At 62.7% G+C, this 56,411-nt stretch carries 51 protein-coding genes and 6 pseudogenes (1 of these 57 running past the window's edge); 14 read left to right on the forward strand and 43 right to left on the reverse strand.

Annotation, left to right across the window (positions count from 1 at the left end; all coding sequences use genetic code 11):
- Both ACFSQT_RS29355 and ACFSQT_RS29360 read left to right on the forward strand, forming a co-directional pair.
- Positions 1-1,424, forward strand: a pseudogene (locus ACFSQT_RS29355) (caspase family protein); the annotation flags it as partial.
- A gap of 97 nt (positions 1,425-1,521) precedes the next feature.
- Positions 1,522-2,070, forward strand: a complete 549-nt coding sequence (locus tag ACFSQT_RS29360) for a histidine phosphatase family protein (protein WP_379024388.1) — start codon at positions 1,522-1,524, stop codon at positions 2,068-2,070.
- Here the strand turns inward: ACFSQT_RS29360 and ACFSQT_RS29365 are convergent.
- Positions 2,067-2,537: a hypothetical protein gene (locus tag ACFSQT_RS29365; RefSeq protein WP_379024390.1), complete on the reverse strand. Its 471-nt coding sequence runs from the start codon at positions 2,535-2,537 to the stop codon at positions 2,067-2,069. The two genes, ACFSQT_RS29360 and ACFSQT_RS29365, sit on opposite strands and share 4 nt — an antisense overlap.
- A 179-nt stretch (positions 2,538-2,716) precedes the next feature.
- On the opposite strand from ACFSQT_RS29365, the pseudogene ACFSQT_RS29370 reads away from it, so the two are divergent.
- Positions 2,717-3,640 (forward strand): annotated as a pseudogene (locus ACFSQT_RS29370) (ABC transporter substrate-binding protein); the annotation flags it as partial.
- A gap of 17 nt (positions 3,641-3,657) precedes the next feature.
- Positions 3,658-3,915 (forward strand): annotated as a pseudogene (locus ACFSQT_RS29375) (DsbA family protein); the annotation flags it as partial.
- A gap of 476 nt (positions 3,916-4,391) precedes the next feature.
- Here ACFSQT_RS29375 and ACFSQT_RS29380 read toward each other — a convergent pair.
- From ACFSQT_RS29380 to bglB, 4 genes are all read right to left on the reverse strand, one after another.
- A complete protein-coding gene (locus tag ACFSQT_RS29380) occupies positions 4,392-5,006 on the reverse strand; it encodes a hypothetical protein (RefSeq protein ID WP_379024717.1) in 615 nt (204 codons plus the stop codon).
- A gap of 251 nt (positions 5,007-5,257) precedes the next feature.
- Positions 5,258-6,475 (reverse strand): hypothetical protein, encoded by a 1,218-nt coding sequence (locus ACFSQT_RS29385; protein WP_379024719.1) that lies wholly within the window; start codon positions 6,473-6,475, stop codon positions 5,258-5,260.
- 17 nt (positions 6,476-6,492) lie between these two features.
- Complete coding sequence (kduI, locus tag ACFSQT_RS29390) at positions 6,493-7,329, reverse strand: 5-dehydro-4-deoxy-D-glucuronate isomerase (protein ID WP_379024721.1); 837 nt, start codon at positions 7,327-7,329, stop codon at positions 6,493-6,495.
- The gene (bglB, locus tag ACFSQT_RS29395; protein ID WP_379024723.1) at positions 7,326-8,426 is read right to left on the reverse strand and encodes a beta-galactosidase BglB; all 1,101 of its coding nucleotides are present in this window, start codon (positions 8,424-8,426) and stop codon (positions 7,326-7,328) included. Before bglB ends, kduI begins: the two co-directional genes overlap by 4 nt.
- 116 nt (positions 8,427-8,542) lie before the next feature.
- Here bglB and ACFSQT_RS29400 point away from each other — a divergent pair, with 116 nt between their 5' ends.
- The gene (locus ACFSQT_RS29400) at positions 8,543-9,604 is read left to right on the forward strand and encodes a LacI family DNA-binding transcriptional regulator (RefSeq protein ID WP_379024725.1); all 1,062 of its coding nucleotides are present in this window, start codon (positions 8,543-8,545) and stop codon (positions 9,602-9,604) included.
- A gap of 561 nt (positions 9,605-10,165) precedes the next feature.
- On the opposite strand, the pseudogene ACFSQT_RS29405 reads toward ACFSQT_RS29400, so the two are convergent.
- Together ACFSQT_RS29405 and ACFSQT_RS29410 are read right to left on the reverse strand one after the other, a co-directional pair.
- Positions 10,166-10,303: pseudogene (locus tag ACFSQT_RS29405) on the reverse strand (IS256 family transposase); the annotation flags it as partial.
- 293 nt (positions 10,304-10,596) lie between these two features.
- Positions 10,597-11,340 (reverse strand): substrate-binding domain-containing protein, encoded by a 744-nt coding sequence (locus ACFSQT_RS29410; protein WP_379024727.1) that lies wholly within the window; start codon positions 11,338-11,340, stop codon positions 10,597-10,599.
- A 63-nt stretch (positions 11,341-11,403) separates the two neighbouring features.
- Here ACFSQT_RS29410 and ACFSQT_RS29415 point away from each other — a divergent pair, with 63 nt between their 5' ends.
- A complete protein-coding gene (locus ACFSQT_RS29415) occupies positions 11,404-11,823 on the forward strand; it encodes a hypothetical protein (protein WP_379024729.1) in 420 nt (139 codons plus the stop codon).
- 123 nt (positions 11,824-11,946) lie between these two features.
- Here ACFSQT_RS29415 and ACFSQT_RS29420 read toward each other — a convergent pair whose 3' ends face one another.
- Complete coding sequence (locus ACFSQT_RS29420; protein ID WP_379024731.1) at positions 11,947-12,081, reverse strand: hypothetical protein; 135 nt, start codon at positions 12,079-12,081, stop codon at positions 11,947-11,949.
- A gap of 133 nt (positions 12,082-12,214) precedes the next feature.
- Entirely contained in the window at positions 12,215-12,364 is a 150-nt protein-coding gene (locus tag ACFSQT_RS29425) for a hypothetical protein (protein ID WP_379024733.1), read from the reverse strand.
- 125 nt (positions 12,365-12,489) lie between these two features.
- Between ACFSQT_RS29425 and ACFSQT_RS29430 the strand changes: the two genes are divergently transcribed.
- Positions 12,490-12,675 (forward strand): hypothetical protein, encoded by a 186-nt coding sequence (locus ACFSQT_RS29430; protein ID WP_379024735.1) that lies wholly within the window; start codon positions 12,490-12,492, stop codon positions 12,673-12,675.
- 323 nt (positions 12,676-12,998) lie between these two features.
- Here ACFSQT_RS29430 and ACFSQT_RS29435 read toward each other — a convergent pair whose 3' ends face one another.
- Positions 12,999-13,670: a LysR substrate-binding domain-containing protein gene (locus ACFSQT_RS29435; protein ID WP_379024821.1), complete on the reverse strand. Its 672-nt coding sequence runs from the start codon at positions 13,668-13,670 to the stop codon at positions 12,999-13,001.
- Between the two features lie 45 nt (positions 13,671-13,715).
- Positions 13,716-13,967: pseudogene (locus ACFSQT_RS29440) on the reverse strand (LysR family transcriptional regulator); the annotation flags it as partial.
- Positions 13,968-14,045: 78 nt separating this feature from the next.
- Between ACFSQT_RS29440 and ACFSQT_RS29445 the strand changes: the two are divergent.
- From ACFSQT_RS29445 to ACFSQT_RS29460, 4 genes are all read left to right on the forward strand, one after another.
- Positions 14,046-14,780: an SDR family oxidoreductase gene (locus ACFSQT_RS29445; protein WP_379024737.1), complete on the forward strand. Its 735-nt coding sequence runs from the start codon at positions 14,046-14,048 to the stop codon at positions 14,778-14,780.
- Between the two features lie 91 nt (positions 14,781-14,871).
- Complete coding sequence (locus ACFSQT_RS29450; protein WP_379024739.1) at positions 14,872-15,825, forward strand: sugar-binding protein; 954 nt, start codon at positions 14,872-14,874, stop codon at positions 15,823-15,825.
- A gap of 148 nt (positions 15,826-15,973) precedes the next feature.
- Entirely contained in the window at positions 15,974-17,479 is a 1,506-nt protein-coding gene (locus tag ACFSQT_RS29455; protein ID WP_379024741.1) for a sugar ABC transporter ATP-binding protein, read from the forward strand.
- A gap of 105 nt (positions 17,480-17,584) precedes the next feature.
- The gene (locus ACFSQT_RS29460) at positions 17,585-18,640 is read left to right on the forward strand and encodes an ABC transporter permease (RefSeq protein ID WP_379024743.1); all 1,056 of its coding nucleotides are present in this window, start codon (positions 17,585-17,587) and stop codon (positions 18,638-18,640) included.
- Between the two features lie 442 nt (positions 18,641-19,082).
- On the opposite strand, the gene ACFSQT_RS29465 is transcribed toward ACFSQT_RS29460, so the two are convergent.
- From ACFSQT_RS29465 to ACFSQT_RS29475, 3 genes are all read right to left on the reverse strand, one after another.
- Complete coding sequence (locus ACFSQT_RS29465; RefSeq protein ID WP_379024745.1) at positions 19,083-19,823, reverse strand: alpha/beta fold hydrolase; 741 nt, start codon at positions 19,821-19,823, stop codon at positions 19,083-19,085.
- Positions 19,774-19,980, reverse strand: coding sequence for a hypothetical protein (locus tag ACFSQT_RS29470; protein ID WP_379024827.1), 207 nt, complete (start codon positions 19,978-19,980; stop codon positions 19,774-19,776). The genes ACFSQT_RS29465 and ACFSQT_RS29470 overlap by 50 nt, the downstream gene beginning before the upstream one ends.
- Before the next feature lie 98 nt (positions 19,981-20,078).
- Positions 20,079-21,671 (reverse strand): MFS transporter, encoded by a 1,593-nt coding sequence (locus ACFSQT_RS29475; protein WP_379024747.1) that lies wholly within the window; start codon positions 21,669-21,671, stop codon positions 20,079-20,081.
- A 285-nt stretch (positions 21,672-21,956) separates the two neighbouring features.
- Between ACFSQT_RS29475 and ACFSQT_RS29480 the strand changes: the two genes are divergently transcribed.
- A complete protein-coding gene (locus tag ACFSQT_RS29480; RefSeq protein ID WP_379024749.1) occupies positions 21,957-22,409 on the forward strand; it encodes a MarR family winged helix-turn-helix transcriptional regulator in 453 nt (150 codons plus the stop codon).
- Positions 22,410-22,731: 322 nt separating this feature from the next.
- On the opposite strand, the gene ACFSQT_RS29485 is transcribed toward ACFSQT_RS29480, so the two are convergent.
- From ACFSQT_RS29485 to oiaX, 6 genes and pseudogenes are all read right to left on the reverse strand, one after another.
- Positions 22,732-22,887 (reverse strand): hypothetical protein, encoded by a 156-nt coding sequence (locus tag ACFSQT_RS29485; protein ID WP_379024751.1) that lies wholly within the window; start codon positions 22,885-22,887, stop codon positions 22,732-22,734.
- Positions 22,888-22,956: 69 nt separating this feature from the next.
- Positions 22,957-23,523 (reverse strand): annotated as a pseudogene (locus ACFSQT_RS29490) (dihydroxyacetone kinase subunit DhaK); the annotation flags it as partial.
- A gap of 107 nt (positions 23,524-23,630) precedes the next feature.
- Entirely contained in the window at positions 23,631-24,086 is a 456-nt protein-coding gene (derI, locus tag ACFSQT_RS29495) for a D-erythrulose-4-phosphate isomerase (protein WP_379024753.1), read from the reverse strand.
- Positions 24,087-24,096: 10 nt separating this feature from the next.
- Positions 24,097-24,855 carry a triose-phosphate isomerase gene (locus ACFSQT_RS29500; RefSeq protein ID WP_379024823.1) on the reverse strand — a complete coding sequence of 253 codons (759 nt, stop codon included), beginning with the start codon at positions 24,853-24,855 and terminating at the stop codon, positions 24,097-24,099.
- A 57-nt stretch (positions 24,856-24,912) separates the two neighbouring features.
- Entirely contained in the window at positions 24,913-26,247 is a 1,335-nt protein-coding gene (locus tag ACFSQT_RS29505) for a four-carbon acid sugar kinase family protein (protein WP_379024755.1), read from the reverse strand.
- 3 nt (positions 26,248-26,250) lie between these two features.
- Entirely contained in the window at positions 26,251-27,501 is a 1,251-nt protein-coding gene (gene oiaX / locus ACFSQT_RS29510; RefSeq protein WP_379024757.1) for a 3-oxo-isoapionate-4-phosphate decarboxylase OiaX, read from the reverse strand.
- A 186-nt stretch (positions 27,502-27,687) separates the two neighbouring features.
- Here oiaX and ACFSQT_RS29515 point away from each other — a divergent pair, with 186 nt between their 5' ends.
- Positions 27,688-28,401 (forward strand): transcriptional regulator NanR, encoded by a 714-nt coding sequence (locus ACFSQT_RS29515; protein WP_379024759.1) that lies wholly within the window; start codon positions 27,688-27,690, stop codon positions 28,399-28,401.
- 10 nt (positions 28,402-28,411) lie between these two features.
- Here the strand turns inward: ACFSQT_RS29515 and apnL are convergent, their stop codons facing one another.
- The 19 genes from apnL to ACFSQT_RS29610 all read right to left on the reverse strand — a co-directional run bounded on the left by apnL (position 28,412) and on the right by ACFSQT_RS29610 (position 50,979).
- Positions 28,412-30,250, reverse strand: coding sequence for a D-apionate lactonase (gene apnL / locus ACFSQT_RS29520; RefSeq protein WP_379024761.1), 1,839 nt, complete (start codon positions 30,248-30,250; stop codon positions 28,412-28,414).
- Positions 30,247-31,281, reverse strand: a complete 1,035-nt coding sequence (locus tag ACFSQT_RS29525) for a Gfo/Idh/MocA family protein (RefSeq protein WP_379024763.1) — start codon at positions 31,279-31,281, stop codon at positions 30,247-30,249. Before ACFSQT_RS29525 ends, apnL begins: the two co-directional genes overlap by 4 nt.
- 2 nt (positions 31,282-31,283) lie before the next feature.
- Positions 31,284-32,348: an ABC transporter permease gene (locus tag ACFSQT_RS29530; protein ID WP_379024765.1), complete on the reverse strand. Its 1,065-nt coding sequence runs from the start codon at positions 32,346-32,348 to the stop codon at positions 31,284-31,286.
- Complete coding sequence (locus ACFSQT_RS29535) at positions 32,341-33,897, reverse strand: sugar ABC transporter ATP-binding protein (RefSeq protein ID WP_379024767.1); 1,557 nt, start codon at positions 33,895-33,897, stop codon at positions 32,341-32,343. Before ACFSQT_RS29535 ends, ACFSQT_RS29530 begins: the two co-directional genes overlap by 8 nt.
- The gene (locus tag ACFSQT_RS29540) at positions 33,894-34,553 is read right to left on the reverse strand and encodes a DUF2291 family protein (protein ID WP_379024825.1); all 660 of its coding nucleotides are present in this window, start codon (positions 34,551-34,553) and stop codon (positions 33,894-33,896) included. Before ACFSQT_RS29540 ends, ACFSQT_RS29535 begins: the two co-directional genes overlap by 4 nt.
- A gap of 78 nt (positions 34,554-34,631) precedes the next feature.
- Positions 34,632-35,573, reverse strand: coding sequence for a D-ribose ABC transporter substrate-binding protein (locus ACFSQT_RS29545; RefSeq protein ID WP_379024769.1), 942 nt, complete (start codon positions 35,571-35,573; stop codon positions 34,632-34,634).
- A 417-nt stretch (positions 35,574-35,990) separates the two neighbouring features.
- A complete protein-coding gene (locus tag ACFSQT_RS29550; protein ID WP_379024771.1) occupies positions 35,991-36,818 on the reverse strand; it encodes a phosphogluconate dehydrogenase C-terminal domain-containing protein in 828 nt (275 codons plus the stop codon).
- 109 nt (positions 36,819-36,927) lie between these two features.
- Positions 36,928-37,950 (reverse strand): ABC transporter permease, encoded by a 1,023-nt coding sequence (locus ACFSQT_RS29555; RefSeq protein WP_379024773.1) that lies wholly within the window; start codon positions 37,948-37,950, stop codon positions 36,928-36,930.
- Positions 37,947-40,430, reverse strand: coding sequence for an ATP-binding cassette domain-containing protein (locus tag ACFSQT_RS29560; RefSeq protein ID WP_379024775.1), 2,484 nt, complete (start codon positions 40,428-40,430; stop codon positions 37,947-37,949). Before ACFSQT_RS29560 ends, ACFSQT_RS29555 begins: the two co-directional genes overlap by 4 nt.
- A 75-nt stretch (positions 40,431-40,505) precedes the next feature.
- On the reverse strand, positions 40,506-41,528 hold the full coding sequence (locus ACFSQT_RS29565) for an ABC transporter substrate-binding protein (protein ID WP_379024777.1): 1,023 nt from the start codon (positions 41,526-41,528) through the stop codon (positions 40,506-40,508).
- A gap of 148 nt (positions 41,529-41,676) precedes the next feature.
- Positions 41,677-41,991 carry a hypothetical protein gene (locus ACFSQT_RS29570; protein ID WP_379024779.1) on the reverse strand — a complete coding sequence of 105 codons (315 nt, stop codon included), beginning with the start codon at positions 41,989-41,991 and terminating at the stop codon, positions 41,677-41,679.
- Positions 41,992-42,210: 219 nt separating this feature from the next.
- The gene (locus tag ACFSQT_RS29575; RefSeq protein ID WP_379024781.1) at positions 42,211-43,287 is read right to left on the reverse strand and encodes an ABC transporter ATP-binding protein; all 1,077 of its coding nucleotides are present in this window, start codon (positions 43,285-43,287) and stop codon (positions 42,211-42,213) included.
- Entirely contained in the window at positions 43,284-44,084 is an 801-nt protein-coding gene (locus ACFSQT_RS29580) for an ABC transporter permease (RefSeq protein WP_379024783.1), read from the reverse strand. The genes ACFSQT_RS29575 and ACFSQT_RS29580 overlap by 4 nt, the downstream gene beginning before the upstream one ends.
- 1 nt (position 44,085) lies before the next feature.
- A complete protein-coding gene (locus tag ACFSQT_RS29585) occupies positions 44,086-44,946 on the reverse strand; it encodes an ABC transporter permease (RefSeq protein ID WP_379024785.1) in 861 nt (286 codons plus the stop codon).
- A 68-nt stretch (positions 44,947-45,014) separates the two neighbouring features.
- Positions 45,015-46,019 (reverse strand): ABC transporter substrate-binding protein, encoded by a 1,005-nt coding sequence (locus ACFSQT_RS29590; RefSeq protein ID WP_379024787.1) that lies wholly within the window; start codon positions 46,017-46,019, stop codon positions 45,015-45,017.
- Between the two features lie 62 nt (positions 46,020-46,081).
- On the reverse strand, positions 46,082-47,557 hold the full coding sequence (locus ACFSQT_RS29595; RefSeq protein WP_379024789.1) for an aldehyde dehydrogenase: 1,476 nt from the start codon (positions 47,555-47,557) through the stop codon (positions 46,082-46,084).
- A complete protein-coding gene (locus ACFSQT_RS29600; RefSeq protein ID WP_379024791.1) occupies positions 47,554-48,606 on the reverse strand; it encodes an LLM class flavin-dependent oxidoreductase in 1,053 nt (350 codons plus the stop codon). Before ACFSQT_RS29600 ends, ACFSQT_RS29595 begins: the two co-directional genes overlap by 4 nt.
- Before the next feature lie 5 nt (positions 48,607-48,611).
- Positions 48,612-50,399 carry an alpha/beta fold hydrolase gene (locus ACFSQT_RS29605; protein ID WP_379024793.1) on the reverse strand — a complete coding sequence of 596 codons (1,788 nt, stop codon included), beginning with the start codon at positions 50,397-50,399 and terminating at the stop codon, positions 48,612-48,614.
- A complete protein-coding gene (locus ACFSQT_RS29610; protein WP_379024795.1) occupies positions 50,392-50,979 on the reverse strand; it encodes an amino acid synthesis family protein in 588 nt (195 codons plus the stop codon). Before ACFSQT_RS29610 ends, ACFSQT_RS29605 begins: the two co-directional genes overlap by 8 nt.
- 142 nt (positions 50,980-51,121) lie before the next feature.
- Here ACFSQT_RS29610 and ACFSQT_RS29615 point away from each other — a divergent pair, with 142 nt between their 5' ends.
- On the forward strand, positions 51,122-51,790 hold the full coding sequence (locus tag ACFSQT_RS29615; protein WP_379024797.1) for a GntR family transcriptional regulator: 669 nt from the start codon (positions 51,122-51,124) through the stop codon (positions 51,788-51,790).
- A 382-nt stretch (positions 51,791-52,172) separates the two neighbouring features.
- On the opposite strand, the gene ACFSQT_RS29620 is transcribed toward ACFSQT_RS29615, so the two are convergent.
- The 4 genes in view from ACFSQT_RS29620 to ACFSQT_RS29635 are tightly spaced (at most 5 nt apart) and all read right to left on the reverse strand, a layout consistent with a single transcriptional unit that may run on beyond the window.
- On the reverse strand, positions 52,173-52,985 hold the full coding sequence (locus tag ACFSQT_RS29620) for an NAD-dependent epimerase/dehydratase family protein (protein WP_379024799.1): 813 nt from the start codon (positions 52,983-52,985) through the stop codon (positions 52,173-52,175).
- 5 nt (positions 52,986-52,990) lie between these two features.
- Positions 52,991-54,193: a pyridoxal phosphate-dependent aminotransferase gene (locus tag ACFSQT_RS29625; protein ID WP_379024801.1), complete on the reverse strand. Its 1,203-nt coding sequence runs from the start codon at positions 54,191-54,193 to the stop codon at positions 52,991-52,993.
- A complete protein-coding gene (locus ACFSQT_RS29630; RefSeq protein ID WP_379024803.1) occupies positions 54,190-55,809 on the reverse strand; it encodes a hydantoinase B/oxoprolinase family protein in 1,620 nt (539 codons plus the stop codon). Before ACFSQT_RS29630 ends, ACFSQT_RS29625 begins: the two co-directional genes overlap by 4 nt.
- On the reverse strand, positions 55,806-56,411 hold the final stretch of the coding sequence (locus ACFSQT_RS29635) for a hydantoinase/oxoprolinase family protein (protein WP_379024805.1). 1,491 nt of this gene lie beyond the right edge of the window; the window shows 606 of its 2,097 coding nt (coding positions 1,492-2,097); its start codon lies beyond the right edge, outside the window; it ends in the stop codon at positions 55,806-55,808. Before ACFSQT_RS29635 ends, ACFSQT_RS29630 begins: the two co-directional genes overlap by 4 nt.

Consider the following 56,411-nt stretch of genomic DNA (forward strand, 5'->3'; position numbering starts at 1 on the left):
TCGGCGAGCGCGAGACCGAAACCACGCGCCTCGAAGAAGCCGCGCAGATCTTTCGCGATTCGCTTGTCGTGTTCGAGCGCGAGAAGGACGACCTCAACTGGGCCGCCGCGCAGAACAACCTGGCCAATGTGCTCCTGAAGATCGGCGAACGCGAGAGCGACCCGAAGCGCCTGAATGAAGCGGTCGCCGCCATGCGCGCCACGCTCGAGAAGCGCCCGCGCGACAAGGTGCCGCTCGACTGGGCCGCTTCGCAGAACAATCTCGGCCTGGCGCTCTATGCCCTGTCCGAGCGCGAGGCCGCCGGCGAGCATCTGACGCAAGCGGAGGCGGCTTACCGGCTGGCGCTTGAGGAATACAGGCGCGAAAAGGTGCCGGTGGAATGGGCGATGGTCGAGAACAATCTCGGCAACACGCTTGTCTCACTTGGCATCCAGCTCAACGACAAGGCAAAGATCAACGCGGCGGCCGATGCCTTCCGCGCTGCGCTCGAGGTGCGAACCCGTGAAACCTTCCCGGTCTCGTGGGCAACCAGCCGGCTCAACCTCGGTAACGCCCTGAGCGGCGTCGCCCGCTTCGACATGGGCACCGGCGCGCTCAAAGAGGCAGCGGCGGCCTATGACGATGCGCTGACGGTGTTTACCCGGCAGCGTTTTCCGATGGACTGGGCATCAGCCCAGAACAATCTCGGCTCAATCTACCAGACGCTTGGCCAGCGCACCCGCGACGCAGCCAGGCTCCAACAGTCGGCCGCGGCGTTCCAGGCCGCCCGACAGGTCTATGTCAGGCGAAAATTCCCCCTCGACTGGGCAATGAGCCACTACAATCTCGGCAACACGCTGCAGCTTCTCGGCGGCGTGACCGACAAGCCGGAACACTACGGTGAGGCCATTGCCGCCTACCGCGACGCGTTGCGCGAGTACAAGCGCGAGACCAACCCGCGGCAGTGGGCGCTGGCCCAGGCCGGCCTCGGCTCGACGCTGCACTGGCTGAGCATGAGCAATGCCGATCCCAAGACCTTGCTTGAGTCCATCGCCGCCCGCAGGGCGGCACTTGAAGTGCTCACCGTCGAGGCCGCACCCGTCGACTGGGCCAATGCGCAGAACGGCATCGGCATGAGCCTGCTCAACCTCGGCAATCTCCAGCGGACCGACAAATATCTCAGCGATGCCGAAGCGGCCTTCACGGCAACGCTGAAGGTGTTCACCCGCGAAAGCCAGCCGCTGCAGTGGGCCTTCGAACAGAACAATCTCGGCGACATCCACTGGAACCGCGCCGGCTATGGCGGCGGGAAGGCCGAATATCGAAAGGCGATCGAATTCTTCGAGAATGCCAAGCAGGGCTTTACCGAAGCCGGCTACACGATGCCCATCCCGTTGACCGACCAGAAGATCGATCTGGTGAAGAAACAACTGGCGAAGAAGTAAAGCCCCACTCGACCGCGCCTTGTCTTTCGGCTGGCTTTACCGTCCCTATATGTCCAGCCACCGGAGCCCATTGCCGGGAACCGGAGAAGGATAGTCTATGATTCGATTTGTGCTGGCTTTGCTTCTGCTCGCCATCCCGGCCGCGGCCCACGCCACGGACGCTGGCTGGGCGCTGTTGCGCGATGGCGGCCATGTCGTGCTCCTGCGTCATGCCATGGTCACCGGCACCACCGATCCGGCGAATTTCGACATCGACAGCTGTGCCACCCAGGTCAATTTGTCGGCGCGCGGCAAGCAGCAGGCGAGCAAGATCGGCGCCTTGTTTGCCGCCCGCGCGGCACCCATCGAGCGCGTGCTGTCCAGCCGCTATTGCCGGTGCCTCGACACCGCGCGCATCGCTTTCGAGGCCGAGCCGGAGCTCTTCGCGCCGCTCGATCTCCTGAAGGGCGATGAGACGCAGAAGGCGGCGCAGATCGCGGCGATCCTGAAGGAAATCCGCGCCTATTCCGGCTCGGACAATCTGGTCATGGTCACCCATCTGGAAGACATCGTGGCGCTGACCGGCGTTTCGCCGCGCGAAGGCGAAGCCGTGGTCGTCGAGCCGCAGGGCGATGGCCTGCGCGTGCTCGGCCGCGTCACGTTCTAGTCGTGGCGAGAAGCGGCTGACGCGCCGGTGAGCAGCCATGTGTCGATGCGGAATTTCCATGCATCGATCATGCGTGCGAAAGCATCCTGCGTCAGTCCGGACAGATACGACCTGCCTGCCGCGCTCAGGGCAGTGAATGTATAGGCGATCGATGCCTCGGTGCCGCCGTCAGCAGCCGGATGGCAGACCACCTCGACAAATCCGAAACGCGAATCCGGCGTGACCCTGACATAGCGGACGCGATGCCCGACAGGATCCCAGTCGGCGCAGGCCCAGAGTGTCGTCTCATCACCGTGGGCGGTCCGGAAGACCATGCCTTGCCGCGTTGCGCCGCCTTGCGGATGCAGAAATTCCGGGTCCCAGCCTTCCACCCACAAGGTCTCGCCGATCGGCGTGAACAGCGGAAAGACGCGATCGACCGGACCGGAAAGGACGATACTGTGGCAGCGCTCAAGATGGCTCGTCATCCGTCTTCGCCCTTCCGTTCAGTCAGACGGTGGCTGTCCGCGGCGCCAAGCTCCAGCCCATAGATGCGCTTCAATTGGCTGATTGTTTCGAGTGTCGCTGGTGAAAACGGCGTCTGCCCTTCGAAAGCATGCAGCACAATACCTTCGATGAGATCGCCGAGGCTCATGTCGCGGTGTCGGCCTTCCACAAGGGCGACGTGGTCGCCGAGACCTTCGACACCGGCATTCCGCCGGTGGTGACCGGTTTCCTGTTCAACACGCGGCTGCAGAAGTTCGCCAACCCGATCGTGCGGCGTGCACTCGGCATGCTCTACGACTTCGAATGGGCCAACAAGAACCTGTTCGGCGGCAAATACGCGCGCGCGATGAGTTACTGGCAGAATTCCGAGCTTTCGGCGCTCGGTCATCCGGCAGACGACAGGGAAAAGGCGCTTCTGGCGCCCTACCCCGGCCGCGTCCCGGCCGATGTCATGGACGGCACGTACCGGCCTCCGGTCACCGATGGTTCGGGGCAGGATCGCAAGGTGCTGAAAGCGGCCTTCGATCTCCTGAAAAGCATCGGTTATCACGTGCAGGACGGGACAATGCTTGATCCCGATGGCCAGCCCTTCGGCTTCGAGATCCTGGTTGCTTCGCAGGATGAGGAGCGCCTCGCCGGCATCTATCAGCGCACGCTGGAGAAGATCGGCATCGACGTCACCATTCGCAGCCTTGACGGCGACCAGATCCAGTCGCGCAAGCAGCGCTTCGATTTCGAGGCTCTGATCGGATCGAGCGGCTTCAACAATTCGTTGTCGCCCGGCATCGAACAGCTTGGACGCTGGGGATCCGAAGCGGCCAAGGCCGAAGGCTCGTTCAATCTCGCCGGGGTCGCCGATCCGGCGGTGGACGCGGCGATCGACGCGATGTTGCGCGCCCGGTCGAAGGAAGACTATGTCGCTGCCGTCAGGGTTCTCGACCGGCTGTTGATCTCCGGCAACTACATGGTGCCGACGCAGTACAACACGCAGCAATGGATTGCCTACTGGAACTACCTGGAACATCCGCAAAAGACGCCCATATTTGGGTATCAACTGCCAAGCTGGTGGCGCAAACCGAACTAAAGGTTCAGGAGATCGAGATGAGCGAGCTGAACGCCATCACCGTCGATGTGGTGTCCGACGTCGTCTGCCCATGGTGCTTCATCGGCCAGAAGCGGCTCGACAAGGCGATATCAGCTGTCGGCGACACCGAGGTGCATGTCCGCTGGCGCCCGTTCCAGCTTGATCCGACCATTCCGCCGCAGGGCAAGGATCGCCATGAGTATATGCTGGCCAAGTTCGGCAGCGACGAACGCATCCACGAGATTCATGCCCGCATCGAACCGCTGGATATGGCGGTCGCCGACGGCAGCAAACACACTTCCGAGCCCGGCTGTAGAAGACGCTGCCAAGTTCGTCGCTTTAAGGCGCTGGGCCAGCTCTGCCTGCATATGCCCGCGTTGATCAGGTACCGATCCGAAAAGAAGATTCCCGCCGACACTTCTTACGAACGGCGGATTCATGACGCACAAATCCAATGACGGAAGTGGCGCAACGGAGGGTACGTGTTCATCGGCAGCGGTTATCGCACTGCCGATTCCTGGGCTCATGAGATCCAACTGGGTCTCGATGGTACTGGCGGAAACGTAATCGATACTACCTAGGTAAACCTGCCCCGATTTCATTCGGCCCATCGGCAGAGAGTAGAGGTGCATTTTATGAAAGCACGTTTCCGGCGCCAGAAGCGCTAAAGTTGACGCCGTAAGATGAACGGCCGATGGAAGGACATCATAGCCGTAAAGCATTTCCTCGATTATTAGCTTATGCAATTCTGTTAGTGAGTCACTATCGATTGTCTCGCTTCGACTTGCTCTAAATTTATGAAATTATCTGTCAAAGCTTGGCTCGCGGCCATAAGCAGCGTACCCGTACCGCAGGCCAAATCCGCTATCTTGAATTCGTTTAACGAAACCGGATTAGCCCAATCAACTTGGGGCCATCTGTCAATATCTAAAGTCAGCTTTAGTAATAAAGTTGCTGCTGGAACAGACGTGTAATAGGTACCTAGATATTTCGCTTCAAGCAAGAGGAGATGATAAATCCTACCCATTAGGTCGTGCCGTAGGGCAGCCTTCTTCGATACTATCTCTAGCGCTCGCTCGGCAAGATGCCGAACTGCAGAGTCGGTATCAGAATGCGACGGCAGCGACAGAATAATGTCACGTGCCACCTTGAAAATTGGCACGTAATTGATCTCATTTATTATCATGTTCCAGTGGGCAGCAGTCTTCCCAACAAAGTCCCGCTCTACGAGTAACGATCGTATCGGCTTTACCTTTTCTTCAAGGCCAGACAATTGCTCTTGGAAAATGAACGCGTTCGCCAGCATTAAGGCGGCGAGTTTCGCCGTGGTCTCGCGACGGCGTTGTTCAAACGGAAGCGTCGGCACTTGTCTTCCCCCCCACTCCCAAAACCTGAATGAGACGATCGCAAGCTCCGCGGTTGTTCATTAGCGCGCTTGCAACCTCCGAAAGGCCAACATTAAGCGTGTCAACTGCCTGCTGAAGAACATCGTCACGTACCAGAATGTCGTGCGCTCTCCGAAGTTCGGCCAAAATGTCATTCATCGAGCCGCTATGCCAGGCACCGTCGCCGGCTTCCGTTAGGACGGCGAATTCTAGACTCGTTGAACTCAGGGCCTCACTTAGCTTGACGAACTCGACAGTTCGTATCTTGGCCGGGTAGACGACCGATGCGGCCGCGCGTCTTTTCGCCGATGTCCTTGCCCCAGACGGTGCGCGACCAGATCAGCGGGACCAGCGAGAAGTCGGCGCAGTCGTGACAATCCACGATCGAAGGCAGGATTTCCTCGATCATCGCATCGGTGTCGGCTCCGCCCCGGCCGCTTGCCAGCCGCGCGAAGGCACGAACCGTATCGCGTTCAGAAAATTCCGAGATCTCATCCAGCGTTTCCGTGATGCGGTCGGCAAGCGCGGCAGGCGCGTCTCCCTGACGGCCGGCATGGCAGATTTCCACACCGAGGGACCGCGAGGCGAGGAAGCCGGCGGCCTTGAGGGTGACGCGGAAATGGCGAAAATCGGCGGGCGCATTTTCCGACGGGCCAATAATGAGACGTGCTTCGCCGGCCTTGAGGGTGAAATCATAGTCGAAACGTTCGGTCGACATGAAGTCGCCCTCGACCGTGACATTGACCGCGATATCCACCGGCAAGGGTTCGGCGAAAAGAAGTGTGATGTCGCCTTCGAAATAGGCCGTCCTGTCGAAGTGCATGCCTTCGAGGGCCGCCTCGATCTTCCCGGCGACCTTGCCGTCGATCGGCACGGGCACTGCAACGCTTGCCGTCGGCCCCTCCAGATAGTCAAGCTGAAAGAAATAGCGAGCATCGCGCTCGGCAAGATCATCGAAGAAAATGGTGATCTCATTCAGCCCGACCTCCAGCGGCAGGTCGAATTCGACCTTTGCCTCCAGGTTGCGGCTATAGGGTGCCATCCAGCCGACCTCGGCGCCGTTCAACCAGAGAACCGCGCCGCCGCACGTGCCGAGGCGAACCTTTGCAGTCCCAGCCTTTTCGACGAAAACGCAGGTGCGTGCCCAGGTGGCTAGCCGCGTCGGCCGGAACCAGAAGCCGGAGAGATCGAGCCGCGGCGAGCCATAAGGCAGCCACCAGCGGGCAGGGGTGAAGGCGCCTCGCACATCAGGCCGCTTGCCCCGATAATGCTCGGCGAAAATCGTGCGGCAGGGATACTCATGCGGAATGAAATTCTTATGCTTGGTCAGAAAGAAGAAGGGGTCCATCTCACCCTTCATGGGCGCGTCGGGAACGTCGAAACGCTCCTCGGCGGTCGTGCCCAGCTGCCAATGGCGGATCGCTTCGCCGGCCTTCAGGTCATGGTTCATGAGTGATGTCGCCGGGGTCATTTCAGTTCCGCCACGGCCACCGGAGCCACGTCGTTGTACTCTTGGTTCTCTCCGGTCATGCCCCAGACGAAGGCATAGGGACCGGTGCCGGCGCCCATATGGATCGACCAGGCCGGCGACAGGACCGCGTCGCCGTTGGCGACGACGAGATGGCGCGTCTCCTCAGGGCGGCCCATCAAATGAATGATGCGATCATGCGCTGCCATGTCGAAGTAGCAATAGGCCTCCATGCGCCGCTCGTGCAGATGCGGCGGCAGGGTGTTCCAGACACTGCCTTCGGCAAGGTCGGTGATGCCCATCAGCAGAAGGCACGAGGGCGCGACTTCCGGGTGGATGTACATGGCGAGGCGGCGCTTGTTCGACCGGCTGATGTCGCCGAGTTCGACCGGCTTGGAGTCCCCTTTTCTGATCAGGCGGTGGGGGATGTCCGCACCGGCCGGCACCGAATTCATGTAGAACCGGGCAGGGCTATTCCCCGACAGGCTCGCCAGCGCAATCGTCCGGGCGCCGCGACCCAGGTAGAGCACGTCACGGTTGTCGAGCGTGAAGGACTGGCCGTCAACGCTCACGGTGCCCGTGTCGCCGAGATTGGCAATGCCCATTTCACGCGCAGACAGAAGATACGGCGTGCCGATCTCGGCGCCGGATCCAAAGGTCACGCTCTTCGTCACCGGCATGGCCCCGCCGAGCAACAGGCGGTCGACATGCGTATAGGTGAAATTGACGGCATCTGCGGCGAACAGACCGGTGATCAGGAAAGCGTTGCGGAGTTGCTCCGTGTCGTAGCCTTTGACATCTTCCGGCGCCGCTCCATACAAGATCTTCATCGTCATGCCGCTTGTCCTTTTGTTCCGACATGCTGCAGGCCCTCGGAAAGGCACAGGATTGCGAGGGCCTGCCCGTAACCGGTCGGTTGAATGGGAATATCCTTGTAGAATTGGAGGTCATGGCCCATGCGCGTGCCATAGGAGACGTTGAGCACGGTGCCGGTCTCATCGATATTGTCCATTACCAGCCGCAGCGCCTTCAGACCCGCCGCGTGCCACCCCGGCGTGCCGATCCCGAGGCGATAGCCCTTGAGCAGGCCGTAGCCGATGCCGGCCGTCGCGGAAATCTCTTCATAGGAGGTGGGGTCGTCGAGCAATGTGCGCCATGCGCCTGAGGGCGCCTGAAGCGCAAGCAGCGCATCGACCTGAGCCACGAGAACGCCTTGCAGGAAGTCCTTTACCGGTTTGGCGACGTCCGCCAGATCGAAGAGATCAAGCATGCCGGCTGTGATCCAGGCATTGCCGCGTGCCCAGCGGGCCTGGGCGAAATTGTGCCGACCTTCGAATGTCCAGCCATGGAACCACAAGCCGGTGTGGGTGTCGGCGAGGTAGCGGGCATGCACGAGGAATTGCCGCGATGCCTCGTCGACCAATTCGCGCCGGCCGCTTGCCTGACCGTAGGACGCCAGGAACAGGGCCACCATGTAAAGGGTATCGTCCCAGAGTTCGTTGTTATTGACCTTGTCCGAGACGTGGTGCTCGAAGCCGCCTTCCGGCGTTCGGCCAAGGTCGGACACCACACGGTTTGCCCAATCGTTGAGGATCGGTTGCCAGCGGGGATCGCGGGTTTTGGCCCAGAGCACCGACAGACCGAGCATTGGCGCAGTCGTGTTGACATTGAGCTGCGGCAGACCGGCTTCGATACGGTCCCGATACCAGGCTTCGATGAGCCGGCGCAGATCGTCCTGGCCTGTGAAAAGCCAGAGCTTGATCAGGCCATAGAGGCCGACGCCCTGCGGCCACTCCCAACTGTCGAAGCTGATGTAGTCGCCGGCGGTTCCGTCGAGATTCGGTTCATGAAAGCGACCGTCGTGCTTGAGGCCGGTCGTTCCGGCGACAAGGCGATCGAGACCATTTCGAATGTCGCGACCGTCTGGACCCATAGCATTTCCTCTTATCCGCGTCGCTCTTGTGGCGGCTCCGTGGCAGAACAAAATGCATGATGATTTCACTTGCGCAATATGAAAATTTTTCTCATCTTGGCGCAAAGGAGGCCGTTATGGCCGTAAAACCGCTGCCCGGCAAACGTGGCAAGAAGAGCAAGCGTGTGCGCCTTGAGGACCTTGCCGAGGCCTGCGGGGTGTCGTTGAGTACCGCTTCGCGTGCGCTTGCAGGCGAGAAAGGCGTTCGGCCGGAAATCCGCCAGAAGGTTCTCCAGGCAGCGAAGATCGCCAACTACACAATCCCGACAGCGGTCGCGGGACAGAAGGTCATCCTCGCGGCATCGAGCGCCGCCATGATTGACTACGTGCGCAACCAATTTACGCTTTATGTCCTTGAAGGGTTGAACGAGCGCGCGCAGGCACTTGGGCTTGAAATTGTCAAGCGCTCCATCGGCGACAAGAACGAGGAACTGGCCGTTCTGAAGGAGGCGCTGGACGATCCTCAGGTCGCCGGCTTGCTTTTTCTCACCGTCGATGACGAGGCCATGCTGGCCGCCACGCGCAGCTTCGACAAGCCGGTCGTCCTTCTCAACGGCGACGATCCCTTCATGCGGCTTTCCAGCGTCACGCCCTGCAACCGCTCAAGCGCGCGGCTGGGCGCCGATCACCTGATCGACCTCGGCCACGAGCGCATCCTGTTCCTGATGCGGCCGGGTCGGCGCACCATCGAACGGCGCTACGAAGGCTGGAAGGATGCGCTGCTGCATCGCGGATTGCCGTTCGATGAGGATCTCGTGGTTCCCGTCGAGGACTGGCTTCCGGAGCTTGCGGCGCAGGCGGTTGCGGCGCGGATCGCCGCCCGTGGTCTTGATTTCACCGCCATTCTGGCCGCCGGCGACAGCCTTGCCGTCGGTGCGATGATGGGCATTCAGCAGTCGGGGTTTTCAGTGCCCGGCGACGTTTCGGTAATGGGCATGGACGACCTCCCGCAGGCCGCTTTCCTCAATCCGCCGCTGACGACCATGCATATCCCCATGCGCGAAATCGGCTCGGTAGCGCTCGACCTGCTGCGTGACAGCCTCTCCAGTCTTCCCATACCGCCACGTCGCGTGGAACTCGCCTGCCATCTGGTCGAACGATCCTCCACGGCTCCATGCCGGCCGCTTCCGAACAAGTAGGTTTCCTTGTGCAGCCAGGCTGGCTGTTTTGTCGCCGGACAATGGCACGGGTTCCGGCAAAGAGCCATTCAGACACCTCCACCGGCATGATGCTGGCGATCTGCAAACCTGTGTACACTCGGGGCGTCATATTGCCGGCGTGCCGCGGACCTTGTGCGGAACCATACGGGACGATACGGAGAGACTTCTGATTTTGGCCCACGAAAAATCCAATGAAATCACCGTTCATAGCACGGCCTCCTGGGGCCACAAATAAGTCTTTAATATCAAGTACTTAGCATATATTTTTACAACGCGCATCACCAAACGATCGTTGTGATGCACCCGGATGCGGTCTGAATCGCCGCTGTTCAAATGGCCACTATTTTCGCCCGAGAATGCCATATCCGATGGTCGCGTGAGAATCAGCCGGAATAGCGTCGGCACTTCCGGGACTTAGTTTTCGCTTCCGGCTGGCTGCATCCGTTCATTTGGAGCACCATCCCGTGCGCCTCATTTCATGGGTCTTTCAGGGTTGTGTGCGTCAAGTTCTGCAAAAAGGGGCGGCGGCCATGAGGCTGGTCATACGGCTTGGCGCAGAGCGAGCTTCTTGTGCTCGCGCAGGTCGTCCATGTTGATGTAGCGGTTGGCCTCCATCCAGTTTTCGTTGGTTTCGACGGCCAGCGCCCTGACCAGGCGCAGGCAGCTTTCGGCGTTGGGGCGATAAATGCAGCACAGGCTTCGCGTTGGGCATCAAGCGAATTGAATTCCTGCTCCAGACCCTCTTCGGTCGATTTGCGAGTGTAGATTGCACAGTTGAGGCGAGGGGATGTCGTCATAGGTCGAAAAACCTTGGGCCGGACCTCCGAAGCCCGGCTTAATTCCGGACAGTGACAGATAATTCCGGACTGCACATCAGTCAGCCGCAATAGCGCAATGTCGCGCGGAGGCGTGGAGCCGAGGGTGTCGGCTTGGCAGAACCACACATTGTCGCTGCCGAGACAGCAGTCTGACTATTCAGGTGGCTCGAATTTACCGTTGAACAAGATACCGGCGGCTAGCCCGAGCGGATTGGCGATCCGGCTCTGCAGAACCTCAACGAGTTTGTGTCCAACATCCGCCATATCCACGGAATGAACTCCGATCTTGGCCGGCAGGAAGCGCGCCAGACGCGTGCTGTCGCGGGCTATGACGTGCACGTCGCGACCGAGCACCAGGCCTCGCCTGTCGAAAGCGTGCAGCGCTCCCAACAGACCCAATTCGTTGGCGCATGCAAGGCCTGTCGGCGGATCTGACGACGCCAGCAGGCGATCGAACCAGGCCGCGCTCGATTCCATCGTGAACGTGCCGTGACCGATCAGCGACGGGTCGATTGCAATACCGGCCTCGGTCATCGCCCTTGCATAGCCTGCAAGACGCATCGCGCTCGCCTGATCGTTCGGCACGAGAAGTTGCAGCGCTATGCGCCGGCAGCCTTTGCGGATGAGCCGTTGGACCGCATCGTAGGCGATCTGCTCATTATCGATATCGACATAGGGATAGACGAGATCCAGATCGGTCCTTCCAAATGCGACGAACGGTACGCGCTCATCCAAAAGCAGCCGGACACGCGGATCGCCCGAGATCATGCGCGTGATGATCAAGCCGTCCGCGCTGCGCGCCTGAAGCAGGTGCCGCAAGCTCTCGACAGGGTCGTCATCTGGGGTGGTGAAATAGATGGACAGGCTATAGCCGGCCTGCCGTGCCGCCAGCGTCATACCTTCGATCAAAGGCAGCTTCGCCAGATCGGACAGATAGTCACGGAAACCGTGGCGGCGGCTTTGGAGGATCAGTCAGACCAAATCCGCGAAGCTTTGGCCGCCGGCGGCCTGGATATGGCCATCGGCGTCTATCTCTCGGCGGCGCACCGGGACAATCCGGCGCAGGGCTGCGCGTCTGCCGCGTTGTTGCCGGAAATCGCGCGCGAGCCTTCCGAAACTCGTCAACTCTATACCGAGCGCCTGCTGAGCTTGGTGCGCCAGGTGTCGGCGGAACTGCCGCCGCAGGTCCGGGATCCGGAGGACGTTGCGTTCGGTATCTTTGCCACCCTTATCGGCGCCCTTCAGATGGCCCGCGCCGTTGAACGGACAGAGTTGTCGGATCGTATCCTTGCAGCAGGAGCACAGGCAGCTCGAGCGCAGATCATGCCGGGTCGGGATGATGCGGCGCTGGCAGGCAAAGAGGGCGGCCACCGCGCGTAGCGGGAGATCATTATCCTATCCTGCGCCTCTTAGATTTCCGGCCACACGGCATAAAATTCAAGACCTGCAGGGGCCGCCGATGAGACTAAATTCGGTATCAGGCTGCGTCGTGGCATGCGAAGCTCACCAGAGGTTTCCCCGCATCGTCTTCGGCTCGATCGCGCCGGCGAAGGCGGCTTTGCAGGCGTTGAACGCGACGGCGCGGGCCACGTTTCGGTTGGCTTCCAGCCCGCAGGAGGGCGTTGACCACCTTCCCATTGTCGAATCCTCACCTCGGGGCTGCAGTCCGCCGCACACCGGAGAGCGCGGCACGCTGCGGATAGTGCAACTCAGAGCGTTTGCCTTGCATTGAAGAATGAGCCGCCTGTTGGACATCGCAGAACTGCGGTGGCTAAGCGGCACTCACCTCGAAGCCGCCGCCAAGCGACGTTGCGCGGCGGGCTTTTTTTGAGAGCGGATCGCCTTTGGTTTCGGAACCGCACAAATCAAAATGGAAAAACGTTTTCTTTGAAGGCGCACGTGGTTTGGTGTGGTGGCTCAAGGCCGTGGATGCCCGAACTTGGACGAACTGCAATAAAGTACGGCCCTTTGAGCATTCATCGAATCTGAGATCGTCCTACCTTGGTGTTCGGATGCGCTGTTTGCAACGAAAGGAGAAGGCGAACCATGGCTTGGAAGAAGGCATCGACTCTCGGATTTGCTGCAACGCTCTTCGCGCAGGCAGCACAAGCCGAAATCCAACACATTGTGGTGTTCAAATACCAAGCGAATATTGCGGCAGATACCAAGGCCGATTTCGCCAGGAGGTTTCCAGCGCTGAAGGACGTCGCCAAGCGCGATGGACATCTCTAAATAGTCTCCATCAAGGGGGGGCAGGCGATCAGCAGTGAGGGATTCGACCGGCAATTGGAACAAGCTTTCATAGTCACCTTCAAGAACACGGATGACCGAGACTATTTCGTAGGAAAACCCTACGGGGACGCCATGGACCCGGATCACCGCGCGCTCGCCACCACCGTCGAACCCCTATTGGATCGCGACGTGAACGGTAATTTAGCGGGCTTATTTGTCTTCGATTTTGACGACGGGGCCGCCCGATAGCTTGGATCGCCTTTTAGCCCCTTGGAAGGCCGAGATGACGACCTCAATCACCAAATAACTCTGCTTGCCTGGCGTCACGTCTCGAAGAAAGTCAGAAGCTCGAGAAAAGCCCGCGCAGCGCCGTTGACGGGAGCCGACCCTTCACCGCGCAAGTGGGCCACCACCAGTTCCCAGCAGATGACGGGCTCGGCCATCTCCGAGATGGCGATCCGGGGTGTTCGCATCTCGGCAATCGTTTCGGGCAAGAGTGCGATGCCAAGCCCCTTGCTGACCAGGTCGATGATCGTCTCGACGTCGGTGACGTCGAAGACGGTTCGCCTTTGGAAGCCTGCCAGGCCGAACGCACGATCGATCAGAGGGCGGGTGCCCCAGCCAATATCGAAATCCACGAAGGGGTAACCAATCAGTTCGTCGAGGGTCACCTCACGCCGTCCGGCAAGCGGATGGTTCGGAGGAGTGGCGACAACCATGTCCTCGCAGGCGACGATCCTGGTGACGATATCATCGGGTGGGTCAAGCAGCGGCAGGAAGGCAAGGTCCAACTGTCCAGCCCGAAGCTGCCCCATGAGCCCGGCAGAATCGCCCTGCCTCAGACGGACCTCGATTCCGGAGTTCGTCCCGTGAAATCGCGAGATCAGGGACGGCAAATCGAGAAAAGCCGGCAGGCTGTGGACGGTCCCGATGGAAAGCGAGCCGCATCGCAAACCTTCAATATCAGCGACCGATACGCGGCCAACATCGATCACTCTTATGACCTCGCGCGCCCTTTCCAGGAAAACCTGCCCGGCAGGCGTCAACTGAACCTGACGCGTGCTGCGCACGAAAAGTCGCGCCTGCAGATCTTCCTCGAGGGTTCGAATGGAGGTCGACAGCGCCGACTGGACGATGTGGATCCGCTCCGCCGCGCGCGTGAAACTCCGCTCTTCGGCGACGGCGATGAAATGCTGAAGCTGTCGCAACTCCATCCGGCTCCTCCATTTATCTACGCAATAGATCGAGACGATCTGTACTATCTGTTGGACGCATAAACAACTGTAGCCCATGCTTCTTTACAGCTGGAGATAAATCTCTTGCCAGCCGATTTCGCCTGCCGCGAATTCAAATGAAGAAAAGGAGCTGCTGTGCCAGGGAAACTTGCAGGCAAGGTCGCCATCATATCTGGTGCCAGTTCTGGCATCGGGCAGGCAAGCGCGCGTGGCTTGGCACGCGAAGGGGCTCGCCTCGTTCTTTCTGCGCGCCGGCGCGAGCGGCTTGATGCCCTCGTCGAGGAAATCCGTGCGCTCGGCAGTGACGCGATCGCAGTCATCGGCGACGCCCGTGACGAGGCGACGGCACTCAACACGGTGGCGGCGGCCAAGGAGACGTTCGGCCGCATCGATATCCTCATCAACAATGTTGGCGTCGGCAACTACAAGCCGCTGATCGACACCAGTCTCGATGACTACGTCGAGATGATGGACGTCAATGTCCGCTCCACCTTCCTTTTCACTCGCCATGTCGTGCCCGTGATGATCGCGCAAAGCGAAGGTCTCGTTCTGATGATTTCCTCGATGGCGGGCGTCTACGGCTTTCCCGGTGAGGCCATCTATTGCGCAACGAAGTTCGCCCAGGTCGGCCTCGCGCAGGGACTGGACAAGGAGTTGCGCCCCCATGGAATCAAGGTGGGCACGATCTGTCCCGGCGGTGTGAAGACCGAATTCGCGATCGGCAAGGGGCGTACGGACGCAAGCGTCCGAGAATCGCAAATGCTGGAAGCGGACGACGTCGCGGCGGCTGTCCTTTTCGCCTGCACTCAACCCGCGGGCTCGCGCATCATTCAGGTGCAGATGCGGACGATGGCCGAGGCGCTCACTTGACGTGAGCCGCTGACCAACGGGCGCATGTTTCGGACTGATTTGGAGGAAGCGCCGGTACTTACGCCGGTTCTATAAAAGGGGAGAGCATGACATGAAAAATAAGAGTCTCGTCGCTGCAGGCGCAGCGGTTGGCCTATTGTTGTCGAGTGCAGCCTGGGCTGCGGACAAGAAGATGATTGTCTGGGTCCCGAACGGGGCATCGGATTTCTGGAAGCTTGCGGAAGCCGGCATGCGCAAGGCGCAGACAGAGCTGCCTGATTTCGATCTTGAATGGAAATATCCCGAACGCGCGGACGCTGCCATCCAGCAGCGCCTGATCGAAGATCTGGCGGCGGCCGGTGCTGACGCGATTGCCGTGTCGCCACTCAACCCGAAGACACAGACCGATGCGTTCAACAAGATCGGCTCGCAACTGCCGCTGTTCACCTTCGACAGCGATGCAGCAGACTCCAAGCGCGTTTTCTACATCGGTTCGTCCAACACCGATCTCGGCAAGAATGCCGGCGAACTCGCGGTCAAGGCAATGCCCAAAGGCGGCAAGTGCATGGGCTTCGTCGGCAACACGGGCGCCGACAACGCGCGTGAGCGCATCGAGGGTTTCAAAGCCGCCGCCGGTCCGCACAGTATCGAGCTTGTCGACGTTCGAACCGATGACCACGACCAGGCGCGCGCCCGCGCCAATGTGGACGACACCTTGGTCGCGCACGGGGAAATCGACTGCATGGTTGGCTTCTACTCCTACAATCCGCCGAAGATTTACGAGTCGCTGCGGGACAACGGCAAGCTGGGTCAGATCACCGTCATCGCGTTCGACGAAGACCCGATTACGCTCGGCGCCGTCAAGGATGGCTCCTTCGCCGGCACGGTCGTTCAGCAGCCCTTCGAATGGGCGTACCAGGGCAGCAAGTTGTTTGCGGCCTACATCAACGGAGACAAGTCGGTTGTCCCGGCCAACGGTGTGGACATCATCCCTGGAAAGGTCATCACCAAGGACAATGTCGATGAGTTCAAGGCCGATCTCAAGGCGAAGTTGAGTTCCCAGTGACGCTGAAATGCCAGCGACTCTGGGGCCTGCAGTCCAACAACGCTCTGATACGTCTTTGCGCTTCAGCAGTATCAGGACCTCCCAGGACTGCGGGCACTCCATCTTGAACGGTGCGTTCCCGACACCCGTTTCGCCTGAGGCCACGCGATTGAGCGAACCGTTCCTGAGACTCGCCGGGATTGCCAAGTCGTATCCCGGCGTCCTGGCGCTGTCCGACTTTTCGATGGCGGTGCGGCCCGGCGAAGTCATCGGCCTGGTTGGCGAAAACGGCGCTGGCAAATCCACCCTGATGAAGGTTCTGGGCGGCATTGTTGCGCCCGATCGTGGATCCATCGAAATCGACGGGGTGACCCACGAGGCGTTGGCCATTTCGGCGTCGATGGACGCCGGCATTGCCTTCGTCCACCAGGAGCTAAACCTGTTCGACAATCTGGACGTCGCCGCCAATGTCTTTGTCGGTCGGGAACCTCGGCGCCTCGGGTTTCTCAACATCATCGACAGTGCAAAACTCCATGCGATGGTTCAGCCCTACCTTGACCAGCTCGGTGCCAACTTCCCCTCATCCGCCCCGGTTTCAAGCCTTTCGCTCGCCCAGCGACAACTGGTCGAAATCGCCAAGGCGCTGAGCCTGAATTCCAGGCTGGTGATCCTGGACGAGCCGACATCGAGCCTGCCCATCGCCGAGACCGAGAAGCTGCTCAAGGTGATTGCCGGGCTGAAGGCCAATGGCATCGCGGTGATGTTCGTCTCGCACCGGCTCAACGAGGTGGTGCAGGCCAGCGACCGTGTGATCGTGCTGCGCGATGGCCAACGCGTGGGCCACCTCGAAGGCGAGGCCATCACCCATGATGCGATGGTCAAGCTGATGGTGGGCCGCGACCTGAAAGTCGGTTATGACGCGCCGGCGAGGGCGCGCGGCGAGGTGGCACTCTCCGTCCAGAACCTCAGGACCAGCACTTTCCCCTTCTCGCAGGTCAGTGTTGACTTCCACAGCGGCGAAATCCTCGGTCTTGCCGGGTTGGTTGGCGCGGGCAGAACCGAACTTGCTCACGCGCTCTTCGGTATTGACCGCAAAGAAGGTGGCATCGTTCTCCTCAATGGCGTGACTGCACACTTTGCATCTTCCGCCGAAGCGGTGAAGGCCGGCGTCTATCTTGTCCCTGAGGATCGCAAGCGGACGGGCCTGCTGCTCGATCTCGCGATTACCCAGAATATTACGCTACCGAACCTTGGCGCCTATGTTCGAGGTATCACGGTGTCAAACGCTGCAGAGCGAGAACAGGCCGAGAAGAGCCGCAGCGAACTCGACATTCGCGCGCCGAACGTCGGGGTGCTCACTGGCTCCCTGTCTGGGGGCAACCAGCAAAAAGTCGTCCTTGCCAAATGGCTGGGGATGAAGCCACGGGTCATCATGTTCGACGAACCAACCCGTGGCATCGACATCGGTGCCAAATCTGAAATCTATCGGCTGATGCGTTCGCTTGCAGATGCCGGCGTTGCCGTTGTGATGATCTCCTCGGACATGGAGGAAGTGATCGGGGTTTCCGATCGCGTAGCAGTCATGCACCAGGGTGGTATCTCGGGCATTCTTGCTCGGGACCAGTGCAGCGAGGAGAACATCCTCAGGCTCGCGGTTGGCGACTGGCAACGCTGACAGCAAGCCAATTTGGCTTTCGTCGCAGCCTCCAACTGATCTCGCCGACAGCCAGAATCATGACGTTCTTGAAAGCGTATCCGGACAATCCGTGGGGGACGACCAATGCCGAATCTCAAAAAAGACGCAGGGCTTTTTGTCCTGATCCTGGTGGTGGGTACAGTCGTGGCTGTCATAAACCCACGCTTTCTTTCACCAATCAACATCGCCAACACAGCCAATCTCGTCGGCCTCTTTGGCGTGTTTTCGATTGCCGAGGGATTGGTGATCATTACCGGCGGTATCGATTTGTCCGCAGGATCGGTCATTGCGCTGCTCGGCGTCATATTCGTCGACCTCATAGCCAATCGCGGGGTGCCCTGGCCGCTGGCGGTGCTCATCGTGGTGTGCATCGGCCTCCTGTTGGGTCTGATCAACGGATTGCTCATCACCAAGAAGCGCCTGCAGCCCTTCATCGTGACGTTGTGCGGGCTTTTGATCTACCGTGGGATCGCCCGCTTCTACACCCAGGACGCGACGGCAGGTTTTCCCTACGAGACCCGGTTCGAGGATCTGGAATATCTAACCACCGGGCGTACCGATCTGGTCGCAGTTCTGACGAAAAACGCCTACACATCCATTCCCATTCCACATTCCTTTGTCTTCTTGCTCGTGCTGGCGGCGGTGATGTGGGTCGTTCTGCACCGCACCGCCTTCGGACGATATCTCTACGCTGTCGGGAAAAACGAAGAGGCCGCGCGGTTCTCCGGAATCCGTACGGGCAGGGTCATCATCTCCGCTTATGTGATCTGCGCCGGGCTGACGGCGCTCTCTTCCATCTTTCTCGCCATGTACACGCGCTCGATCCTGCCAAGCTCACACGGCAACTTCTACGAACTCTACGCGATAGCTGCTGCGGTTCTTGGAGGGTTCTCTCTGCGCGGCGGCGAAGGCTCAATCGTTGGCGTGGTGCTCGGAACGATCCTGCTGCAGGTGCTGCAGAACCTTGTCAATCTTCTGGGCATTCCCTCATCACTCAACTTTGCGGTGAGTGGATCGGTGATCCTGATCGGGGTACTCGCCGACCAGGAATACACAGAATTTCGAAAGCGCCGCGAAGTGATGCGGAGTAGGCTCGCTGCCGCCGAAGGCAGGGCCGCGATGCCCGAACCGGCGAAATAGATATCTGCGGCAGTTGCGATCGACGACCGATTAGAACAAACGCGTTGTCGATGCGGTGCAAAGCGTTGTCCAACGCGCCAGCGGGATCGTCCGACGGGCATTAACCGGTGAGGATTTGCTGTGGCTCAAGCTCTGGTACGGCGTGAGTGCGACACTCCCCACTGATCGCCGCTGCCTGTTCGAGGAAATCAAAGCTACCCAACTGCCAAGACCGCGAGGGCTGATGACCTTCACGCGATACGATCTGCCTCTGCCTGATAGCGGGGTCGATTGGAGATCAACCTGCGGCTTGCCGGATCAGGCGACGCGGTGGACGTCGGTTCTTTCGCCATCGTTGGATAAGCGCCCCGACGTCGCAGCCAGTGCGCTCCTATCGTGCCAAGCCTCAATCAAAGGGCGAATGCTCGTTTCCTTCGAAGTCTTTTCGGCCAGGATTTGCTTGTCATAAGCGTCCATTATTGCGTCGTGGAGAGCTGTTATCCGCCCGAATCCCGAATAATGAGGGCGAGTTCGAGATGCGCGGGGAGCCACCTACAAAAGCGGAGACTCGCTCCAAGACGATATCGTCCCTCAGAAACTCTCCGTGGTGGCCTAAGGCATCGACGAGGAGCCACTGCGCGCCCGGCCAGATCGAAGCCACAATCCCTGCACCCTTGAAGGGCACAACGGTGTCATCGGATGAATGAACGAACAACGCAGGCTGGGACATTTTCGCCGCCTGTCGTCGCATGTCTATGCGATCAGGATGGAGCCCGATCAAGCTTTCCAGCTGCCGCAGTATTGCGTCTTCGTCTCCTTCAAGCCCGGCCTTACGCGCCATGAATCGAACATAGTGGCCGTAGTGCGTCGGCGTGGCGAGGAGGACGATCCGCTCAGCTGAAAGACCTTGCTCCAGAGCCTGAACTACGCAGGCCCCTCCAATGGAATGCCCCACTGCCAGAGCAAATGGTCCAGCCAGCCGCTCGGCGGCCTGCAGAACGGCGGCTGCCAACGGAATGGATAATCGCTCGCCGGCCGAATCTCCATGGCCGGGAAGGTCGGGAAACCAGACCGTGTAGCCGGCCTCTACGAGCTTGCGCCATATGCCCATGAGATCGGAACGCAGCCCTTGCCATCCATGTACAAGCAGTGCATTAGGCCCGGCCCCCCCCGCGATGCACTCGCACCTCGATCTGGCGGCCATCGGGCCAGTCGCCCGGCGCCTCGACCTGCATTGTTATGGATTCGGCGTTCAACAGTCCGTGAAACTGCTGATCTATAGGCGGTCGCTTGATCCGGAGCAGCTTGTCCGCAAACCCTACAACTCGGTTTGCGGCATCGCTCACTTCTTTCTGTTGCATGGCAAACCTTCCTGCTGTTGATCGATATGTGGGACCGCGTCGCGGTCGTTTTTCGCCTGGTCAAACGAGGTGGAAGAGCGTTCTCGAGAACCTGGGGGTCAAGCCGTTCTCCGCATGCCCAACGCCGTTAACGCGCTGAGAGCCGCACCGAGGGCGATGAGTTGCCAACTAGTTTGAAAAGCATGCAATGCCTGGCTCGGGGCGAGACTGAGAGAGCCCGTAACCGCCACCAGGAGCGCCACGCCCAGAACATAGCCCAACTGGCGGCTTGTATTGACCACCGCGCTACCCGTCGCTGTCATGCTTGCCGGTAGATCGCGGGTTGCGCTTCCAATCATGGTCGGCATGGCAATGCCGATGCCGGTGCCGACCAACATCCATGCCGGCATGATATCTATGCTGTAGCGAGGGGCGATTGACGCCATGAAGGCGAAACCCAACGCTCCAATTGCAAAAATGACATTGCCGACGATCACGACTGCTCGCGGTGACGCGGTGGACGCAAACCTCTGAACCAGGTAAGCGGCGATGGGCACGCAAACAGGGCCAGGGACGATCGCAAATCCGGTCTCGATCAAGGAAAGGCCGGCAACTGTTTGCAACCAGATGGCGACGCTAAGAAAGATAGCGGCAAAGGCCGTACAGAACACTATGATGGTGACATTCGCCCAGGTAAACGTCGAAACCTTGAAGAGAGCCGGGTCTACGATGGGCGCTTGGTGAAACAAGATTCTCCTTACGAGCCAGGCCGCGGCCAGAATGGCGATGGCATAGTTGGCTATGATTTCTGACGTCGTTGATTGTTCATACCCGACGACGGCGAGAGACAGAGATCCCACAGCGACTGCAGCAAGCATGGCGCCGAACAGATCGAGCTTTCTGGTCGAGGCACTGACCGGCTGTATTGTTGGTATCAGCGCTGCAGCAGCGGCGCCGGCAAGAATTCCGATCGGCAGATTTATGACGAATATCCATCGCCATGAGTATTCAGCAAGGATCCCGCCGAGGGCCGGACCAATTGCTGCAGAAATCGCAGATGTCGTCGCCCAGGTCCTTACCGCCCTTGCCCGCTTTTGCGCAGGAAGAACCGTCAGGATGAGGCCGAGGCTGCTTGGAGTGAGCATCGCGGCTCCTGCGGCTTGCAGCACGCGGGCGAGAATTAGTGACCACATCGCGCCCGAAAGCGCACAGCCGACGCTGGCCAGCGTGAAAATCGTCAGGCCCGCAAGGAACGCACGCTTGCGTCCCCACCTGTCGGCGAGACCGCCGAACGGAATCAACAAGGCCGCATAGACAATGGTGTAGCCGTTTAGAATCCAGCTGAGATCACCAAAGCTGGCTTCGGGAAATTCCGCGCCGATCTGGCGGAAAGCGACATTGACGATGAATACGTCAATCATCGCCATGAATGCCGCCCCACAAAGGATAAGAGTTACTACAAGTGACCTCTCACTTGAGACCTCACCGGAGGATTCGATTTGTGACTGCACGTTCATAGCGGTCACCTCGATCCGCAGTTCGATGGGCTGACACTCGAAAAGTCTGCCGACGTAGGTGAAGCTACGCCCACTCTCTTGTGTAAGGTGATGGACCCGAGAACGGCCGCGATCGCGCTTTTCGCCGTCGTGATGGCCTCGTAGGCATGTGCAGGCATGGGACCTCCGATATTGAATTGAATTTAAAAGGAGCATATGCTCTTATTATTGAGAGTATATGCTCTTATCGACGGAGATCAAGAGAATGAAGATCGAAACTTGCACCCTTCGCGAGCGGGGCGACAGGCGCCATAGGACGAACAGCATGATCGAGGGCATTGCAGGACAGCCGCCGACGACGGGACAAAATCTCCTCGGTCAGCACCACATTAAATTTGTATAGTGAGGCAATCTCGTTTGTACGTCTTGAACTGGTGGGTGCCGGATAAAATGAGCGCCCACCTATGATGAATGACCAATCGATGGACTATCGGTGACCCCATGCAAGCTCTCAACCAACCTCTGGCAATCGATGGATGCTATTGCTTCACGGTACGGAAAGCCGCGCGTCGGATTTCGCGCCTCTATGATCGCTTTCTCGAGCCAATCGGCTTGCGTATCACGCAGCATCTAATTCTGGCGGTACTCGACGAGGTACATGAGGCCTCAGTCAACAATCTGGCCGATCGCCTCGACCTCGAACGCACAGCCATGGGAAAGAACCTGACGCTGCTGGAGCGATCTGGCCTGGTTCAAATACAGTCGTCTCTTACGGACAAGCGCAGCCGCCTCGCAACGCTCACGCCAGAAGGCAAACGCGTGTTCAAGCAATCTGTCCCGCTCTGGCGTGAAGCACAGCAACAATTTGGCTTGCTGAACGGAGTTGCGCGAGCTCAAGAGCTGCGTAACGCGCTAAAGGAGGTGAAGCTGAATGGAGGTGAAGCTGAACGATGAATATATCACCGGCGACTAGTGGTAGGCTGGCTCGAAAGCTAAGCCACCAGGACGTCCGGCGTGCCTCCCTAGAATGCACCTAGCGCATTGATGGACAGAAGTTTCATTGCTCTTACGGTGGGAAGCTTTGAACATTCAGGTGCAAGAATCAGCCTCGATGGTCGGGCACAGAGAATTAGAGCGCGGATTTGGCCGCAAGACGAGGCGTGGTACTTCGTGTCAGATCCCACTGACTGAGTCGGCGCCATGGACCAGTCGCCTGGCCAGTTTTCCGGACACAACTAGCAGCAGCGTTCGGCTGCGGAACGATACGGGAAGACTTCTAATTTTGGCCCACGAAAAACTCAACAAAATCAACAATCTTAATACGTCCTCCGGGCCCACCATTATCGTTGTTTTTCAATTGTTTAAGGGGTGGTTCGCCACGAGGTTCGCCAATAGGTTCGCCAAGCATCGGCTTGCGCGTGACCAGCCGCACGACTCGATCCATCCCCTGGACCGCCAGGCGAACCTGCCATGCCTCGCGCGAATAGAGTTCGGCATGTTAGGTGCGGTCGTTGGCGTGACGGGCAATCCGCTCCACCTCGTCAAGCGGCATCATCATGTCGGCCGCCGCACCCGAGGCCTTGAAGATGAACACGTTGCCGGCCACGCCGCGGCGCTTTTGCAGCTGGTCGCGCGGCGCCGACGCGATGTCGTCGGTGGTCAGCACAGTACGCGCCTCGATGCCTCCCATCTCCAGAAGCTCGGCAGCCATGTCGAAGTTCATCACATCGCCAGCATAGTTGCCATACATGAACAGGACGCCGGCGCCACCGCTCGCGGCCATCGCCGCGTCGACCGCCGGCTGCGGTGGGGGCGAGGCGAATACGTTGCCGATCGCGGCGGCATCCGCTAATCCCTTGCCGACATAGCCCAGGAAGGTCGGCTCATGGCCTGAGCCGCCGCCGATTACCGGCGCCACCTTGCCGGTCCGCGGACCGTGTTTGGCGACGACCGCACGCCGCGCGTTGTCCGGACGCCAGAGATGCTCGGGATGCGCGGCCATGATGCCCACCAGCATTTCGTCGACCGCAGCATTGCCGTCATTGATCAGCTTTTGCGTGAGGCTCATTCGCATCTCCCTGCATCGTCTTCGGCCACGAGACTAGAGCGTTTCGCGGCGGCGTGGAAACGGTCTTCTGGCCCAGCCAAGGTCGCGAAGCGGGAAGTATCGAAGGGTCAGCGAGCGTTGTATTTGGCGTCAACTTGATCGATGGCGGCGACAGTGCCGGCCGACCGCCCCTGCGGGTCGAACGTCTCCTTGAGAAAGGCATCGGCGATCGACTTCGCCAGTTCAGGCCCGATCACGCGCGCGCCCATGGTGATGATTTGGGCATTGTTCGACAGCGCTGCGCGCTCGGCGGAGTAAGTATCGTGGGTGAGTGCCGCGCGTATGCCCGGCACCTTGTTGGCCGAGATGCAGACGCCGATGCCGGTGCCGCAGATCAGAATGGCGCGGTCATACTTGCCGGCCAGCACATCGCTCGCGACCCGGTCGGACAAATTGGCGTAGAACGGGTCAGGGCCGGCTTCGGTGCGCGACACTTCCGACACCTCGTGCCTGTCCTTCAAATAATCGGCCAGAACCCTGGCCAGGCCTTCGCCGGCGCTGTCGCCTGCAACCGCGAGCTTCATGATCGTCTCCTTATAGTTTGGCGGCGCATCTGGACAGGATGTCGAGGTAGCCCTCGACCTGCCAGGCGGCGCGTCCAATGAACAACCCGTCGATATGCGGGCATGCGATGAGGTCGGCGCAATTGTCCTGGTTGACCGACCCGCCATAGAGGCAAGGGACGCGCAGGCCGAGCACGTCCTGGGCGGTAGCGATGATCTCCGCCTGGCGGGCATCGGCGTAGTCCGAGGTCGCCGGAATGCCGTTGATGCCGATTGCCCAGACCGGCTCGTAGGCGAGCAGGATCGGCGCACGCTTCTGCGCGGCGCTGAGCTTGGAGAGCGCGCCGCGCACCTGCCTGTCGAGAACGTCGAGCGCGAGGCCGGCCTCGCGCTCGGACAATGTCTCGCCGATGCAGATCAAGGGAGCTAGGCCGTGGCGTATGGCGGCTTCCGTCTTGAGGCCCACGGTTTCGTCGGTTTCGCCGAAATGCTCGCGGCGTTCGGAATGGCCGAGCTCGACGATATCCAAATTACAGTCCTTCAGCATCACCGGCGAAATCTCGCCGGTCCATGCACCTTCGTCGGCCCAATGCATGTTTTGGGCTCCGACCTTGACGGAGGTATCCTTCAGTATCGCCTTGACCTCTCGCCCCGCCGTGAAGGGTGGGATGACGAAGCGCTGGACACGGGGGTCACCTTCCGGGTCGGTAAGCAGCCCGCCGGCGAAGGCGCGCGCTTCCGCGAGCGTCTTGTTCATTTTCCAACTTGTGCCGATCCAGACTTGAGGCATGTCTGTCATTGATCAGTCCCGTGGCGAGCGAATGCGGATGAATGCGGCATGGTGCTGTCAAACGCCGAGGCCATCACGGATCGCGGAGAAGTAGCGGTCGGTGCCGACCTGTCCGCCCTTCAACGCCACCTCCAGCCCCTCGATCGCGTTGATGTGCGAATGGGCAACGCAGAGCGGCGAGCCGGGTGACGCCGGCAGCGGCATCCTGACCGTCAGCGCGTCGACGCCCATCTGTCCGAGCGCATGGCTGGACGTGTCGCCGCCTGCGATGATGACGCGCTTCAGGTCCTGTTCTTCGGTCAGTTGCCGCAGCAGCGTGCCGAGGCCGCGGCCGAGCTTGTGGCGTGCGCCTTGCTCACGATCGATCGCGGCGCCCCGATCGGCCGCGGGTCCGAGCGCCGTGTACAGGATGACGCTGCGCCCGGCTTCCAGACTGGCGCGACCGCTCGCCGCCGCACGCGTGATCGCCTGCTCGGAAGTCTCCGAGACCAGTTCGATGGGATCGACTTCGATGCCGTCGAATCCGTCGGACAGCGCATGGCGGATCTGCCGTTCCGTCGTTGGCGAGCAACTGCCCGACACCACGGCGATCCGATCGGCCGCGCCCGGCGGCGAAAAACGGGACTCGGCACGGACCGCGGCAGACTCCGCCCATTCGGCGAGCAGCGCGTACTCGACGCCGGACGAGCCGACGACGAAGGAGCCGCCGGCCTTGCGGCTACGCCAGATCTCCTTACCGGCAAGCGCCTGGGTCTGCCGACTGTCGACATCGATAAGCACGATCGCGGCGCCATCCTCAGCGAGGCGATCGAAGGCCGTCGACCGGTCGGCCGAACGCAGCGTCGCCAGGTCGAGCAATCCCGAGGATAGCGCGGTCTGCCGCGACAGATGGACCAGGAGGTCAGCCTCGTCCATTGGCGTCGCCGGGTGGCGGCTCATCACCGGGTGACGGTCGATGCGGTAGTATTTATCGCGATAGGCCGCGAACAAGTGGCCGAAGGCGGTGTAGCGCTTGAGCTGCGGCGCGCCGACCACCAGCGGCACACTGTCCTGCGCGAACACCGAGCGACCGATCTCGATCGCCCGGCCGATGCTGCCGATCGCCGGACTGGAATCGAAGGTCGAGCAGACCTTGTAGTGGCAGATTTCGGCATTCAGCGTCTTCAGCCAGGCGAAGGCGTCCTTGAGATGCGTGTCCATCCACTGCGGCGTCTCGCTGCGGCTGGTGCCGGCGAGGCCAACGGCGCGGCAGTGCGAGAATTGCGCCAGCTGCGCTTCGTCCGGCTGGCGCATGAACAGCACGGTCGGCACGCCGCCGAGTTCGAGCGCCTCCATGACGTCGGTCGAGCCGGTGAGGTCGTCGCCATAATAGCTGAGCAGAAGGTCCTGCATGGCTCAGGCCGCCTTGCCGTCGCCGAACTTTTCGATCGAGCGCGCCAATTCGACATGGCTCTTGGCGAAATCCTCTAGCGGAATGCCGTCGACCGCCGCTTGCCAGGCTTGCTGCACGGCGCGCACGCCAGCGCCCAGCCCGTCCGGATGGCTGACGATGCCGCCGCCGCAGAGATAGAGCAGATCGACCGTGCGCCCGGTTCGCTGGTAGGTTTCCGGCGCCTGGCCGCCCCATTGGCCCGAGCCCGCCACCGGCAGGGCGCAATCGTCGGGCGAAAACAGCGGCGTCGTCACCGCCTCGAAGGAACGGATGAAGGAATCGTCCGGCTCCCAATACTTTGACGCGATGCCGTTGATCTGGAACTGGTCGACGCCAAGCAACCGCCAGAACTGCTGCCAGACCTTGAAATCCATGCCAAGGCCGGGATGACGGGTGAGGATGTCCCAGCCATTGCGGTGGGCATGCAGCACCAGGCCGGAGCGTTTCCTGAGGTAAGTCATGCCGCCAAAGCCGATGGAATTGATGTTGATGACAGCGCAATTGCCGCCGGCTTCGACCACAAGATCATGGTTGCGCATCATCTGGTCCGGATCGGCATGCGAGATGCCGAAGGCATACATCACCTTCTTGCCGGTCTTCTGCTCGTGATCGAGGATCAAAGGCATGATCGCCTTCACCCGCTCCGAAAGCGGCGAATAGGCCGGGCTCATCAGCTTCTCGTCGTCCTTGATGAAGTCGACGCCGGCCTCGATCAACTCGCCCACTATCGCGGCCGTCTCGTGCGGCCTCAAGCCCAGCGCCGGCTTGACGATGGTGCCGATGATCGGGCGTCCCTCGACGCCGGTCAGTCTGCGGCTGCCGGCGACGCTGAATTGCGGGCCGGGGTGCGCGCCCCTGAATTCCTCCGGCAGCTTCATGTCGATGATGCGGATGCCGGTGAGGCCCCTGATCGAATAGGTGCCGCCGATGGCAATCGTCATCAGCGCCGCGAGATCGGTGCCGATCGCGTCGAAAGGAAAGGCGATATCAACATCGGCACGCTTGAAGGGGCCGCTGCCGGCTTCGGGCATAGAAGGTAGCGCCGCGTCCGGCAGCTGCCGGATTGCCAGCACACGCGCTGCCACCCGTGCTTTCAGCTCTTCGGTTTCCCCGGGCAACGCGACGAAGGTGCCGGTCGACTGGTCGCTGGCGATCTTGGCCGCCAGCGCCTCGATGCTGCCGGACGTTTCGATGCGATAGGTGAGGGTGATCATGGCCGGCCGTCTCGGGTCGAAAGGGTTCGAAAAGAATTCCCTGCTGTTCGAAATCTGGTATAATGAGTACATAAGTATTGCAAGCGATATCCTGCCTCGGGGATTTGTGCCGGTTTAGCGCACGACATTCCGGGAATCGCGGCGGCAGTGCTAGATAGGGACTGGTCAAGGGAGTGATTCGCGACGATGAACCGTTCGGAGCCGATCGTCCGGCGCAAACTTTCCGATGAAGTCTTTGCAAGGCTGAAACGGCTGATCACCAGCGGCGAACTGCAGCCGGGCGACGATATGCCGTCCGAACGCGAATTGATGGAACGTTTCGAGGTTGGCCGGCCGGCGATCCGCGAGGCGATGCAGGCGCTGAGCAACATGGGGCTGGTGGCGATCTCGCATGGCGAGCGGGCCAAGGTGCTACAACTCACCGCCAAGTCGATCATCAAGCAGGTCGACGGTGCAGCGAAGATCATCCTTTCCTCGTCGAAAGACACGCTGGAGCATCTGAAGAGCGCCCGGATATTCTTCGAGCGCGGCATGGTCAGGGAAGCTGCCGAGAAGGCGACCCCCGAGGATGTGCAAAGGCTCAAGGCAACAGTCGCCGAGCAGCGGGCCGCGCGCGGCGATGCCGAAGCCTTCATCTCCGCCGATATGCGGTTTCACACCCAGATCGCGGCGATCTCCGGCAATCCGATCTATGTCGCTGTCAGCGAGGCCATGCTCGGCTGGCTGAAGGAATATCACACCGAGATGCTGATCTGGACCGGCAAGGAAAAGTTCACGCTGACAGAGCACGCGGAGATTATCGGCCGCATCGAGAAGAAAGATGTGGAAGGCGCCGAAAAGGCAATGATCAAACATCTCGAGCGCTCGCGTGCGCTCTATGTGATGAACTCCGAAAAGTGAATCCGCAGGTTCAGCCGAACCGGGTGATCGCGTAGGGCGTCATGACCTGGCGGCCTCTGCCAAGCGCCGAGATGTCGACCGGCACGTCCTCCGCTGTCAGGTTCGCCAGCCACACGATGGTCTGGCCGGAGGCGGATCGCCCAGCCAGCGCCAGCACCTTGGTCTCATCGCTCGTCGTTGCCCCAACATGTGCCAGGCCGGCCAGTTCGCAAAGCCCCTTGATAGCCCTGTAGATCGGCCGGGGTGATCCTTCCGCGACTGGTTCGCCCGGTCCCGCCAGCACGCCGAACGGCCCTGTGAAGCTGGAGAGCGTCAGCATCTCCAGCCCCGCTGGTGCGACCTGTGCCGCATAGCCGATCGTCCATGCGGCTCCGAACAGGCCGGCATGGCGCGGGTCGCGATTGGCCATGGCGATGCGCTGTCCCTGCGGATTGTCCTTGGTCGCGTCGCCATAGGGGTTCTGCCGCATCGCGATGGTCGACGGCCCGATCCGGTAAGGTTTGCCGCCGAAGATGGCCCGCGCCGATTGGGTGATGAAGGGCAGCGCCTCCAGCGACTGCATGATGCTGAGGTCATCGGCCGCATGCACGATCGGGCAGGTGCAGTGGGTGATGAAGTCGAGCAGGCCGGCGGGAACGCGCTTGCGGTTGAGTTCGGTGAAATAGCTGAACATGCCGCCGCCGAGGCGGATGTCCGGGAAGGCGCAGCGCGCCGCGGCATAGACATCCTCGAGCGGCGGGCAGGGCGGCCAGGCGCTGCCCGGCGGCGTCGACTGCCGGTCGACCGAAGGCGAGACGGCGATGGCATCGAGCCGCAAGCCGGCCCGGCGCACCATGCCGGCGACGCCGGAAAGCTCGGCGTCGAGATTGCCCTCGCAGGCGACCACGCATTCGAGCGTCGTGCCCGACTTGTACGCCTCGGCGAGCCGGGCGAAGGCCCGCAGCGCGTCGAAGTCGTGGCCGCGCGTCGGATCGTAGTGGAGCAGCAATTGCCGTGGCCCCAACTCCATCAGCACGGAAAGCTTCGCCAGGGTCGCCTCGACGTCTTCAGGATAGATGACCACGCCGATGTCGGGCAGCGCCGGACCGGGCTCGCCGAGCGTCACGCGGACCGGCTCGGAGGCTGCGGCAACTGCCGGCGCCTTGCCGTCGCCGGCAATAAGCAGGCTGATCGTCTGGCGATTGGCCTGGCCGGCCGGCAGCATGTAAGGCCATGGCAATGCCAGCGGTCGGACATAGGTCTTGTACGAGGCATCCGACCAGTTGCGTTGGTCCTCCATCTCGAAAATGTCGCCTTCCATCCGGCATTCGGCGGCCACACCCGGCCGGACCTCATGCGTGATGGCGCGAATATCCTTGAAGGGCTGCCAGGGATCGATCAGCAGCGGCAGCTTGGTATCCTCCACGCTGCCGTCGGTGTGCTCGACCTTCACCGGGCTGCCGGCGAGACCGGCGATCGGATGCAGGATGCAGAAGCCGCAGCGGTTGGTCTCGAAATCGCTTTGGGGGAACGCGCTGACGTCGAACACCAACTCGCCGTCGGCAGAGCCTTTGATGGTGGCGCGGAAGTCGAGCTTGCTCCCGTCCGGCCCCGTGCAGCGTGCCGCATAGCTGACGGAGAAGGCATCGGCGCGCTGGTCGATGACAAGGTCGGCAAGGTCGGGCTGGTACGTGCCCCAGTCGCGGTCGCGCACGATATAGGCGATGGCGCGCAGCACTTCGGTGCCGCCGTGACGAATGGTGCGCAGATTGCCGTTGACGAAGTCGGCGCTGAGCGCGCCCGCACGCAGCCTGACCGGCTCGGCCTCGACCGCATGCGTGCCGTAGAGGAGGAATGCGTCGGCGGTCATTTCAGCAAGGCATCGAGGTGGACAGGCTCGCGGCTGGCCGCACCGGCATAGGCGGCCTCGACCAGCGCGAAGGTCTTGAGATTGTCGGCGCCCGAGGTGGCTGGGTCTGTTCCTTTCGCCAGGCAGTCGACCCAGTGCTTCTGGATGGCGATGACGCTTTCCTGGATGTTGTGCCAGGGCCGCGACGCCCAGGGCAGCAGCGGCGGCGACACATCGCTCACCACCGTTCCGCCCTTGCCGCTGACGGTGAGCTTGTAGCCCTGCGTCAGCCGGATCGTGCCGTCGCTGCCGTCGATCTCGATCAGCGTCTCCGGAAACGGCTCGACGGCAAGCCTGCTCGCATAGCTGCAGTCGACCACCGACGTGGCGCCGCTTTCATGATCCATCAGCATGGTCGCGACATCCTCGCCGGCAATGGCGGGATTGATGCGCTGGGTCCGCGTCGTGATCGTCGAGACGTCGCCGAGCAGGAAGCGGGCGATGTCGATGATATGGATGCCGAGATCCTCGATGATGAAGCGCTTGCCGGTCGCCAGATAGGGTTGGCCGGAAAACACGTCATAGGCAGAGCGGAAGGAGATGCGGCCGAAGAAGGGCGTGCCGATCTCGCCGCTGTCGAGCGTGGCGTGCACCGCCTGGATCGGCGACTGCCAGCGGAAATTCTCGTGCACCATCAGCGGCACGCCGGCCTCGGCACAGGCTTTGACCATCGCCTTGGCGTCGGCAAGCGTCGGCGCGAACGGTTTCTGGCAGATCGCCGGCACGCGATGGGCGGCGGCCAGTTCGACCAGCGCCCGGTGGCTGGGCGCGGTGGTGGCGATGTCGACGAAGTCCAGCACCTCGCCTTCGAACATCGCCGCCGCGTCGGTGTAGCGCTTCGCAATGCCGAACTGGTCGCCGACGATCTGCAGCCGTTCCGGATCGCGGTCGCAGATGGCGACGATCGAGGCGCCTTCGATGTCGCGCCAGCCATGCATCTGGTTGACGGCAAAGAAGCCGCAGCCGATCAGCGCTCCGCGCAATGCCACCATGCTCAGCCCACCTTCGCCATCTGCATCAGTGTAACGCGGCTTTGCAGCCGGCGCTGCGCCTGGTCGACGACCACGGCGACGATGATGACGAGGCCTTTGATCACCATCTGCCAGAACGAGCTGACCCCCATCATCACCAAACCGTCGGACAGTATGCCGATGACGAAGGCGCCGACGATGGTGCCGCCGATCGTGCCACGTCCGCCCGACATCGAGGTGCCGCCGAGCACCGCCGCCGCGATCGCGTTGAGCTCGAAGCTCTCGCCCGTTGCCGGATGCGAGGCCATCAGTTCGGACGATATGATCAGGCCGACGATCGCCGCGCAGAAGCCGGAGAACATGTAGACGAACATCTTCACCATGTTGACGCGCACACCCGAAATCCGCGCCGCCCGCTCATTGCCGCCAACGGCGAAGATGTGGCGGCCAAGCGGCGTGTATTTGGCGAGATAGGCGGCTCCCAGCGCCACCACGATCAGGATCCAGATCGAGACCGGCAGGCCGAGCAGCTTGCCGGCGCCGAGATAGCCGAAGCCGGTGGTGCCGAGTTCCGGCTTGCCGACGAGGTTGGGGAAGGTACGGCCATCCGATGACAGCAGCGCTAGGCCGCGCGAAACATAGAGCACGCCGAGCGTGGCGATGAACGGCGCGACATTGAGCCGGGTGATCAGCAGCCCGTTGACGGCGCCGATCGCTATGCCGACGGCCAGCGTGATAAGGGCAATCTCGACGACGTTGAAATAGATGGTGTAGCCGATTTGCAGGTCGATGCCGTTGAGCACTAGATAGCCGGCGACCATGCCGCACAGGCCGACGATCGAGCCCACCGAAAGGTCGATGCCGCCGGTGATGATGACGAAGGTCATGCCCATGGCCAGGAAGGCGTTCAGCGCCACGTGCTTGGCCATCAGGATCAGGTTGGCGGCTGACAGGAAGTTGGGCGCGGCGATCGAGAAGAACACCAGCACCGCGATCAGCGCGATGAAGGTCCTGAGCTTCATCAGCGTCAGAAGTAGGGAGCCGCTCGATGCGGAAGGGGCAGCCGCCTTGGCCGGGATGTCAGTCATGGGTGGTGGTCTCCCTACGCCCCGCCGGTCCGTGGCCAAGCGCCGATGCGGCGACGATCGCCGCCTCCGTCGCTTCGGCGCGATCGAACATGCCGGTCAGTTTTCCATTGCTCATCACCGCGATGCGGTCGGACAGCGCCATCACCTCGTCGAGGTCCGAAGTGGCGAACAGGATGCCGAGCCCATCGCGCGACAGCTTGCGCATGGTGCGGAACACGTCCGCCTTGGCGCCGACATCGATGCCGCGGCTGGGCTCGTCCATCAAAAGCACTTTTGGTCCGGTGAGCAGCGCCTTGCCGATCACCACCTTCTGCTGGTTGCCGCCGGACAGTGAGGAGACCTCCTGCGCCGGGTCGGCGACCTTGATCGCCAGCTCCCGCACCATGCCGGTCACCGCCTGCCGCTCCTCGGCGCCACGGATGTGGAACAGGCGGGCAAGGCGCGACAGGCTGGCCAGCGTCAAATTGCTGGCGACGGAGAGGATCGACACCAGCCCTTCGCGCTGGCGGTCTTCGGGGATCAGCGCCAGGCCGCGCCGGATGCGCCGCGTCGTGTCGCGCTCCCTTACCTTTTTGCCGCCGATGAAGATCGAACCAGTGGCATCGCCGTGGCGGCCCATGATGCAGTCGAACAATTCGCTGCGCCCGGCGCCCATCAAGCCGTAGATGCCCAAGATCTCGCCGGCGCGCAGCGACAGCGAGACATGGTCGACGGCGAGCCCGCCGGTCGCGCGCGGCAGGCAGATTTCCTCGGCGCGGAAGATCTCCTCGCCGGGAGCGTGGCCGTCCGCCTTGGCGAAGTCCTTGGCGTCGGAGCCGATCATCTGCCGCACGATCCACTGCGTGTCGACGTTCTTCATCTGCTCCTGGCCGGTGATGCGGCCGTCTCGCAGCACGGTGATGTAGTCGCCGATGCGGATCAGTTCCTCGAGCCGGTGCGAGATGTAGACGATGGCTACGCCGCGCGCCTTGAGGTCGGCGATCACCTTAAACAGGATCTCGACTTCCGAAGCACTCAGCGCTGAGGTCGGCTCGTCCATGATCAGGATGCGCGCGTCGAGCGAAACCGCCTTGGCGATCTCGACCAGCTGCTGCTGGCCGATGCGCAAATCCTCGACCAGCATGTCCGGCCGGATGCCAGCCTGCAGCCTCTCGAGGAATTCCGCCGCGCGGCGCTCCTGTTCCCTACGGTCGATCTTGCGGAAGCGGTTGGTGATTTCGCGGGTGGCGAAGATGTTTTCGGCGACCGTCAGATTTCCGAACAGGTTGAGTTCCTGGAACACCATGCCGATGCCGCGGTTCACTGCATCGCCGGACGACGAGAACGAAACCTCTTCGCCCTCCAGCAGGATGCGCCCGGCGGTCGGCTGCTCGACGCCGGCGATGATTTTCATCAGCGTCGACTTTCCAGCGCCGTTCTCGCCGACCAGCACGTTGACGGCGCCCCTGCGCACCTCGAAATTCGCGCGCTTGACCGCGACGGTGCCGGAATAGACCTTGGAGACATCCTCCAGCTTCAGGATGACATCGCACTCGGTTTCCGCGCTCATGGCTTTGGCCCGATCTCGGCCTCCGCCGGCGTCACCAGCGGCAGGTCCTGGCCGCTGCCCAGCGTATAGGCGCCGAGCACCTTGGTGCTGCGGCCTTCGAGCGCCTCGCGCGGCAGCTTGGACAGCACCGTCTTATCGGCATAAGTGTTGAACGCCTTGCCGAACTGGGCGAAGTCGATCTGGTTGGTGAAGTCGTTGAACTGGATGAAATCCAGGCTGTCGCGCAGCGCGGTGCCACGCACCGCCGGTCCGATCTGCACCCGCGCATCGGCCTTGCCGTCGCCGTCGACATCGACGTCGATGGTCGCCGCGCGCGACTGGGTGTTGGCGGCGACGATCTTGCCCTCCAGCCGCACCGCGAAGGTCCAGGGCGAATTCGCCTGCTTCTTCGGATTGCCGTATTTGGCGCCAGCGGCCGCCTGATCGGTGGTGGCTAAGGCGTGCACTTCGGGGAACGGTCCGCCCTTGTGCTGCAGATAGGGGATCACTTTCGGCGTCCAGATGTCCTCGACCATCTTGTCTGGATTGAAGGCCGGCGCGTTGCCGCCGCCCTGCGCCGACGGCGTCGGCAGGATCTTGCAAGCGGTGAGCCCGAGGCCGGCCATTCCGGCAAGAATTGGCACGGCGAAGCTCAACCAGGTCAGCTTGTTCGGCATGGCGGTCAGGAAGCACCCACGGAAATTGGGCAAGGGACGGACCTCAGGTCCGTCCCTTGCGATTGATGTGATGCCGGCTCAGTTGGTGAGCGCGAAAGTCTCCAGCTTCTTGGCATTGTCGCCATTGACCAGCACGCAATCCATCAGCTGCTTTTCCTGGGCGGGAGATTTCTTGTTCTTGATGTAGTCGTCGGCCTGCACGACAGCCATCTGCGCCTGCGCGAAGGCCGGCTGCAGCACGGTCGCCTTGATGCCGCCGGAGGTGATGGAGTCGCGCACGTCGTTCGATCCGTCAAAGCCGACGACGATGACGTCCTTGCGGCCGGCGGTGGCAAGTGCTGCATAGGCGCCCATCGCCATCGTGTCGTTGCCGGAGATCACGCCCTTGATGTCGGGGTTGGCCTGCAGGATCGATTCCATCTTGGAATAGGCTTCCGTCTGGCTCCAGTTGGCCGACTGCTGGGCAACCATCTTCAGGTCCGGATAGTCGCCGATGACGTCGTGATAGCCCTTCGAGCGGATGCCGGCATTGGTGTCGGATTCCTTGCCGACGAGTTCGACGAAATTGCCCTTCTCGCCCATCAGCTTGACGAATTCCTGCGCGCCGAGCTGGGCGCCCTGGTAATTGTTGGAGACGATCTGCGCCACGGCGACGCCGGTGGCGTTGATCTCGCGGTCGATCAGGAAGGCAGGAACGCCGGCGTCCTTGGCCTTCTGCACGGCGGCGACGGTGGCGTCGGCGCCGGCATTGTCGAGGATGATCGCCTTGGCGCCGCGGCCGATCGCCGTGTCGATAAGCTCGGACTGCTTGTTGGCGTCGTCGTCATGGACCAGCACCAGCGCCTCGTAGCCGAGTTCCTTGGCCTTGGCTTCGGCGCCGACGGCCTCCGCCTTGAAGAACGGATTGTCGTGCGACGGCGTGATGATGGCGATCAGGTCCGCCGCATTGGCAGGCATCGCGGTGGCGAGCGCCAGCATGCCGGCAAAGGCCGCAAAGGTCATTCTGCGAGTGAGTTTCATAAGTTCCTCCCGTTGAAAAAAAAGCATGCCTGGGTCAATCCAGGCTACTGTCTGCATTCAAATTCGTCAGGCAGCACAGGCTGCGGATCCGAAAGCCGTTTGCCGGCTTGCCATTGCACGGATCGTCGCTCCCCCCGCCGTCCTCCACACGTCCAGCCTCGATTCTTGACTGATCCGAGTTCGTGAACAGCTTAGCCAGCTGGTATAATGAGTCAACCACTATTTGAGGTGATATGTATCTGATCTGCTGCCGGAACCTTCCTTCTCCCCTTGTGAGAAGGTGGCCGAGCGAAGCTCGGTCGGATGAGGGGTGCTCCAGCTTGGCGCCGATAGCATTCGTCACTCACCCCTCAACCGCCTCGGCGCTGCGCGCCGATCCACCTTCTCCCACAAGGGGAGAAGGAGGAGCGTCCCTCCTCAGGTAATGCGCTGGATGCTCGCGGCGATCTCTTCCGGTTCGAAGACACGCTTCCAGTCGTCGCGCATCAAGACCGGCTTGCCGAATTCGATCGCCTTGTTGCAGGCGTCGGAGAACACGCCCTTGGTCTCGCCGAAGATGACGGCGCCGAGCACGTTCATGTGGCCGAGCAGGAAGTCGAGCGCGGCCTGCCGCTCGACGCCGCGCGCCACGACTTCGTCCATTGCCTCTTTCATGACGACCAGCAGCGAGGCGCACACCGTCTCCGAAAGGCCGGGCTCCAGCAGCGCCATCTGCTCGACCGTGACGCGATGCGAGCGCATCACCGGCGCCCAGATGATACGGGCGATCGCCTCGCCCTTGGCGTAGTCCGCCTCCGGCCCCTGCATCAGGGCACTGACGAAATGCTGCTTGGCCTTGACGCCGCCGAAGAAGTCCTTCTTGGCGGCCATGTCGGTCTCGTCGTTGAAGATCGGCGGATGGCAGGGATGGGTGACGAAATAGGTGAGGTCGGGACGGTCCGGCAAATGGCCGGCGAAAGGGGCGGCGGCATCAAGCACCACCACCATCGTCCCCGCCGCCAGCTTGCTCTCGATGCTCGCCGCGACCTTGCCGATATGCGTGTCCGGCACAGCCAGGATCACCACATCGGCACCCTTGAGCGCCTCGTCGGCGCCGACCGCATCGAAGCCCAGTCCGGTCTTCAGCCGCTCGCAGCCCGCCTCGCTGACCTCGACATGGCGGATCGTGTAGTCCGATCCGCGAAAATTGGTCGACAGGCGATAGCCCATTTTCCCACCGGCTCCGAACAGCGCAATCGTTGTCATCTATGCTTGCTCCCGATTTCCAACGATGGCCGCGCCGATCGTCACGTTATCAACTGGTATAATCACTCTACCATAATGCGATGGTTTGACCAGAGCCTTCGTTGCCGTTTCATGCCGGCAGGTCGCCCGTCTGTACGGCAGTGGCATCATCGGCTGCCAGCTCAGTCAGCGCGGGCCGCGCCAACGCCTGGCGTCCGGCCAGTGCCAGCACGAAGATGACGACGATGCCCTGGACGATGTCCTGGACGCCGGGCGGCATACCGATGATCTGCATGGTGGTGACGATGAGGATCAGAAGGATGCTGGCGAACAAGGTGCCGACAGCCGTCGCCGAGCCGCCGAAGATCAGCGTCCCACCGAGCACCACGGCGGCGATCGACTGCAACAGATAGGGCTGGCCCATCTCGAGGAAGGCGCCGCCTATATAGGCGCCGAGCAGCAGCCCGTTGAGCGACGCCAGCACCGACGAGATGATGAAGGCCGAGGCGATCACCCTGCCGTTCCTGATCGCGGCGAGCCGCGCCGCGGCGCGGTTCTGACCGACCGCCGACAGAAGCTGGCCGAACACGGTGTAGCGCAGCACGAACGAGGTCGCGGCCACGCCGACGATGGCGATGATGGCCATGATCGGCACGCCGGAAACGCGGCCGCTCGCAAGCGTCTTCAGCGCCGGGCTGACGGCGAAACCCGGTATCGCCCGGTTCGACAGCAGCGTCGCCGTCGCCAGCACATAGCCGGTCGCCAGCGTCGCGATGATGGCCGGAATACCGAGCCCGACGACCAGCAGCGAATTCAGCACACCGACGGCAAGGCCGAGCAGGATGGCGGCGGCGACGCCGATGTCAAGATTGGCATCCTGCCCCTTGATGGTCAGCAGCGCGACGAAGGCGCTGAGCGTGATCACTGAAGCCACGGACAGATCTATGTTGCCGCGCCCCGTCGTCACCACGAACATCTGGCCGATGCCGACCACCGTCAGGAACGACGCCGACAGCATGATGCCGGACAGGCTGGACAGGCTGAAGCGGTTGGTGACGACCGAAAGCACCAGCCACAGAAACAGCACGCCGATCGCTGCCCAGATCCAGCGGTTCTTCTGCGCCCAGATATTGAAGGCGGTCAGAGCGTTCATTGTTCGCTCCTGCGGTCGGCGGTCAGGCTGCGCAGCGTCAGCAGCGCGATCAGGATCAGCCCTTGCGTGGCCGCGTTGTAGTCGCTGCTGACGCTGAGCGTGCCAAGCAGGGCGCCGATCAGCGACAGCGTCACCGCGCCGGCGATGGCACCCACCGGTGAGATGATGCCGCCGAGCAGCGAGCAACCGCCCATTACCACGGCGGCGACGCTGAGCAGCGTGAAGGAATTGCCGGAATTGATGTCGCTTGCCGTGTTGATCGCCGTCAGCGACAGGCCGGCCGCACCGGCGAACAGCCCGGCGATGAGATAGCGCACCAGCGCATAGCGCGTCGGCGACCAGCCCGAGCGGATCATCGCCGTCGGGTTGTTGCCGAAGCCGCGCAGCACCACGCCGAGCGGCAGCCGGTCGATGACCAACACGATCAGCGCGACGGCCGCAATGAGGATGATCGAGGTCGGCAAGAACCCGACCGACCAGCCGAACAGCGCCGTCAGCCAGTCGGGGCTGGCGCCGCCCGGCGTCGGCTGCAGCGCATAGCCGATCCCCACCCAGATGAAGGAGGCGCCGAGCGTGACGACGATGGCCGGGATCTTGCGCGCCTGGATCAGGTTGCCGAGCCCGGCATAGGCGGCGAGCGCCGCCACCAGCGCGAGAGCGCCGAGCCATGGCTGGTCGTAGAGCAGCGTGGCGCTGAGCACGCTGACCAGCCCGGCGAAGGCGCCGACGCCAAGGTCGATCTCGCTGCCGCCGACGATGAACATCTGCGCCGCCGTGACCAGCACCAGAGACAGCGCCGGCATCAGGAGCAGGTCGAGGCCGAAGATCGAGGCGACCGCCGGGTTGGCCGAGATCATGACGCCCAGCACCGCGGCAAGCCCGATGAAGGGCGCCGCGTTCACCAGCCGCCGGGCAAGTCCGGCAGCTGTCGCCGCCTTTGGCTCGGCGTCGGCGAGCTTTTCCGTCGGTTGGGTGAAGGAGGCGCCGACGATCGCCGATTCCGTGATCGCTTCGCCCGCCAGTTCCCGCACGATGCGTCCGCCGGCGAACACCAGCACGCGGTCGCAGGCGAGCAGTTCGGCGTCCTCGGTCGTGTGCCAGACCAGGGTGCGACCGCCACGTGCGATCTCGTTGCAGAGCCGGTAAAAATCCTGCTTGGTGGCGATATCGACGCCGCGCGTCGGGTCGTCGAGCAGGATGACCGGCGCATCGGTGACCAGCGCGCGGGCGACCAGCGCCTTCTGCTGGTTGCCGCCGCTGAGCTCGGTGATGTTGGACTGGAAGCGCTTGTCGTCCAGCCGCAACTTGCCGGCGGCGCCGCTCGCCGTATCGCGGTTGGCGCGCTCGGAAACCAGGCCGAGCGCCGGCCGGCGGGCAAGCGCGCCGATGCTGATGTTTGACAGCACGCTCCACAGCGGGAAGACGCCTTCCTTCTGCCGGTCGCCGGCGATGAAGCTCGCCTCGGCGCGCCTTGCGACCGCCGCGTCCTGCCTGCGGCCGGTGCCGAAGATCGCGTGCAGCAATTCCTTCTGGCCGCTGCCTTCGAGGCCGGCCAGTCCGACGATCTCGCCGCGCACGATGTCGATGTCGTGGCCGAGCTCCGCCGTCAGCGGGCCGGAGAGCCGCACCAGCACGTCCTTTGAGGATGCTGCAGAGACGCTGTGCTGGTGGACCGGATTGGCGTCGCCGCCCATCAGCTGCACCAGCCCGGCGATCGAAGCATCTGCGACCTTGCCCTGCCAGGCGGTGCGGCCGTTGCGCAGCACCACGATTTCGGTGGCGATGTCGATGATTTCCTGCAGCTTGTGGCTGATGAAGATGAAGGCGAGCCCGACCTTCGCCCGCTCGCGGACGAAGGCGCGCAACTGTTTCGAGCGGTCGAGGTCGAGCGATGAGGTCGGCTCGTCGAGCACGATCAGCTTGGCGCCGGGCGTTGCCGCCGCGCGCGCGATTTCCACCATCTGCCGTTCGGCAATGGAGAGGTGGCCGACCTCGGCGTCGGCGTCGATGCCGTTGCCGGGAAAGACGGCGTCGAGTGTCGCGCGGGCACGGGTCCGGTAGAGCGCCCGCCAGCCCGGGCGGCTGGCCGCTTCGCCCGGTGTTTCGAGGAAGAAATTTTCGGCGACCGAGAGGTTGGCGCAGAGCGACAGCTCCTGGTGCACCATGCGGATGCCGCGCCGCTGCGCCTCGTTGGTGTCGTAGCCGGTGAAGTCCAGCGGCTCGCCGGCAAAGGCAATCGAGCCTAGCGTCGGCCACATCGCGCCGCACAGGATGCGCATCAGCGTGGATTTGCCGGCGCCGTTGCCGCCGACCAGCCCGATCACGTCGCCGGCGCTGACGGAAAGATCGATGCCCGCATTGGCAAGCGTCGGCCCGAAGCTCTTGGTGATCCGGCTGAGCGCGACGACGCTTGGCCGGGCAGCAGCGGCAGGCACCGTGGAGGCGCCACCATCCTGATCGACAACGGCAAGCTGGGACATTCGTCCTCCGTTTTCTGCGACGGCAAGATCGGGCGCAGTCTTTCAACAGCGCCCGATCGAAGCCGGCTGGTCGCGCTACTTGCTGAGCAGGTTCTGCTTCACCCAGTCCAGCGAATAGCTCGGGCTGATGATCTGGCCGCCCGGCAGTTTCGCATATTCCTTGAGATTGCCGGCGTCGACCGTCGCCACCGGCATGATCATCAGCTTCGGCGCCTGCGCGCCTTTCAGCAGCGACAGGCCGAGCCAGAAGGCGGCGCCGCCAATGCCCGGCGTGGTGTTCATCGACACGGTCTGGTAGCCGTTCTTGGCATTCTCGTCTGCCCACCATTTGACGAAGTCGGTGCCGCCGCCGCCTTCGATGATCGGCATCTTGCCGGCATAGTCGCCGCCATACTGGACGAAGGCCTGCGCGATGCCGACGTCGTCGCTGCCGCCCTGGCCGAGCACGGCGTCGACATGCGGCAGCGAGGGTAGGACGTTGGCGATCGCGGCCTGCGCCACCGAGGCGGTCGCCTGGCCGTAGACGGTGGCCACCACCTTGATGTCGGGGTATTTCGCCAGCACCGACTTCTGCGCGTTGAACATGTCGTTGTCGGGTGCCGAACCCTTTACGCCGCGCACCTGGATGACGTTGCCCTTGCCGCCGAGCATCTTGAACACGGCTTCGGCCTGGGTCGCCTTGTAGCCCTTGAAGTCGAAATTGAGCTGGTAGTTACAGGGCGCCGAGGCGACCGAATCGAAGGAGACGACGATGATGCCGGCCTTGCAGGCCTTTTCGATGATGCCGTTGACCGCGGTTTCAGAGGCGGCGTCGACCGCCAGCACGTCGACCTTCTTCAGGATCAGTTCGGCGATCTGGCTGTTCTGCTGCGCGACCGAGCCGTCGCCGTTCATGACGATGTAGTCGGCGATCTGGCCGGCGGCCTTGGCTTCCTTGGCCGAGGCCTCGAAGGCTTCCACCATCTGGTGGCGCCAGGTGTTGCCGTAATAGGCATTGGTCAGCGCGATGACCGGCTTGTCCGATGATGCCATTGCCGGCAGCACGCACACGCTCGCCAGCGCGGCGCTGGCAAGCGCCGCCACGATTGTAAGTCTCATTGTATCTCCTCCCAGAAAGACCATAGGACGCAGCGCAATGCTGAGGATCACGCTATGTCAGGTACATATTATACCAGCATACCAAATAGACAAGTGCCTTTGCTACCCCTGCGAGTGGCGGAGATTCGTGACAGGCATATGCGAATGCCTATCTGCCGCGTCCTTTTTCGGTTTCGTATTGCCTTTGTACGAGGCTGCTTTTATTCCAACCGCAGTCGGTGGCCTCACTATGGCGCGAAAGAAAAAAGAACCCCCAGTTCGATTCTTCACGGCCGATGGCGTCGAGGTGGAAACCATCCTCGATTTGGCCGGCCCTCACAAGGATGAGCTGGTGAAGCGAATCGTTGCGGCGCTCGCGCGAGACGCGGCGAGGCGGGATTTTCTCGCCGAGCGCGGCCTGGTCTCGCGTCAAGCCTAACGGGCCGTCGCCGGGTTCGTTCAAAATGCGGGGGTTGCCGTTCAACGTGCGCGAGCCGTATTGCCTCCGAGAGGAGGGTTCATTCCTCCTCTTGGTTTATGGGTTCGCCAGACCATACGAGAACATACGACGGATATGGGTTGGCAAACCGGCCGCTAAATCCTTGAGTTTTTATTGAAAATCCTGTCCCTCAGTGACTAAAATAATCGTTATCCGCCAATATGTTACGCCCATCCTATTTGCCTGAGCTCAGCCCCTTCCGGGTCAGGCGGGAAAAAGGAACGCTCCCCTCGGGTCGAAAAAGACCTGACGGAGGTTTGGCGCCGCGTCGTGCGAAGCCATGGCCGAGGATGTCGGCCTGATATCGATCTCCTGACCGGCGGAAGTGCGCGCGACGATGCGCCTGCGCTCGCCGAAGAAGGCGACATCGACGATCTGGACCGCGAGTTCCGCACTGTTGGGGCTACGCTCCAGGCGAAATGCTTCCGGCCGGATCATTAGCCTGGTCTTTTGTCCCTGCTGGAAGCTGCCATTCGCGCTGATGCCCGAGACCAGCGAGCCGTCTGCAAGGCGGATGGTTGCCGCGCCGCCGATGGTTTCCAGATGTTCGGCGGCGAGGAAATTTGAGTTGCCGATGAAGCCGGCGACGAAGTCGGTGGCGGGCCGAAGATAAAGATCCTCGCCGGTGCCGATCTGCTCGATGCGACCGTCCCTGAAGAGCGCGATGCGGTCCGACAGGTGCAGTGCTTCTTCCTGGTCATGGGTGACGTAGAGGATGGTGACGCCGGTCTCGCGGTGGATGCGGCGAATCTCGGCCTGGATCTCCTCGCGCAGTTTCTTGTCGAGCGCGGAAAGCGGCTCGTCCATCAGTAGGATCGGCGGATCGTAGGCCAGCGCGCGGGCGAGCGCGACGCGCTGCTGCTGGCCACCTGACAGCGCGCCGGGCAGCCGTTCGGCGAAGCTTTCGAGCCGCACCAACGAGAGCATGTCGGCGACCTTGCGCTTGACCTCAGCGTCGGGCCTGCGGCGAACGCGAAGCGGAAAGGCGACGTTCTCGGCGACGCTGAGATGCGGGAACAGCGTGTAGCGCTGGAAGACCATGCCGATGTTGCGTTTGTGCGAGGGCACGGCAAGCAGCGACCTATCCTGCAGCAGGACGTCGCCGGAGGTCGGATCCTGGAAGCCGGCGATCGCATAGAGCGTCGTCGATTTTCCCGAGCCGGAGGGCCCGAGGAAGGTGAGGAATTCGCCCTTTGGTATGTCCAGTGTCACATCATGAACGGCCGTGAAGGCACCGAAAGCCTTGCGCAATTTGCGGATCGACAGGAAGGGCTGGGTCATGTCTGGAGCCTTCGGCGCAGCAGGGCCGTCACGACCATCAGGGCAAGCGTGAGCCCGACCAGCAGGCTGGAGGCGGCGGCGATGACGGGAGTGAGGTCGGAGCGGAGGCTGCCCCAGATCTTGACCGGCAAGGTTTGTAGAGTTGGGCTAGCCATGAAAATCGCCACCACCACTTCATCCCAGGAGGCGAGGAAGGAAAAGATCGCGGCGGAAACAATGCCGATGCGGATCGACGGCAAGGTGATCCTGAGCTTGGCCTCGAGCGGGCTTGCGCCGCAGATGATGGCCGCGTCCTCGATCGACTTGTCGAAACCTTCGAGCGCGGTGGCGATCGGGATGATGGCGAAGGGCAGCGCCAGCACGGTGTGGGCGATGACGAAGCCGACCGTGGTGCCGCCGAGGCCAAGTCGCAGGAAGAAGGCGTAGATGGCGATGGCGAAGACGACGACCGGCAGGACCATCGGCGTCAGCAGCAGGCCGCGCAGGATCTCGCGCCCACGGAAATTGCCGCGCACCAGCGCGAAGGAAGCGAGCAGGCCGATGACGACGGCAAGCAGCACCGTCAACGTGGCGATGCGGGCGCTGGTCAATGCTGCTTCGAGCCAGGACGGATCGGCGAACAGTTCCTGATACCATTTCAGCGTCCAGCCGGGCGGCGGGAAGGCCAGCCAGCGCGACGAGCCGAAGGAGAGCAGCACGATGAAGACCACGGGCAACAGCAGGAAGGCGGCAACACAAGCGGTGAAGGCAAGCAGTGCTCCCTTCAGCCAGCCCAGGCGGTCATAGTCGAGCAGCATCTCAGACGCCTCCCGCGGCGCGTAGCGCGCCGACAAGGCGCAGCTGCAGCGCGTAGAGCGCCATGGTGACGACGAGCAGGATGAAGGCGGCGGCGCTGCCCAGTCCCCAGTTGAGCAGCGACTGGATCATCTGCGCGATCATTTCCGCAAGCATCATGTTCGACGTGCCGCCGAGCAGCGCAGGCGTAACGAAATAGCCGAGCGACATGACGAACACCATCAGGCCGCCGGCGGCGATGCCGGGCAGCGACAGCGGCAAGAGGATGCGGCGGAAGGCGGCGAGTGGGCTCGCGCCGCAAAGGGCGGCGGCGCGCAGCATCATCGGATCGATCGCCCGCAAGGTGCCGACCATCGGCAGGATCATGAACGGCAGCATGATGTAGACCATGCCGATGGTGACGCCGGTGAGGTTGTTGATCAGAGGCAGTGGCTGGTCGATGAGACCGGTGGCCATGAGCGCCCGGTTGATGACACCGGTGCGCTGCAAGAGCACCATCCAGGCATAGGTGCGGGTTAGCAGATTGGTCCACATCGACAGGATGATGACGCCGAACAGGATCGAGGCGAGCACGGCCGGCATGATCGCCAGCATCCAGGCGACCGGGAAGGCAACGAGCACGGTGACAATGGTGACGACGAACGCGACCAGGAAGGTGTTGAAGAACACTCGCGCATAGGTGCCGTCGCCGAGCAGGGCCGTGTAATTCTGCAGGCCGGGGGTAGGCTCGGTGACGCTGCGCAGCAACAGCGCCAGCACCGGGACAACGAAGAAGAGCCCGATCAGAATCAACGCCGGAAGCAGGCCACCGAGACCTGCCGGCATGCGCATGGATGCGACGCTCTGCTCAGTTTCGACCGACATGGCGATCCCTTGGGTTGCCGAGCGGGGCGGCTTAAGCCGCCCCGCTCCTTGTCATGAGACGGCGGGCGTTACTTGGCCTGCCAGGCGTACCAGCGCGTGGCGATCTCGTCGCGATGCTCGGCCCAGTAGTTCATGTCGAGATTGATCTGGCCGTCGACATGGGCGTCTGGCAGGCCCTTGACCACGTCGGCGGGCATCTCGGCCTTGGCCTTGGTGTTGATCGGCGCATAGCCGCTCGCCTCGGCGAACTTCGCCTGGCCGGTGGCGCTGCTGGCCGCGGCCAGGAACTTCATCGCTGTGTCCCTGTTCTTGGCGCCCTTCGGCACCACCAGAACGTCGGCGGCGGTCAGGTTCTGGTTCCAGGACACGCCGACATCGGCGCCGTCCTTCTCCAGCGCGAAGACGCGGCCGTTCCAGAGCTGGCCGAAGGCTGCCTCGCCCGAGGCGATCAGCTGCTGCGATTCGGCGCCGCCGCCCCACCAGACAATGTCGGACTTGATGGTGTCGAGCTTCTTGAAGGCGCGGTCGAGATCGAGCGGATAGAGCTTGTCGGCGGGCACGCCGTCGGCCAGCAGCGCGATCTCGATGACGCCGGGCGCCGACCATTTGTAGAAGGTGCGCTTGCCCGGGAACTTCTTGGTGTCGAACATGTCGGCCCAGCTTGCTGGCTCACCGGAGACGGCGCCCTTGTTCCAGGCGAGCACGAAGGAATAGTAGAAGCTGCCGATGGCGTGTTCGTTGCTGAAGCGTGGGTCGAGATCGTCCTTGGGCACGGCGGCGAAGTCGATCGGCTCGAGCAGGCCGTCCTTGGCCGCCTTGATGGCGAAATCCATCTCGACGTCGACGACGTCCCAGGTGACGTTCTTGGCGTCGACCATGGCCTTCAGCTTGCCGTAGTCGGTCGGGCCGTCCTGCAGCACCTTGACGCCGGACGAAGCGGTGAAGGGTTCGGCCCAGGACTTGGTCTGGGCTTCCTGGGTCGTCCCGCCCCAGCTGGTAAACACCATTTCGTCGGCCTTGGCGGCCGTGGTTGCCATGAGACCGGCAAGGATGCCGGCGAAAATCAGTTTCATGTCGTTCTCCTCTGATTGGTTGTTCCGTTTCTTGTTCTTCAGTGCGCCGTCGCCATGCCGCCTCAGCGCATGACGAAGGGATCGGGGATCGGTTCGTCCGAGGTGCGGATCCACACCGATTTCGAGCGTGTGTAGTCGCGGATGGCGTCGAGGCCACCTTCGCGGCCGAAGCCGGAAAGGCCGTAGCCGCCGAAGGGGACCAGCGGCGAGACGGCACGGTAGGTGTTGACCCAGACCACGCCGGAATGGATGCCGCGCGCCATGCGGTGCGCCTTGGCGAGATTGCTGGTGAAAACGCCGGAGGCGAGCCCGAAAGGCGTGTCGTTGGCGAGCGCCAGCGCCTCGGCCTCGGTGTCGAAGGCAAGCGCGCTCAGCACCGGGCCGAACAATTCTTCGCGCATGCAGGCCAGGTTCTGATCCGGAGCTTCGATGATCGTCGGCGCATAGTAGAAGCCGTCCGCCTTGCCCTTCGGCCGCGTGCCGCCGGTGACGAGCCGGCCGCCGCCGGCCAAGCTTTCGGCGACGATCCGTTCGATCCGTTCGCGCTGGCGCGAAGTTGCCAGCGGCCCCATTTCGGTTGCGGGATCCTGCGGGTCGCCGATGGCGATGGCTTCGGCTTTCTGTTTCAGCCGGGCGAGGAACTCGTCCTTGACCGAGCGCTCGACCAGCAGACGCGAGCCAGCAACGCAGCTCTGGCCGGTCGCCGCGAAGATGCCGGCGACAACGGCGTTGGCGGCGCTGTCGAGATCAGCGTCGGCGAAGACGACGACCGGGCTTTTGCCGCCGAGCTCGAGCGTCGTGTAGGCAAGGTTCTCGGCCGTGTTGATGACGATCTGCCTGGCGGTCGAGGGGCCGCCGGTGAAGGCGACGCGCGCGACCAGCGGATGGCTGGTCAGGCGGTGCCCGCAATCATGGCCGAAGCCGGTAAGGATGCTGACGGCGCCCGCCGGAAAGCCTGCCTCATGGACGAGCTCGGCGAAGGCGAGCAGCGGTGCCGGGCCATCCTCGGAGGCCTTCAGCACGACCGTGCAGCCCGCCGCAAGCGCCGGGCCGAGCTTGACCGCCGACAAAAATAGCTGCGAATTCCACGGCACGATAGCGGCGACGACGCCGATCGGCTCGGGCCGCACCGTCACCTCCATGTCGGCCTTGTCGATCGGGATGAAAGCGCCTTCGTGCTTGTCGGCCAGGCCGCCATAGTAGCGGTAGTAGTCGCCGACATAGGCGATCTGGGCGCGCGTCTCCCGGATGATCTTGCCGGTGTCGCGCGTCTCCAGTTCGGCCAGCCGGCCGGCATTGGCGGCGACAAGATCGCCGAGCCTGACCAACAGCTTGCCGCGCGCGGTGGCCGTCAGCGCTGCCCAAGGCCCGGAGCGCAGCGCCTTGTGCGCTGCTTCGACGGCGCGGTCGACATCGGTGACGCCGGCGGCCGGCATCGTCGCCCAGGGCTCGCCGGTCGACGGGTCGACGCTGTCGAAGGTCGCGGCGGCCTCGAGAAAGCTCCCGTCGATGTAGTTCCTGAATTGGGATGTGCTCATCGCGGCCCCGCTTCCTGGAAGGCCGGCATCACCTTGTCGATGAAGAGCTGCAGCGACTTTTTCTTGCGCTGGTGGGAAAGGCCGCTGTCGAGCCAGATAGAATACTGGTCGTAGCCCTGGGCTTCGTAGGTCTTCAGCCTGGCGATCACCTCGTCGGCCTCGCCGATGACCAGGTTCTGCCGGATCTTGTCCGACGCATATTGCGGCATGGCCACGATCTCGGCCTCCGTCAGCGGCTCCAGGATGCCCTGGCGCACCGGCTTCTTGTTCTGGAACCAGGCGCTGAACTGGCAGTAAAACAGCGACAGGTCCTGCGTCAGACGGTCGGCGTCGGCGGCATCCTCGGCAACGAAGGTGTGCATCAGAAGCATGATTTCCGGCCGCGAAACCTCCGGATGAGCCTGGCACGCCGTGTTGAAGCGCTCCATCAGGCTGGCCACCTCGCCGTCGCCGGAGGCAAGCGGCGTGACCTGCACATTGCATTTGTTGGCCACCGCGAAATCGTGCGAGTTCGGATCGCGCGCCGCCACCCAGATCGGCGGGTAGGGTGTTTGCAGCGGCTTCGGCGACGAGGTGGTGGGCGGGAAGGACCAGAACTCGCCGGAAAGCTCGAAATCGCCGTCCCAGAGGCCGCGCAGCGCCGGCACCATCTCGCGCATGCGCTGGCCGGCGCCCCAGGCGTCGAGGCCGGGGAAGAGTCGCTGATACTCATAGCTGTAGGCGCCGCGCGCAATGCCGATGTCGAGCCGGCCACCGGTGATGACGTCGGCCATCGCCGCTTCGCCGGCAAGTTTGATCGGGTGCCAGAAGGGCGCGACGATGGTGCCGGTGCCGAGGCGGATGTTCGTCGTCTTGCCGGCGAGATAGGCGATGTTGATGAACGGGTTTGGCGAGATGGTGAATTCCATGCCGTGATGCTCGCCGATCCAGGCAGTCTCGAAGCCGGCCTGCTCGGCAAGCAGGACGAGTTCTCCCAGCTCCGTCAGCAGCTCGGAATGCGGCTTCTCCAGCTCCGCGCGCTCCATGTGTACGAAAAGGGAAAATTTCATCGGTCTCACCCGTGGCCGGAATGGAGTGCAGGCGCGGGCTTGGCGAGCGGCCGGACCTCGCCTTCAACCTCGTTGCCGACATAGACGCCGAAAGCATCTTCGGTGCGTTCGCGCACGTAGCGGGTCAACATCGAACGCACCGCCGGATCGGCGATCGTCAATTCGGCTATCCGCTCGATCTCGACAAACCGGACCTGCCCGTCACCCGAACGGGGAGAGCCTACCGTTCCGCGATAGTAGACGTGAGTACGCGAGGCTTCCGTCGCGTCGTCCCAGACCGCGTAGAGAAAGCCGAGATCGGCGTCGATCGCCTTGGCTGCAAGTTTTCCCCTGAGACTGCGGGCGTCATTCGCGGCACCAAGGCCATGTCCGGCAGGCAATTGGCAGGAGCCGTCGGCCGCTTCGAAAAAGAGCACGCGGCCTTCATTTTCGAGGATGGCGCCGACCTCGGTTTCGGGCGGGGCAGCCGCGAGCGCGTCCTGGCTGAGGCCAGGCGTGATATAGGTGCCGCGGCAATAGCCGAGCGGCTGTGCGCCATTGTGGGTGAAATCGTGGACGCGGCCGATCAGGATCGAATGGTCGCCGGCATCGACCAACTGCTCCAAGTCGCAATCGAACACCGCGACCGAGCCATTGATCACCGGATTTCCGGTCTGCCCTGGCTGCCACGCCACCGAGGAAAATTTGTCGGCGGCCTTGGAGGCGAAGATGCCGGAGGCGGCCTTCTGGTCTTCCGACAAGATGTTGATGGCGAAGCCCCTGGAGGTCGAGAAAGCCTGGTGCCCGAGTGCCTTCTTGGCGATGCAGACCAGCACCAGCGGCGGCTCGAGCGAGACGGAGGTGAAGGAGTTGGCAGTGAAGCCGCGCGGCTCGCCTTCGGCGCCGATGGTCGTAACGATGGTGACGCCGGTCAGGAAGGAGCCCAGCGCGCGCCGGAATTCGATGACGTCGAATGCCGGATCGATCGCGGCCCTTGCCGAAACAGCCGCCACCTTGTCGAGAAAGGCGATGATTTGTTGAGTCACTTTTTGCGGCGAAGCGATTGTCATCATATGCTTTTCGCCGCTCAGCACCAGGCATTGCCCTGAAGGCGCGAGCCGAGCCATCGCGGCAGACATGGCAGGCGTGGAATTGCGGTCTTCCGATCCGGTCATGAACAGCGCCGGCACGGAAAGATCGGCCAGGCGATCGACATGCGCGGTGTCGGCGCTGGCAAAGAGGCGATAGGTGCGGGCATAGCCTTGCGCGTCGACGCTTTCGAGCGCGGTCCTTGCCGTGGCAGCCGCATCGGCCAGATCGGCGGGTATGGGATTGCCGAACCAGCGGGCGATCGTTGCTGCGATGGATGATGGATCGCCACGGCCACCAAGTGCCGCCGCCCGATCGCGCACCGCCTGCGCAAGCTCCGGAGGACGGCGGAAGACGGCGTTCAGGCAGATGATTGAACTGACGCGGGAGGGCGCGCGCAGCGCGATTTCCTGGGCAACCAGCGCGCCCATGGAGTGGCCCACGACCGCGACGCGATCGAGGCCGAGTTGGTTGAGCAGGAGGATCGCCTGGTCGGCGAAGTCGGACACTCCGGCATTCTCCGGCGGCAGAGGCGAGGCGCCGTGGCCGAGCATATCGATGGCGATGAGCTCGAAGTGGTTCTGCATTAGCATGATCTGCGGCTCCCAGATCGCAGCGCTCATACCGACGCCATGGATGAGCAGAACCGGCGCGCCGGTGCCGGCGCGGATGAAGCCAGTACCGTCTGGAGCCTTACCCCGGACCAATGCGGCACCGTCAGCCATGCAGGTCTCCGAGCTCCTTCAGGTCCTGGTAGCGGTCGCCGATACGGTGATGCGGGCGGCCGCCGATGGAGGCGCCGAGCGCCACCACCAGCTCATCGGGCGCCGGCGCGTCGCCGATCTGGAAATGCACGGTGAGATAGTGCGAGCGACGGCCTTCGTCGTTCTTGTCCATCAGCGGGATCATGATCGGCGTGTTCGGTCCGCCGCGCAGATTGGTGAAGGCCAGATAGGTCTTGGCGCCAACGGCGCGGCGGTAATGGTTGCCGAAGTGCAGGGTGTGGATCAGCGCCGAGGCGTGCTCGACTTCACCCGCCGTGCCGCAGATGGCGGCCTTGCCGTAGCCTTCGATTACCTCGCCCGAACCCGCCACGGCGATGATCTCGCGCGTCAGCGTCTCGCCGAGGACGGGAGCGATGGCCCGAATCTCGGGCGAAAGATCCTCGGTGTAGCCGCGTCCGGTCCATGGGTTGGTCAGCACGGCGGCAACGCCGATCAGGCGCAGCGGCTTCGGCGCCGCCTTGCCGCCTTCGATCAACGTGTTCTCGACATAGGTCACGATCTTGCGGATGGCCGGCTGCATGTAAATCCTCGGTCACAATGGCGCGGCAGGCTCTCGCCAATCTCTATCGCGTCTTATGGTATACCATGCTATGGAGCGCCACGTACCTTGTCAACCGGCCATGGAATCTGTTTTTGTGGCGACGCGAAAAGACGGAGAAGAAATGGCTGACGATACGCTTCGGATCGACCGCTCAGCCAAGACGCTGCGCACGCTGGCGCTGGAGCGCATGCGCGAGGCGATCATGGATTTCCATTTCCAGCCCGGCGAAAGGCTGGTCGAGCGGCCGCTCTGCGACCAGCTCGGTGTCAGCCGTTCGGTGGTGCGGGAGGTGTTGCGGCAGCTGGAGGCCGAAGGCCTGGTCCAGATGGTTCCTGGCCATGGGCCGGCGGTGGCCAAGCCCGATCTCGGCCGCACTGACGAGATCTACGAATTGCGTGCGCTGCTGGAAGGCATAGCAGCGCGGGCCTGCGCAACGTCGGCCACCAAGGACCAGATCGCGCTGCTCGACGCCGCCCTGGAAAAGCTTCTCGAAGCCTGGGCGTCGGGCGCGCCGGTCGAGGTGATGCGGGCGACGGCCCGATTTTACGAGGTGCTGTTCGAGGCCGCCGACAAGCGCATCGCCTGGGAGATCGTCACCGGACTCAATGTGCGCATCAACCAGCTGCGCTCGATGACGATCGCATCGGAGAATCGCCGCGACGGGGCGGTCGCAGAGATGCATGCGATCATGGATGCGATCCGCTCGCGCAAACCGGAAGAGGCGGAAGCGGCGGCCAGGCGCCATGTCGAATCCGCCTGGCGGATCGCCAAAGCAATGCTTCGCGAGTGATAGCTGCGACCGCTACACTGGTGGCGGGGCTTCCGCATAGCGCCTCTGTCCCTCGACGAACTGCATGATGCCGTGTCGCTTCGTATCGTCATTGAGGTAGTCAAAGGCTCAATCAGCCAACGCGACGATATTCGGCATCGGGAGTGAGGGATACAAACGGTGGCGTCAGCGTAGTTCTGTAACGCAAGTCTGATCTGCCCACGTTCCCGATGAAGTAAAGACCTTTCAAAAAGGGAGAGGGCTACAGCGTAGGACGGCGTGCCCCAGAGGCGCGTCTGCTTTGCTCCTGATCTCGGCCGTTAGATTGGCTTGACCGTTTCCTGAAAGCTGACTTTGCGGTAACCTTCCGTCTGCGCAATATAGTGGATCGGTATTTTGATAGTTACGTCGGCTTGTCGTCCGGATGGCCGAGCTCGCAGAACCAGCCGCCCAGATACTTCACTGACGGCCTCTTCGAATCCGGAACGGGTGTCCTGGCCTCTACCGCGGCGCGGAAAGGCTCGGCACTGTCCTGCGGGACGAATCCCAGATGGTTCGCACCGCTGTTGTCAACCATCTTCAACTTATTATCGGAAATGCCGAAGGAGATCGTGTGGCCGACACGCGGCGCGGTGAGCGCTGCCTCGACCAGGCGCACGCAGTCGGCGAAGGAGAGGTATGACCACAGCATGCGGCGGTCGGACGGCTCGGGGAAGGAGGAAAAGATGCGCAGGCATACCGTCTCGATGCCGAACTTGTCCCAGTAGAGCCGGCTGAGGCTCTCGACGAAATTCTTCGACACGCCGTAGAGGCTGTCGGGGCGCACCGGCGCGTCGACCCCGATATGCGCCTCGACCTCGTGATAGCCGATGGCATGCACGGAGGAGGCATAGATGACGCGCTTCACCCCGTGTTTCCGCGCGCCTTCGTAGATGTGGTAGGAGCCGCGGATGCTCGAATCCAGGATCGTCTGCCATTCGCATTCGAGCGGCGCGCCGCCGAAATGCACGATCGCATCGCAATCCCGGGTGGCCGCGATGGTCGCCTCCATGTCGGCGAGATCGAAGACCGCTTCCTCCTCGTGGGCGGCAAGGTCGGCGAACGGTTCACGACCCGCCAGGCGGATGGTTTTCGCCAGCGGCACCAGCCCCTTGCGCAGCTCCGAGCCGAGACGTCCGGCCGCGCCGGTGATCAGGATACGTTCGTAATGCGGCATATCATCTACTCCACTTGCGCGACGGCGCCATTGATCCGCGCGATCGCCTCAGTCAGCACCTCTTCGCTGGTCGCGGTCGAGATACGAAAATAGGGTGAAAGTCCATAAGCGACGCCGGGAACCGATGCCACGCGGCCTTCGTTGAGAAGATAGTTCGCCACCGCCGCGTCGTCCTCCAGCACGACTCCTTTCGGTGTCTTGCGGCCGATCAGGCTGGCGCAGCCGATATAGGCGTAGAAGGCGCCTTCCGGCGGTGACAGCGTCAGTCCGTTGATCTTCCTGATCCCAACCACGACCAGATCGCGGCGCGCCTCGAAGGCTTGCCGGAAGCGCGCCACCTCGCCCTGCGGACCGTTGAGCGCGGCGACCGTCGCCGCCTGCGCAATCGAGCAGACGGAGGTGCAGGACTGGCTCTGGATGGTCGACATCGCCTTGAGAAGCGGTGCCGGCCCGGCCGCATAGCCGACGCGCCAGCCCGTCATCGCATAGGACTTCGCGACGCCATTGACGATCAGGGTGCGGTCCTTGAGCTCGGGGCAGGCCTTGCCGAAGGAAACGAATTCGCGCCCGTCGAACAGGATGTGCTCGTAAATCTCGTCCGAGAGGACGAGCACCTGCGGGTGTCTTGCCAGCACCGCGCCCAGTGCCTTGAGATCAGCTTCCGAATAGACCGCGCCTGACGGGTTGCCCGGCATGTTGAGGAAAAGCCATTTGGTCCTCGCCGTGATGGCCTTCTCCAGCACGTCCGGAGCCAGCCGGAAGCCTGTTGTCTCCGGACACTCGACGAGGACGGGCGTGCCGCCGAGCAGCTTCACCATTTCGGGATAGGAGACGAAGTAGGGCGCCGGCAGGATCGCCTCGTCGCCGGCCTCGAGTGTGGCCATCAACGCGTTGAAGATGATCTGCTTGGCGCCGTTGGCGACGACGATGTCGTCAGCCGTGTAGTCCAGCCCGTTCTCGCGCCGGAATTTGCTGGCCACGGCCTCGCGCACTTCGGGCGTGCCGGCGGCACCGGTGTAGAGCGTCTGGCCGGCCTTCGCCGCAAAGTGGGCGGCGTCGATGATATGCATGGGCGTCGGGAAATCCGGCTCGCCGAGCCCGAGATCAATCACGTCGACGCCCTTGGCGCGCAGCGCCTTGGCGGCCTGCGAGGCCGCCATCGAAGCCGAAGGCTTCACCGCCGCCAGGCGCGAGGAAACATAGCTCATCTGTCGTTCTCCGAAACGTATCCCTTGGACCGGTCGTTCGCGCGCGCCTCGGCGCCGCGTTTCGACGGATCGCCATAGCCGCCGCCGCCCGGCAATTCTAGGATCAGCCGGCGGCCGGCCGGCACGTGCTGCCAGCCCTTGGGCCGCATTCGTGTGCCATCGTCCAGCTTGACGACGCCGGCTACTCCAGGCTCGCCGCCATTGCGTCCGTGGGCAGGGTGATTGACGCGGTCGAACATGGCCGAGAAGTCGAATTCGTGGCCTTCCGTCGCCTCGATCTCGATCACCTGTCCCAGGCCGCCGCGGAACTCGCCGTCGCCGCCGGAACCAGGCCGCAGTTCCTTGCGCCAGACGACGATCGGACCGGTATGCTCCGTCGCCTCGATCGGCATCGTGTGCACGCCGGAGGGAAAGGCCGTCGCCGACAGGCCGTCGAGGCCGGGGCGGGCGCCCATGCCGCCCGAGTTGAACATCAGCACCTCGGCGCGGCGGCCCTGGCCGCCCGCGATTGGCCGAGCCGAGATATGGATGTTCCACAGCGCGCCGGCGCCTTCGGCGAGGATCTTGCCGGGCATCGCCTGAGCGATCGCGCCCAGCACGAGGTCGGGGACCATATGGCCGAAGATGTGCCGCAGCGCCACCGGCGCCGGCCGCACGGCGTTCAGGATGTTGACCGGCGACGACACGGTGAAGAAGGCGAGCGAAGCGGCATTGTTGGGGATATCCGGGGCCACCACGCATTTCAGTGCGTAGCAGGCATAGGCCTTGCTGTAGATGATCGGGCAGTTGATGCCCCAGCGGCTCATCGGGTCGGTGCCGGTGAAATCGACATCGACGCCGTCGTCGCGAACCGTGACGGTCGCCGCCAGCTTCACCGGCGCGTCGTAACCGTCGGTGACCAGTTCGTTCGACCAGCTACCCTTCGGCAGCGCCTTGATGCGTTCGACCATGGCGTCCTGGGTGCGCGAGAAGATGAAGTCGCCGAGCCCGTCCAGTGACGTCAGGCCGATCTCCTTCATCATGTCGACGAGGCGGCGATGGCCGACCTCGTTGCAGGCGGCGAGCGAATAGAAATCGCCGACCACCTGGTTCGGCTCGCGCACATTGGCGCGCAGGATCCTGACGAGGTCGAGATTGACCTTGCCCTTCTCCGCGAACTTCATGATCGGGATCTGGATGCCTTCCTCGTAGACCGACTTGGCGTCGGCGCCGAAGCCGCGTCCGCCGACATCGACGACATGCGCCGTGCAGGCGAAGAAGGCCACCAGTTCGCCGTTCAGGAACGACGGCGACACCATGGTGATGTCGTGCAGATGGCCCGTGCCCTGCCAGGGATCGTTGGTGACATAGGTGTCGCCCTCGAACATGCTGTGGCGCGGGATTTCGTTCATGAAATGCAGCACGGCCTCGGCCATGGTGTTGACGTGGCCGGGCGTGCCGGTCACCGCCTGCGCCAGCATCTGGCCGCGCGGATCGAACACACCCGCCGACAGGTCGCCGGACTCGCGCACCGAGGTCGAGAAGGCGGTGCGCAGCAGGGTCAGCGCCTGTTCCTCGACCACCGAGATCAACCGGTTCCACATCACCTGCATGCGGATTTCGCCGATGTCGCTCATGCCTGGCTGCCTTTGCGGATCAGGAGGATGGCGCCGTCGCTCTGGATGACGGCGTCGAAGCTGGTGGTGACGACGGTGGACGTCTCGCGCTCGACGATGACCGCCGGACCCGCCACGCGGTCGCCGGCGCAGAGCGTCTCGCGTTCGACGATGCCATAGGTTTGCGGCGCGCCGCTGGCCGGATCGAAGACCGCGCGAGTCATGACCGCCGCGCTGGTCCGCTTGCCGGTGGTGAGTTCGTGCCTGGCGACGGCGGGGCGAACGTCCGTCGCCTTGATCGACCAGGTGACGATCTCGATCTCCAGCCCGTCGAGCCCCTCGATGGCGCGGCCGAAGAAGCGCTGGTAGTTCGCCTCGAACAGATCCTTGAGCGTGGTGGCGGCATCGTCGCCGAACGGCTCGTCCGGCAGCGGCACGGGGATTTCCCAGCCCTGGCCTGCGTAGCGCATGAAGGCAGTGATCTCGCAGATGATCTTGCCGGCGGCTCCGGTCCGCACGAAGCTCTCAGCGGACGCCTTGAGGTCGCCGAGCAAGGCGTTGACCTCGGCCGGCTTGAACCGCGACAGCCGGGTCAGCTTCGACGCCAGCGCCTCGTAGCCGAA

Source organism: Mesorhizobium calcicola (assembly GCF_042682105.1).
Classification (GTDB): domain Bacteria; phylum Pseudomonadota; class Alphaproteobacteria; order Rhizobiales; family Rhizobiaceae; genus Mesorhizobium; species Mesorhizobium calcicola.

Coding starts and splice junctions, on each gene's coding strand:
- ACFSQT_RS29630 (WP_379024803.1), bottom strand. CDS start 55,809: ATGAGCGACATCGGCGAAATCCGCATGCAGGTGATGTGGAACCGGTTG.
- ACFSQT_RS29475 (WP_379024747.1), bottom strand. CDS start 21,671: ATGCTCCTTTTAAATTCAATTCAATATCGGAGGTCCCATGCCTGCACA.
- ACFSQT_RS29430 (WP_379024735.1), top strand. CDS start 12,490: ATGGCTTGGAAGAAGGCATCGACTCTCGGATTTGCTGCAACGCTCTTC.
- ACFSQT_RS29545 (WP_379024769.1), bottom strand. CDS start 35,573: ATGAAACTCACTCGCAGAATGACCTTTGCGGCCTTTGCCGGCATGCTG.
- ACFSQT_RS29385 (WP_379024719.1), bottom strand. CDS start 6,475: ATGAACCATGACCTGAAGGCCGGCGAAGCGATCCGCCATTGGCAGCTG.
- apnL (WP_379024761.1), bottom strand. CDS start 30,250: ATGACCGCCGACGCATTCCTCCTCTACGGCACGCATGCGGTCGAGGCC.
- ACFSQT_RS29500 (WP_379024823.1), bottom strand. CDS start 24,855: ATGCCTCAAGTCTGGATCGGCACAAGTTGGAAAATGAACAAGACGCTC.
- ACFSQT_RS29450 (WP_379024739.1), top strand. CDS start 14,872: ATGAAAAATAAGAGTCTCGTCGCTGCAGGCGCAGCGGTTGGCCTATTG.
- ACFSQT_RS29550 (WP_379024771.1), bottom strand. CDS start 36,818: ATGACAACGATTGCGCTGTTCGGAGCCGGTGGGAAAATGGGCTATCGC.
- ACFSQT_RS29505 (WP_379024755.1), bottom strand. CDS start 26,247: ATGCAGGACCTTCTGCTCAGCTATTATGGCGACGACCTCACCGGCTCG.
- ACFSQT_RS29515 (WP_379024759.1), top strand. CDS start 27,688: ATGAACCGTTCGGAGCCGATCGTCCGGCGCAAACTTTCCGATGAAGTC.
- ACFSQT_RS29580 (WP_379024783.1), bottom strand. CDS start 44,084: ATGCTGCTCGACTATGACCGCCTGGGCTGGCTGAAGGGAGCACTGCTT.
- ACFSQT_RS29610 (WP_379024795.1), bottom strand. CDS start 50,979: ATGCAGCCGGCCATCCGCAAGATCGTGACCTATGTCGAGAACACGTTG.
- ACFSQT_RS29625 (WP_379024801.1), bottom strand. CDS start 54,193: ATGAGCTATGTTTCCTCGCGCCTGGCGGCGGTGAAGCCTTCGGCTTCG.
- kduI (WP_379024721.1), bottom strand. CDS start 7,329: ATGACGATGAAGATCTTGTATGGAGCGGCGCCGGAAGATGTCAAAGGC.
- ACFSQT_RS29465 (WP_379024745.1), bottom strand. CDS start 19,823: ATGGCCGCCAGATCGAGGTGCGAGTGCATCGCGGGGGGGGCCGGGCCT.
- ACFSQT_RS29575 (WP_379024781.1), bottom strand. CDS start 43,287: ATGACCCAGCCCTTCCTGTCGATCCGCAAATTGCGCAAGGCTTTCGGT.
- ACFSQT_RS29585 (WP_379024785.1), bottom strand. CDS start 44,946: ATGTCGGTCGAAACTGAGCAGAGCGTCGCATCCATGCGCATGCCGGCA.
- ACFSQT_RS29410 (WP_379024727.1), bottom strand. CDS start 11,340: ATGACGCTGGCGGCACGGCAGGCCGGCTATAGCCTGTCCATCTATTTC.
- ACFSQT_RS29555 (WP_379024773.1), bottom strand. CDS start 37,950: ATGAACGCTCTGACCGCCTTCAATATCTGGGCGCAGAAGAACCGCTGG.
- ACFSQT_RS29470 (WP_379024827.1), bottom strand. CDS start 19,980: ATGCAACAGAAAGAAGTGAGCGATGCCGCAAACCGAGTTGTAGGGTTT.
- ACFSQT_RS29365 (WP_379024390.1), bottom strand. CDS start 2,537: ATGACGAGCCATCTTGAGCGCTGCCACAGTATCGTCCTTTCCGGTCCG.
- ACFSQT_RS29560 (WP_379024775.1), bottom strand. CDS start 40,430: ATGTCCCAGCTTGCCGTTGTCGATCAGGATGGTGGCGCCTCCACGGTG.
- ACFSQT_RS29615 (WP_379024797.1), top strand. CDS start 51,122: ATGGCTGACGATACGCTTCGGATCGACCGCTCAGCCAAGACGCTGCGC.
- bglB (WP_379024723.1), bottom strand. CDS start 8,426: ATGGGTCCAGACGGTCGCGACATTCGAAATGGTCTCGATCGCCTTGTC.
- ACFSQT_RS29460 (WP_379024743.1), top strand. CDS start 17,585: ATGCCGAATCTCAAAAAAGACGCAGGGCTTTTTGTCCTGATCCTGGTG.
- ACFSQT_RS29530 (WP_379024765.1), bottom strand. CDS start 32,348: ATGACTGACATCCCGGCCAAGGCGGCTGCCCCTTCCGCATCGAGCGGC.
- derI (WP_379024753.1), bottom strand. CDS start 24,086: ATGAAGCTCGCGGTTGCAGGCGACAGCGCCGGCGAAGGCCTGGCCAGG.
- ACFSQT_RS29360 (WP_379024388.1), top strand. CDS start 1,522: ATGATTCGATTTGTGCTGGCTTTGCTTCTGCTCGCCATCCCGGCCGCG.
- ACFSQT_RS29480 (WP_379024749.1), top strand. CDS start 21,957: ATGCAAGCTCTCAACCAACCTCTGGCAATCGATGGATGCTATTGCTTC.
- ACFSQT_RS29620 (WP_379024799.1), bottom strand. CDS start 52,985: ATGCCGCATTACGAACGTATCCTGATCACCGGCGCGGCCGGACGTCTC.
- ACFSQT_RS29565 (WP_379024777.1), bottom strand. CDS start 41,528: ATGAGACTTACAATCGTGGCGGCGCTTGCCAGCGCCGCGCTGGCGAGC.
- oiaX (WP_379024757.1), bottom strand. CDS start 27,501: ATGATCACCCTCACCTATCGCATCGAAACGTCCGGCAGCATCGAGGCG.
- ACFSQT_RS29595 (WP_379024789.1), bottom strand. CDS start 47,557: ATGAGCACATCCCAATTCAGGAACTACATCGACGGGAGCTTTCTCGAG.
- ACFSQT_RS29605 (WP_379024793.1), bottom strand. CDS start 50,399: ATGGCTGACGGTGCCGCATTGGTCCGGGGTAAGGCTCCAGACGGTACT.
- ACFSQT_RS29600 (WP_379024791.1), bottom strand. CDS start 48,606: ATGAAATTTTCCCTTTTCGTACACATGGAGCGCGCGGAGCTGGAGAAG.
- ACFSQT_RS29535 (WP_379024767.1), bottom strand. CDS start 33,897: ATGAGCGCGGAAACCGAGTGCGATGTCATCCTGAAGCTGGAGGATGTC.
- ACFSQT_RS29590 (WP_379024787.1), bottom strand. CDS start 46,019: ATGAAACTGATTTTCGCCGGCATCCTTGCCGGTCTCATGGCAACCACG.
- ACFSQT_RS29525 (WP_379024763.1), bottom strand. CDS start 31,281: ATGGTGGCATTGCGCGGAGCGCTGATCGGCTGCGGCTTCTTTGCCGTC.
- ACFSQT_RS29540 (WP_379024825.1), bottom strand. CDS start 34,553: ATGCCGAACAAGCTGACCTGGTTGAGCTTCGCCGTGCCAATTCTTGCC.
- ACFSQT_RS29400 (WP_379024725.1), top strand. CDS start 8,543: ATGGCCGTAAAACCGCTGCCCGGCAAACGTGGCAAGAAGAGCAAGCGT.
- ACFSQT_RS29420 (WP_379024731.1), bottom strand. CDS start 12,081: ATGGGAAGGTGGTCAACGCCCTCCTGCGGGCTGGAAGCCAACCGAAAC.